The 56915-nt window shown below is 71.9% G+C and carries 52 protein-coding genes and 2 pseudogenes (1 of these 54 running past the window's edge); 21 read left to right on the top strand and 33 right to left on the bottom strand.

Going from position 1 to position 56915, the window contains the following annotated elements; translation table 11 throughout:
• The first annotated feature begins 209 nt into the window (after positions 1–209).
• The gene (locus tag O7615_RS18300; protein ID WP_278178910.1) at positions 210–3458 is read left to right on the top strand and encodes an RHS repeat-associated core domain-containing protein; all 3249 of its coding nucleotides are present in this window, start codon (positions 210–212) and stop codon (positions 3456–3458) included.
• A 570-nt stretch (positions 3459–4028) separates the two neighbouring features.
• Positions 4029–4211: a hypothetical protein gene (locus O7615_RS18295; RefSeq protein ID WP_278178909.1), complete on the top strand. Its 183-nt coding sequence runs from the start codon at positions 4029–4031 to the stop codon at positions 4209–4211.
• Positions 4212–4346: 135 nt separating this feature from the next.
• Here O7615_RS18295 and O7615_RS18290 read toward each other — a convergent pair whose 3' ends face one another.
• On the bottom strand, positions 4347–4811 hold the full coding sequence (locus O7615_RS18290; protein ID WP_278178908.1) for a DUF4442 domain-containing protein: 465 nt from the start codon (positions 4809–4811) through the stop codon (positions 4347–4349).
• 165 nt (positions 4812–4976) lie between these two features.
• Here O7615_RS18290 and O7615_RS18285 point away from each other — a divergent pair, with 165 nt between their 5' ends.
• A complete protein-coding gene (locus O7615_RS18285) occupies positions 4977–5456 on the top strand; it encodes a hypothetical protein (RefSeq protein ID WP_278178907.1) in 480 nt (159 codons plus the stop codon).
• Between the two features lie 198 nt (positions 5457–5654).
• On the opposite strand, the gene O7615_RS18280 is transcribed toward O7615_RS18285, so the two are convergent.
• Both O7615_RS18280 and O7615_RS18275 read right to left on the bottom strand, forming a co-directional pair.
• On the bottom strand, positions 5655–5843 hold the full coding sequence (locus tag O7615_RS18280; RefSeq protein ID WP_278178906.1) for a DUF397 domain-containing protein: 189 nt from the start codon (positions 5841–5843) through the stop codon (positions 5655–5657).
• The gene (locus tag O7615_RS18275; RefSeq protein ID WP_278178905.1) at positions 5834–6634 is read right to left on the bottom strand and encodes a helix-turn-helix transcriptional regulator; all 801 of its coding nucleotides are present in this window, start codon (positions 6632–6634) and stop codon (positions 5834–5836) included. Before O7615_RS18275 ends, O7615_RS18280 begins: the two co-directional genes overlap by 10 nt.
• Positions 6635–6821: 187 nt before the next feature.
• Here O7615_RS18275 and O7615_RS18270 point away from each other — a divergent pair, with 187 nt between their 5' ends.
• The gene (locus O7615_RS18270; protein WP_278182135.1) at positions 6822–7151 is read left to right on the top strand and encodes a hypothetical protein; all 330 of its coding nucleotides are present in this window, start codon (positions 6822–6824) and stop codon (positions 7149–7151) included.
• 4 nt (positions 7152–7155) lie between these two features.
• Here the strand turns inward: O7615_RS18270 and O7615_RS18265 are convergent, their stop codons facing one another.
• The 7 genes from O7615_RS18265 to O7615_RS18235 form a co-directional block, all read right to left on the bottom strand.
• Positions 7156–7614, bottom strand: coding sequence for an SgcJ/EcaC family oxidoreductase (locus O7615_RS18265; protein WP_278178904.1), 459 nt, complete (start codon positions 7612–7614; stop codon positions 7156–7158).
• A 50-nt stretch (positions 7615–7664) separates the two neighbouring features.
• Positions 7665–9023 carry an ABC transporter ATP-binding protein gene (locus O7615_RS18260; RefSeq protein WP_278178903.1) on the bottom strand — a complete coding sequence of 453 codons (1359 nt, stop codon included), beginning with the start codon at positions 9021–9023 and terminating at the stop codon, positions 7665–7667.
• 91 nt (positions 9024–9114) lie between these two features.
• Positions 9115–11304 carry a bifunctional glycosyltransferase family 2 protein/CDP-glycerol:glycerophosphate glycerophosphotransferase gene (locus O7615_RS18255; RefSeq protein WP_278178902.1) on the bottom strand — a complete coding sequence of 730 codons (2190 nt, stop codon included), beginning with the start codon at positions 11302–11304 and terminating at the stop codon, positions 9115–9117.
• Positions 11305–11319: 15 nt separating this feature from the next.
• Complete coding sequence (locus O7615_RS18250; protein WP_278182134.1) at positions 11320–13350, bottom strand: DUF5941 domain-containing protein; 2031 nt, start codon at positions 13348–13350, stop codon at positions 11320–11322.
• Between the two features lie 41 nt (positions 13351–13391).
• Entirely contained in the window at positions 13392–14138 is a 747-nt protein-coding gene (locus tag O7615_RS18245) for an ABC transporter ATP-binding protein (RefSeq protein WP_278178901.1), read from the bottom strand.
• Between the two features lie 18 nt (positions 14139–14156).
• A complete protein-coding gene (locus O7615_RS18240; RefSeq protein WP_278178900.1) occupies positions 14157–14984 on the bottom strand; it encodes an ABC transporter permease in 828 nt (275 codons plus the stop codon).
• Positions 14985–15053: 69 nt separating this feature from the next.
• Positions 15054–16424 (bottom strand): L-serine ammonia-lyase, encoded by a 1371-nt coding sequence (locus O7615_RS18235; RefSeq protein ID WP_278178899.1) that lies wholly within the window; start codon positions 16422–16424, stop codon positions 15054–15056.
• 392 nt (positions 16425–16816) lie between these two features.
• On the opposite strand from O7615_RS18235, the gene O7615_RS18230 reads away from it, so the two are divergent.
• Positions 16817–17023, top strand: coding sequence for a PspC domain-containing protein (locus tag O7615_RS18230; protein WP_278178897.1), 207 nt, complete (start codon positions 16817–16819; stop codon positions 17021–17023).
• A gap of 216 nt (positions 17024–17239) precedes the next feature.
• On the opposite strand, the gene O7615_RS18225 is transcribed toward O7615_RS18230, so the two are convergent.
• The 7 genes and pseudogenes from O7615_RS18225 to pdxH all read right to left on the bottom strand — a co-directional run bounded on the left by O7615_RS18225 (position 17240) and on the right by pdxH (position 23334).
• Entirely contained in the window at positions 17240–17992 is a 753-nt protein-coding gene (locus tag O7615_RS18225; protein ID WP_278178895.1) for a DUF4230 domain-containing protein, read from the bottom strand.
• Positions 17993–18078: 86 nt separating this feature from the next.
• Positions 18079–19239: an acyl-CoA dehydrogenase family protein gene (locus O7615_RS18220; protein WP_278178893.1), complete on the bottom strand. Its 1161-nt coding sequence runs from the start codon at positions 19237–19239 to the stop codon at positions 18079–18081.
• On the bottom strand, positions 19236–19541 hold the full coding sequence (locus O7615_RS18215) for a type II toxin-antitoxin system VapB family antitoxin (protein ID WP_093404142.1): 306 nt from the start codon (positions 19539–19541) through the stop codon (positions 19236–19238). The genes O7615_RS18220 and O7615_RS18215 overlap by 4 nt, the downstream gene beginning before the upstream one ends.
• A 189-nt stretch (positions 19542–19730) precedes the next feature.
• Positions 19731–20333, bottom strand: coding sequence for a nitroreductase family protein (locus O7615_RS18210; RefSeq protein WP_278178892.1), 603 nt, complete (start codon positions 20331–20333; stop codon positions 19731–19733).
• A 45-nt stretch (positions 20334–20378) separates the two neighbouring features.
• A complete protein-coding gene (locus O7615_RS18205) occupies positions 20379–21308 on the bottom strand; it encodes an aldose 1-epimerase family protein (RefSeq protein ID WP_278178891.1) in 930 nt (309 codons plus the stop codon).
• Positions 21309–21391: 83 nt separating this feature from the next.
• Positions 21392–22684, bottom strand: a pseudogene (locus O7615_RS18200) (MFS transporter); the annotation flags it as partial.
• Positions 22681–23334: a pyridoxamine 5'-phosphate oxidase gene (gene pdxH / locus O7615_RS18195; protein ID WP_278178890.1), complete on the bottom strand. Its 654-nt coding sequence runs from the start codon at positions 23332–23334 to the stop codon at positions 22681–22683. The pseudogene O7615_RS18200 and the gene pdxH, both read right to left, overlap by 4 nt.
• Before the next feature lie 253 nt (positions 23335–23587).
• Here pdxH and O7615_RS18190 point away from each other — a divergent pair, with 253 nt between their 5' ends.
• From O7615_RS18190 to sepH, 3 genes are all read left to right on the top strand, one after another.
• Positions 23588–24694 (top strand): citrate synthase 2, encoded by a 1107-nt coding sequence (locus O7615_RS18190; RefSeq protein WP_278178889.1) that lies wholly within the window; start codon positions 23588–23590, stop codon positions 24692–24694.
• Positions 24695–25032: 338 nt separating this feature from the next.
• On the top strand, positions 25033–26160 hold the full coding sequence (serC, locus tag O7615_RS18185) for a phosphoserine transaminase (RefSeq protein ID WP_278178888.1): 1128 nt from the start codon (positions 25033–25035) through the stop codon (positions 26158–26160).
• Positions 26161–26316: 156 nt separating this feature from the next.
• Positions 26317–27399 carry a septation protein SepH gene (gene sepH / locus O7615_RS18180; protein ID WP_278178887.1) on the top strand — a complete coding sequence of 361 codons (1083 nt, stop codon included), beginning with the start codon at positions 26317–26319 and terminating at the stop codon, positions 27397–27399.
• 221 nt (positions 27400–27620) lie between these two features.
• On the opposite strand, the pseudogene O7615_RS18175 reads toward sepH, so the two are convergent.
• The 6 genes and pseudogenes from O7615_RS18175 to O7615_RS18150 form a co-directional block, all read right to left on the bottom strand.
• Positions 27621–28442 (bottom strand): annotated as a pseudogene (locus O7615_RS18175) (IS5 family transposase); the annotation flags it as partial.
• 98 nt (positions 28443–28540) lie between these two features.
• Complete coding sequence (thpR, locus tag O7615_RS18170; RefSeq protein ID WP_278178886.1) at positions 28541–29119, bottom strand: RNA 2',3'-cyclic phosphodiesterase; 579 nt, start codon at positions 29117–29119, stop codon at positions 28541–28543.
• Positions 29120–29136: 17 nt separating this feature from the next.
• On the bottom strand, positions 29137–29646 hold the full coding sequence (locus tag O7615_RS18165; protein WP_278178885.1) for a hypothetical protein: 510 nt from the start codon (positions 29644–29646) through the stop codon (positions 29137–29139).
• A gap of 83 nt (positions 29647–29729) precedes the next feature.
• On the bottom strand, positions 29730–31007 hold the full coding sequence (locus tag O7615_RS18160; RefSeq protein ID WP_278178884.1) for an MFS transporter: 1278 nt from the start codon (positions 31005–31007) through the stop codon (positions 29730–29732).
• Between the two features lie 79 nt (positions 31008–31086).
• Complete coding sequence (locus O7615_RS18155) at positions 31087–31536, bottom strand: MarR family transcriptional regulator (RefSeq protein ID WP_278178883.1); 450 nt, start codon at positions 31534–31536, stop codon at positions 31087–31089.
• 130 nt (positions 31537–31666) lie between these two features.
• Positions 31667–33145, bottom strand: a complete 1479-nt coding sequence (locus tag O7615_RS18150) for an NCS2 family permease (RefSeq protein ID WP_278178882.1) — start codon at positions 33143–33145, stop codon at positions 31667–31669.
• Positions 33146–33276: 131 nt separating this feature from the next.
• Between O7615_RS18150 and O7615_RS18145 the strand changes: the two genes are divergently transcribed.
• Positions 33277–33477, top strand: coding sequence for a DUF2530 domain-containing protein (locus tag O7615_RS18145; protein WP_278182133.1), 201 nt, complete (start codon positions 33277–33279; stop codon positions 33475–33477).
• Between the two features lie 21 nt (positions 33478–33498).
• Here the strand turns inward: O7615_RS18145 and O7615_RS18140 are convergent, their stop codons facing one another.
• Positions 33499–34341, bottom strand: a complete 843-nt coding sequence (locus O7615_RS18140; protein WP_278178881.1) for a DUF3027 domain-containing protein — start codon at positions 34339–34341, stop codon at positions 33499–33501.
• Positions 34342–34428: 87 nt separating this feature from the next.
• On the opposite strand from O7615_RS18140, the gene O7615_RS18135 reads away from it, so the two are divergent.
• Both O7615_RS18135 and O7615_RS18130 read left to right on the top strand, forming a co-directional pair.
• Positions 34429–36096 carry an MFS transporter gene (locus O7615_RS18135; protein ID WP_278178880.1) on the top strand — a complete coding sequence of 556 codons (1668 nt, stop codon included), beginning with the start codon at positions 34429–34431 and terminating at the stop codon, positions 36094–36096.
• On the top strand, positions 36093–36743 hold the full coding sequence (locus tag O7615_RS18130; protein WP_278178879.1) for a futalosine hydrolase: 651 nt from the start codon (positions 36093–36095) through the stop codon (positions 36741–36743). Before O7615_RS18135 ends, O7615_RS18130 begins: the two co-directional genes overlap by 4 nt.
• Here O7615_RS18130 and O7615_RS18125 read toward each other — a convergent pair.
• Positions 36715–37527 (bottom strand): GNAT family N-acetyltransferase, encoded by an 813-nt coding sequence (locus O7615_RS18125; RefSeq protein ID WP_278178878.1) that lies wholly within the window; start codon positions 37525–37527, stop codon positions 36715–36717. The two genes, O7615_RS18130 and O7615_RS18125, sit on opposite strands and share 29 nt — an antisense overlap.
• A gap of 670 nt (positions 37528–38197) precedes the next feature.
• Between O7615_RS18125 and O7615_RS18120 the strand changes: the two genes are divergently transcribed.
• A complete protein-coding gene (locus tag O7615_RS18120) occupies positions 38198–39046 on the top strand; it encodes a 1,4-dihydroxy-6-naphthoate synthase (RefSeq protein WP_278178877.1) in 849 nt (282 codons plus the stop codon).
• On the opposite strand, the gene O7615_RS18115 is transcribed toward O7615_RS18120, so the two are convergent.
• Entirely contained in the window at positions 39007–39393 is a 387-nt protein-coding gene (locus O7615_RS18115; protein WP_278178876.1) for a cold shock domain-containing protein, read from the bottom strand. The two genes, O7615_RS18120 and O7615_RS18115, sit on opposite strands and share 40 nt — an antisense overlap.
• Before the next feature lie 37 nt (positions 39394–39430).
• A complete protein-coding gene (locus O7615_RS18110) occupies positions 39431–40054 on the bottom strand; it encodes an HAD family hydrolase (RefSeq protein WP_278178874.1) in 624 nt (207 codons plus the stop codon).
• 83 nt (positions 40055–40137) lie between these two features.
• Between O7615_RS18110 and O7615_RS18105 the strand changes: the two genes are divergently transcribed.
• Positions 40138–42612, top strand: coding sequence for a helicase-associated domain-containing protein (locus O7615_RS18105; RefSeq protein WP_278178873.1), 2475 nt, complete (start codon positions 40138–40140; stop codon positions 42610–42612).
• 5 nt (positions 42613–42617) lie between these two features.
• On the opposite strand, the gene O7615_RS18100 is transcribed toward O7615_RS18105, so the two are convergent.
• Positions 42618–42857 carry a hypothetical protein gene (locus tag O7615_RS18100; protein WP_278178872.1) on the bottom strand — a complete coding sequence of 80 codons (240 nt, stop codon included), beginning with the start codon at positions 42855–42857 and terminating at the stop codon, positions 42618–42620.
• Between the two features lie 476 nt (positions 42858–43333).
• Between O7615_RS18100 and O7615_RS18095 the strand changes: the two genes are divergently transcribed.
• On the top strand, positions 43334–45013 hold the full coding sequence (locus tag O7615_RS18095) for a DNA repair helicase XPB (protein ID WP_278178871.1): 1680 nt from the start codon (positions 43334–43336) through the stop codon (positions 45011–45013).
• A 21-nt stretch (positions 45014–45034) separates the two neighbouring features.
• Here O7615_RS18095 and O7615_RS18090 read toward each other — a convergent pair whose 3' ends face one another.
• Both O7615_RS18090 and O7615_RS18085 read right to left on the bottom strand, forming a co-directional pair.
• Positions 45035–45802 (bottom strand): TIGR03089 family protein, encoded by a 768-nt coding sequence (locus O7615_RS18090; RefSeq protein ID WP_278178870.1) that lies wholly within the window; start codon positions 45800–45802, stop codon positions 45035–45037.
• Positions 45803–45847: 45 nt separating this feature from the next.
• A complete protein-coding gene (locus O7615_RS18085; RefSeq protein WP_278178869.1) occupies positions 45848–47164 on the bottom strand; it encodes a hypothetical protein in 1317 nt (438 codons plus the stop codon).
• A 169-nt stretch (positions 47165–47333) separates the two neighbouring features.
• Here O7615_RS18085 and O7615_RS18080 point away from each other — a divergent pair, with 169 nt between their 5' ends.
• A complete protein-coding gene (locus O7615_RS18080; RefSeq protein WP_278178868.1) occupies positions 47334–48266 on the top strand; it encodes an aminoglycoside phosphotransferase family protein in 933 nt (310 codons plus the stop codon).
• A gap of 22 nt (positions 48267–48288) precedes the next feature.
• On the opposite strand, the gene ligD (O7615_RS18075) is transcribed toward O7615_RS18080, so the two are convergent.
• Together ligD (O7615_RS18075) and ligD (O7615_RS18070) are read right to left on the bottom strand one after the other, a co-directional pair.
• Positions 48289–49200: a non-homologous end-joining DNA ligase gene (gene ligD, locus O7615_RS18075; protein WP_278178867.1), complete on the bottom strand. Its 912-nt coding sequence runs from the start codon at positions 49198–49200 to the stop codon at positions 48289–48291.
• On the bottom strand, positions 49190–50131 hold the full coding sequence (gene ligD / locus O7615_RS18070) for a non-homologous end-joining DNA ligase (protein WP_278178866.1): 942 nt from the start codon (positions 50129–50131) through the stop codon (positions 49190–49192). Before ligD (O7615_RS18070) ends, ligD (O7615_RS18075) begins: the two co-directional genes overlap by 11 nt.
• An 87-nt stretch (positions 50132–50218) precedes the next feature.
• Here ligD (O7615_RS18070) and O7615_RS18065 point away from each other — a divergent pair, with 87 nt between their 5' ends.
• The 5 genes from O7615_RS18065 (at position 50219) to O7615_RS18045 (ending at position 54912) form a co-directional block, all read left to right on the top strand.
• Positions 50219–51226 (top strand): Ku protein, encoded by a 1008-nt coding sequence (locus O7615_RS18065; RefSeq protein WP_278178865.1) that lies wholly within the window; start codon positions 50219–50221, stop codon positions 51224–51226.
• Between the two features lie 256 nt (positions 51227–51482).
• A complete protein-coding gene (locus tag O7615_RS18060; protein ID WP_278178864.1) occupies positions 51483–52127 on the top strand; it encodes an FKBP-type peptidyl-prolyl cis-trans isomerase in 645 nt (214 codons plus the stop codon).
• Between the two features lie 178 nt (positions 52128–52305).
• On the top strand, positions 52306–53151 hold the full coding sequence (locus O7615_RS18055) for a hypothetical protein (RefSeq protein WP_278182132.1): 846 nt from the start codon (positions 52306–52308) through the stop codon (positions 53149–53151).
• Positions 53152–53203: 52 nt separating this feature from the next.
• A complete protein-coding gene (locus O7615_RS18050; RefSeq protein ID WP_278178863.1) occupies positions 53204–53860 on the top strand; it encodes an HAD family phosphatase in 657 nt (218 codons plus the stop codon).
• 41 nt (positions 53861–53901) lie between these two features.
• A complete protein-coding gene (locus O7615_RS18045) occupies positions 53902–54912 on the top strand; it encodes an NADPH:quinone reductase (RefSeq protein WP_278178862.1) in 1011 nt (336 codons plus the stop codon).
• A gap of 182 nt (positions 54913–55094) precedes the next feature.
• Here the strand turns inward: O7615_RS18045 and O7615_RS18040 are convergent, their stop codons facing one another.
• Positions 55095–56744, bottom strand: a complete 1650-nt coding sequence (locus O7615_RS18040) for a fatty acid--CoA ligase (protein WP_278178861.1) — start codon at positions 56742–56744, stop codon at positions 55095–55097.
• 55 nt (positions 56745–56799) lie between these two features.
• On the opposite strand from O7615_RS18040, the gene O7615_RS18035 reads away from it, so the two are divergent.
• Positions 56800–56915, top strand: partial view of an NUDIX domain-containing protein gene (locus O7615_RS18035; protein WP_278178860.1) — the beginning only. Its footprint extends 376 nt past the window's final position; the window shows 116 of its 492 coding nt (coding positions 1–116); it begins with the start codon at positions 56800–56802; the stop codon falls past the right edge of the window.

Here is a 56915-nt window from a genome sequence, read left to right as displayed (position 1 = left end):
CGCCGACCCGCCGCGACCGGGCAACCGACGAGTTCACCGCCGCCGCCTGACCGGGCACGGCCGGAACCACCATCCAGCCACCGGCGACCGCGCCGGCGGCCCGCAATTCTGCGCACTTGTTCATTCCTTCAGGCTCTGATTTCGGCGGGATTCCGCCCGCCGAATAACCATAGGGAGAGCGCGTGAAACCTGCTGTGACACGAATGGGCATGGCGCTTGTCATAGCCGCCGCGTCCACGCTGGTCGCCGGGCCCGCTCCGGCGGCACCGGCCGCCGCGCCGCCGAGCGGTGCCGGCATCGAGCCGGTGGTCTCGCCACGGTCCGGCCCGAACATGTGGCTGTTCACCTCGGGGGCCGCTCCGGCCGCCCGCCAGGCCGTCGCCGCCGCGGGGGCGGCGCCGTCGGTGCCCAAGGGCACGGGTCCGGTGCGTAACGGGACTCTCCTGTCGTTCTCGTTGACCGACCGGCTGGCCGCCAACGTTAACGTCGGGTCGGGCAACCTGCTGCTGACCAGCACCGAGTTGACGTTGCCGGGTATCGCGGAGAACGTCACCCTCGGCGCGTCGTTCAACAGCCTGCTGCTGGGCAGCGACATCGCCAACGGCGCCCACGGTCCGGGTTGGCGGACCCGCTCGGGTGTCGACGTGCGGCTGATCGAGGCCACCACCGACAACTCGGTGACCTATGTGGCCGCTGACGGCGTCGTCGGCACGTTCGCCGCCTCGGGCTCGGCGTACACCTCGCCGGGTGAGTTCAAGGCCAAGCTGGCCCGTAACGGCGCAGGCTGGAAGCTGACCGAGAACGACAGCGGCAAGGTGCTGTTCTTCACCGCCGATGGTCTACTGGACAAGACCGAGGACCGCAACGGCAATGTGGTCGACTTCTCCTACAGCGCCGGGAGGATGACGACCGTGACGTCCAACCGGGGTGTCGGGTCGGTACGGTCGGCGGCGGTGACCTACACCGGCGACCGGTTGACCCGCTACCGCCACACGGGCAGCGACGGCAACTGGCGGCAGGTGTCCTACGAGTACGACACCGCCAACCGGTTGAAGACCATCCAGAGCGCCACCTGGCGCAAGGTGTCCTTCGAGTACAACAGCGCCGGTGACCTGACGAAGATCCTGATGGAGGACGACACCCTCGTCACCATCACCTACGACGGGCAGCACCGGGTGACCTCGCTGACCCAGGTCACCGACAACGCGACCATGCGCGGATCGACGACCCGCCTGGCGTACACCAGCTCCACCGTCACCGACGTGGCCGACCCCCGGCAGGACATCTCCCAGCCGGTCACCTCGGTCCCGCACACCACCTACACGCTGAACTCGGAGAAGCGGGTCACCAAGGTCACCGACCCGGCGGGCAACAGCCGCAGCAAGACCTACACCCCCTTCTCCGACGTGGCCACCAGCACCTCCGCCGAGGGCGGCAGCACCACCAACACGTACGGCGCCAACGGCGGCCAGTCCCAGACGAAGTCGGAGTCGCCGACCGGGGCGAGCGCGTCGGCCGCGTACGCCAACGCGGCGACCGCGACGAACCCGACGGCGAACTTCCAGCCGTCGTCGTCGATCAACACGCAGGGCAACAGCTCCACCTACACCTACAACGGTGCCGGCAACCAGACCTCCAGCAAGGACGCCCTGGCCGCCGAGGCGAAGGTCGACTACAACAGCGACGGCACCGTCAAGTCGTCCACCGACCCCGGCAACGGCACCAACGCCACCACCTACAGCTACGACTCGAACAAGCAGCTCACCACCATGACCCCGCCGACCGGCAACAACCTCTCGGCGAAGACGTTCACCTACGACACCTACGGGCGGCTGCGGACCGAGGTGAGCGGCGGCTGCACCACCAGCTACGAGTACAGCCTGGACGACCGCCTGACCAAGACCAGCTACACCGGCTGCGCGAGCACCACCGCGGTAAGCCAGGAGCACGGCGGCTCCGGCAACCTGCTCACCCGCACCGACGCCACCGGCACCACCACCTACCAATACGACCAGCTCAACCGGCTGCGCCGGCGTACCGCCCCCGGCGGCACGCTACAGACCTACCGCCCTGACCCCGTCGGCAACCTCGAAGAACTCGTCGACGGCCGAGGCACCACGAGGTACTACTACAACACCCGCAACTGGCTCGTCCGCATGGACACGGCGGGCGGCACCCGCTACAACTTCGACTATGACAAGGACGGCAACCGCCTCAACACCTGGTTCGCCACCAATGACACCAACAGCAGCTGGGCGCTGCGCGTCACCACCACGTACGACAGGTCCGACCGACCCAAGCGCATCACCGCCACCCGCAACTCGGCGGCCCAGGCCACCGTCTTCGACGTGACGCACTGCTACGCGAAGTACGTCTCCGGGCAGGCGTGCTCCACCGCCAAGGCCGACGACACCGGCCTGCGCCAGTGGCAGCGCAACGAGACCAACAGCCAGATCACCCAGTACACCTACGACAAGGGTGACCGGCTCACCAAGGCCACCAACCACCAGGGCAAGACCTACGACTACGCGTACAACACCAACGGCAACCGCACCAGCGTCCAGGTCGACGGCGCCACCACCCAGACCCTGGCCTACAACTCGGCCAACCAGGTCACCACCACCGACAACACCTACGACACCCGGGGCAACCAGACCAAGGTCAGCGCCCCGGCGGTCAGCGGCATCGGCTACAACGCCGCGAAGCAGATGACCACCGCCACCGGCACCGGCACCGGCACCGGCACCGGCACCACCACGTACGCGTACGCCGGCACCGACCAGGTCGAACTCACCCGCGCCGGGGCGATCAACCTCACCTACGGGATGAACGACCAACACGGCATACCGTGGCTCCAGTCCTGGACCAACGGTGTCAGCCTGCCCGTCCACGTCGAACGCGACGGCCTCGGCACTCCCCTCGGCCTGCGCATCGGCACCATCGACCACGCCTTCGTGCTCGACGGTCTCGGTTCCGTCGTCGCCGTGGTCAAGGCTGACGGGTCACAGGCGGCCAGCTACACCTACGACCCGTACGGCAGCGCCCTCACCGCCACCGAGACCGGCCTCGGCCAAACCAACATCATCCGGTACGCCGGCGGCATCCACGACCCGTCGACCACATTCACCAAGTACGGACAGCGCTGGTACAACCCCACCCAGGGCCGCTTCACCCAACAAGACAACCTCAGCTTCATCGGCAACCCCCAACACGGCAACCGCTACGCCTATGCCGGCTGTAACCCCACCAACAACATCGACCCGACCGGCCAATGCTCGGTGGACTCCTATATCGGGCTGGTTGGCGGCCTGGTTGCCTCAGTATCCGCGGGAGTCGGCACCTGGCTCGCCGGGTTCACACTTCCCTTCGCGGCTGGAGCATGGTTGCTCGGCGGGGCGATAGTAGCGAGCTTGATCCTCCTGGGCGGCATAGTATACTGCCTGAATCAAGATTTCTAGCTGTCTTATGTGCGGAAATCGTGGTGGCGCAACCGAGCACCCGCCCGCTGCAAGGAATGGCAGGTTGTAGTAACGCTTCCCAACAAGTGAGGTGAACCGAAGTGGTGAAGGCCCGCCCTCAAGGAAGACCACTCTCCACACGAGGTTTTATCACTATCTACGGTGCGTTGATTGCGGTTGCGGCCGGTGTCGCGGCAGCCTTCGCCGCAGCGGGCGTGCCTTTTTGGGGATTTATCCTCGCTGCGGTCGCCTTAGTCGCCGCTTTCTTGCTGATTGTTTTACGACGGCACCCATTCCGGCCTCGCAAGAGTGCCGCCGATTGGAGGAGTCGGCGCAATAGCCATGAGTGAGTTTGCGGCATCTTTCTCAACGACTTTGTGGACAACATTTTGCTGACGCACAAATAAGCGGCAACCGAATGCACGAGTAATTCGGTAGCGGTGGAGTCCGTGGCTAGCCACGGACTCCACCTTATCGATAGCGGCTTCGGCAATTGTCGGAGGCCGGCAACGGCGACGCAACCCGGCGGAATCAGGTGACCAGAATTTCCACCAGACGAGGGAGCAGTTCGTGAGGCGGCCGTTGATCCCCGTGATCCTGGTAGTCGTCGGCGCCGTGGTCGGGGTGCTGCTCGCCAACACCGTGGGCAACCGGCATCCGGATGCGTTCGTCGCGGTGTCGGCAGTCGTTCTCCTGCTGATTCTGGCCGTCTGGCTGGTTCTCACCATCCGGAAAGGACGGCGCAGCCGCTGAGACCACACACCGCGCGGCCCGCCGGCACGGTCACGGCTTGCGGCATGTCGGGCGATCACACAGGCGGGAGGACCCGACATGCCGCAACTCGCGGCCCCGACCAGCCCGACGGCCCCAGCCGGGCCGGGCGGCGGGTCAGTTGGGGCGGAGGGTCCAGACGACGGTCATCTCGGAGGTGGGCTTGCCCGCCTCGGTGGCGATCTCCACGCGTACCGGGAATTCGGGTCGCTCGCCGGCGTCCAGCTCCGCGACCACCTCGGCCGGCGGGCGGCCGAGCCGCGCGGTGGCCAGCACCGGGCCCAGGGCGAGCTTGCGGTACGCGATCTCCGCCCGTACCGCCAGCGGCGTGGCCCGGTCGAGCAGGTGACCGAACGCGGCAAGCACCACCGCGCCGGAGGCGGTCTCGCCGAGGGTGAACATGGCCCCGGCGTGCGGGCCGCCGACGTGGTTGTGGGTGGCCGGGGAGTCGGGCAGCCGGACCACCGCCCGGACCCCGCCCTCCGCCTCCGGGGCCACCTCGACAAACTCGAATCCGAGCGTACGGGCGAAGGGCACCGCCTCCAGCATGCCGGCCGCCACCTGCCGCGAGTCGATGGTCATGCCGCCACATTACCCGTGAGTAACTTGCCCGGCAAGACGATACTCACAGGTCGACAAGAACGAACCCCATCTGTGGCAGTGTAGGCAGTCGACACGCCGGTCTGGGTGCAGCCAGAGTGCCACGCATCGGGCCGACTAGCCGCTGGGCGGAAACACGGTGACGTCATGAGACTGGCGCGAACGCTGACCGTCGCCGCCTTCCTCGCCCTGTCCGCTACGGCCTGCACCGCGAGTGGAGAACCCCCGACGCGGGAGGGTCAGGCTCCCCCACCTCCGCGCGGCGACAGCGGCTGCTCGCCGACCCGCATCGACGCCGCCGAGCTGGCGCCGGACGCCGGAGGGTGGCTGGTCACCGCGGTCCGCAGAGTGATGCCGAAGGCGGCCGACGAGCCCCCTCCCGCCGAGGTCGACCAGCCGTTCGCGCCCTGGGTCGACTGGAAATCCGCCCGCGTCGACGAGGACGCGGCCGTCGCCATCATCGAGGACTCGCTCGGCCATCCGGCCTCCGGCACCAGCGCCACGCTCGCGGATTTGGATCGTGTCCTGTCCGGCGTCACCGAGTCACGCACGCACGTCGGCTTCACCGCAGTGAAGGTCTTCTCCGTCCCGTTGACCGCCACCTGTCGGGACGGGAGCACGGTCTAGCGGAGTGCTCTCCACCTGGTCCGATGCGGAGACCGGCGTGGTGGTGTGCGTGACCAGGTACGCCGAGGGGGAAGCCTCGGCTGTCGCGCTCCGGGCCCAGGCCGACTTCTGCGACTGACGTCTGGGCCCGTCCGGCGTCCAGGTCCGGCCGGCACGATGATTCCTCTCGGCCGGACCGCCGACGGTGCTGCCCGCAGGTCAGTGCCGCTTGGCGAACTCCACGAACGCCCGCCAGGTCGCCGGGGTGAAGGTGAGCACCGGCCCCGGCCGGTCCTTGCTGTCCCGCACGCCGACCACCCGCGCCAGGTTGTCGGCCACCTCCACGCAGTCGCCCTGGTTGCCGCTGCTGCGGGTGCTCTTGCGCCAGGTCGCACCGGTCAGGTCCATGATTCCGCCGCCTCCGCGATCATCTTGAGGGTGGCCCCGTGGGGCAGCGCCTCGGCCCGGACAGACTCCCAGGTCTGCCGGAGGGAGTTTACGTCCACTGTGCGCTCCACGATGGTGCCCTTCAACTGGTTGTCGAGGTAGGCGATGTCATCGTCCTCGGGCGGTGTGGCGATCACGAAGGCGCCGTTCAGCCCGGGGTAGGCACCGACCCCCTTCGGCACCACGTGCAGGTGCACCCGGGTCCGGTTGCCCACCTCCACCAGGTGCCGTAGCTGCTCCCGCATCACCTTCGGGCCGCCGACCGGGCGCTCCAGCGCCGTGTAGTCGAGCACCGCCACCAGCAGCGGCGGCTTGGGTCGGGCGAGCACCTTCTGCCGGTCGAGCCGGGCGGCCAACGGCTGCTCGACCTGGTCGCCGACCAGATGGCTGGCGCCCTCGTAGAGCGCGCGGGCGTAATCCTCGGTCTGGAGCAGGCCGGGCACCACCAGCGGCTGGAAGCTGCACAGCGCGGTCGCCTCCTGCTCGATCGTCACCCACTCGCGGAACCACGGCATCAGGCTCTCCTTGAGGATCGCCTCCCGGATCCGCGCCAGCAGCCCCTCGCCGCCAAGAGCGTCGTCACAGCGCAGGGTGAACTCCTCCCGGGGCGCACGGCGACACTGCTCGACCGAGGCCACCAGCGAGGCCGAGTAGCTGATCCGCTCGCCGAGCGCCTCCTGGGAGAGGCCGGCCTTCGTTCGCAGCCGGCGTAACTCACCGGCGAACAGCTCCAGCATGGGCATCCGATCCATCTGCACACCTCTGCACTTCGGTGACGGTCGTGTCGTACGGCCGGGTCGGTCGGACCCGATCGCCTTCCGAAGGTAGTGGCACCGTCAGCAGACTGTCACGTGTCGGATACCCCGAGTTGCCGCAAGTCGTGAAGTTTCTGCCGGATCGGAGCGAGCAGACATGACCAGTCCCACGCCGAGTCGACCGGTGATCAGCCATCAGTTGCCGCAGCCGAGCGGCGGGCCGGCACCCGACCGGCCCCGGGCGTACCCCCTGCACGAGACGCCACACACGCCGCTGCGTCCGATGTGGTGCTGCCGGGCCTGCGGCCAGCCGTGGCCCTGCTCGACGGCCCGCCTGCTGCTCAAGGTCGAGTACGGCCGCAACGAGGTCGGCCTGTCGATCTACCTTGCCGGCCTCTTCTACGAGGCCACCCGCGACCTCTACCGGCTCAACCCCGACGACGCTCCCGCCCCGCGCGACCTCTTCGCCCGCTTCCTCGCCTGGTCCCCCTATCGCCGCCCGCTGACCGGGTAGGAGATCAGGAGGTGGGGGTGAAGATGGGGCGGGACGGGGATGTCGGGGCGAGTTCGTCGTCGGGGGCGGCGGTGTTCTGGCAGGCGGTCAGGCGCCACTGGCCGTCTTCCTTCGCCATGATCCAGAGTGGCGAGCCCACGTCCGGGCCGTCGGGCGTCTGGTACACCTGGCGCAACTTGACGGCGGCGACATCGGGGCGGATGAACAGCACGTGTTCCAGCTCGAACGTCATCGTCAGGCCCCGCATCCCACCGGGCAGCACCTGGTGCGTGAAGGTCGATATCGCGTCGAGGCCGAAGAGGCGCCTGCCATGACCCGTGGTCCAGATCGCGTCGTCCCGGAACAGGGCGAGGAACTCGTCCGGGAGTTCGTTGTTCTGGGCATGTTCGACCGTGGCGACCACCTGCCTGATCGCCTCGATCTCGGCCGCCCGTGTCCGCTCGTCCATCCCCGTCGCAGTCATGACGATCACGGTAGAACCTCAAGCGCGCTTGAGGTCAAGGCGCCGAAACCTCAGCGCCAGCCGACGTCGATGCGGGCGCCGCGTTCGTCGAAGAAGTGCAGGGCGTCCATGCGCACCTGGACGGCGAGCGGATGACCGGCGGTGACCGCGGGATAGGGGGCGAGCCGGACAGCCAGCTCGGCCGGGCGGCGGTGGTGGCGGCCGGGGTCGTGCAGCACGCTGGCCGAGGTCTTGCCGTTCGGTGACTCCGCCGACTCGCTGCCGGCCCGGCCGGTGAACCGCTGCATCACCTGGCCGAAGCGGCGCAGGCCGCGCTGGCCGAGCGGAGTCTCCGCGTCCGGCGCGGCGCCGACCTCGTCCACCACGATGGCGGTCGCGCCGATGTCGAGGAAGGCCAGCGACTCGTGGCCGTGGTGCTCCAGGTAGCGGATCCGGCCCTGGAGCACATCGCCCGGGGTGTCCGGGGCGACCGGGGTGAGCGCCTCGGCCCGCATCCCGATCACGATCCGCTCGCCGTGATAGTGCGCCACCGCCCGGCTGCGGATGTCGTCCCAGGGCAGGTAGAGCGCCTGCTCGCCGAGGGTGAGCGTGACGTACCGGTCGAGGTGGACGTAGACCGACGCCTCCAGCAGGTTCATCCGGGGACTGCCCAGGAACGCCGCGACGTAGAGGGTGGCCGGTCGGCCGTACACCTGGGTGGGCGTGCCGACGTCCTGAAGGACGCCCTTGCGCATGATGGCGACCCGGTCGGCCATGGTCAGCGCCTCGGCCTGGTCGTGCGTCACGTAGATCGTGGTGACTCCCAGCTCGCGGGTCAGGCCGGAGATCTCCGCCCGCAGTTCCGCGCGCAGCCCGCTGTCCAGGTTGGACAGTGGCTCGTCCATCAGGAACAGCTCGGGCCGGCGGACGATCGCCCGCCCCATGGCGACCCGCTGCCGCTGCCCGCCGGAGAGCTGGCTGGGCCGCCTGGCCAGCACGTCGCCGATGCCGAGGGCGCTGGCCACGTCGGTGACCCGCTCGCCGCGGGGGGCCGGCTCGACGCCGGCCAGCTTGAGCGGAAAGGCGATGTTGTCGTTGACACTCATGTGCGGGTAGAGGGCGAAGTCCTGGAAGACCATCGCGATCTTCCGCTCCCGTGGCGGCAGGTCGTTGGCCAGTACTCCGTTGAGCATCACCGCGCCGGCGCTCGGCTCCTCCAGGCCGGCGACCATCCGCAGCACCGTCGACTTGCCACAGCCGGACGGGCCGAGCAGCACCATGAACTCACCGTCGTTGACGTCGAGACTGACGCTGTCCACCGCGACGGTGCCGTCCCGGAAGACCTTCGTGACATCCTTGAGCGCGACGGTGGTCACCGTCTCCTCCCCCACCTCGTCGGCGAAACCCCGAATGACTGTGACCAGGATCATGCCGTCGGTACATCGGGTAAACGTGTCATGTTCCGGTCGTGACAGACCTATTACGTTCCATCGAGTAGTGACGATCGCTTGCCAGCGACCCTCAGCTGCCCGCCTCGCCGAGGAAGACGCGGCGGACCACCCGCTCGGCGGCGTGCCCGTCGTCCAGGGCACAGAACCGCTCCCGGAAGCGCGCCCGTGCCTGCTCGGCGGCGGGTGCGCGGACCGCACCGGAGCGGAACACGTCAAGCAGCTCGGTGAAGGTCCGCGCCACCGGGCCGGGCGGCTCGGCGGTGACGTCGAAGTAGACACCCCGGGTCAGCCGGTAGGCGTCCCAGTCCGGCGCGTAGATCACGATCGGCCGGTCCAGGACGGCGTAGTCGAACATCGCCGACGAGTAGTCGGTGACCAGCACGTCGGCCGCGAGGTAGAGATCCTCCACCCGGTGCTGGGCGCTCACGTCCAGGATCCGCCCCCGGGCGGCCGGTGGCGGCACCCGGCGATCCCGGTCGTGGAAGTAATGACTGCGCATCAGCAGCATCCCGGACGGCCCGATCCCGTCGAGGAACCGCTCCGGGTCGAACGGCGGCCGGTACCGGGGCAGGTGCTCCCGGTGCGTCGGGGCGTACAGCACGACCTCCTCGCCGAGGCCGGCGCCGAACTCCGCCCGCAGCCGCAGCACGTCCTCGGCGGTCGAGGTCACCAACCGGTCGTTGCGCGGATACCCCACCTCCAAAGTGGTGTACGCGGCCGGATAGGCGCGTTCCCACATCTGAGTGGAGAAGCTGTTCGAGGTGACGCTGAAGTCCCAGCGGTCCACCCGGCGCAGCAGCCCACCGAAGTCCGCCCCGACCGCGCCCAGCGGATAACGCTGCTGATCCAGCCCCATCACCTTCACCGGCGTGCCGTGATGGGTCTGCACGTGCACCGTGCCCGCGCGCTTGCGCACCGAGTCCGGGAAGTTGACGTTGTTGACCAGCCACCGGGCCCGGGCCAGCGCCCGGTGGTACGCGGCCGTGCCGGCGACCACGTACTCGACCCCGTCGGGCAGCGTGTGCACCCGGTCCCGCCGGACGATCCACACTCCCCGGATCTGCGGCGCCAGCCGCCGGGCCGCCTCGTAGATCGCCGCGGGATTGCAGGCGTAGCCGCGGTACCAGTAGGCGGCGTAGACGGCGAGGTTCTCCTCGACCGGCCGGCGCCGCTCGGCCCGCTGGTACTGGCGCAGCACCGCGTCCCGGGCCAGCCGGACGCCGCGCCGGGCCGGTGGGAGCACCCGGCGCCGGGCCCGGCCGGCGACCCGGCGGGCGGTCTCCCCCGCCCGGCTGGCCGTCCGCAACGCGCTGAACGTACGCCAACTGCCCGTCGCCACCAGCCGGTGCTTGAGCCCCTGGACCCCGGCCGGCACCCGGTGACCGTCGGGCGGCCGGAAGCGGGCGTGCTCGATCGCGACCCGGGCGAAGAAGGTCGGCCGCAGCTCGGGGGCGATCCGGTCGCCGTTGCCGAGCACGATCAGGTAGTGCCACATCATCCGCTCGAAGATGGCCGGCCGCAGCTCCTCGGGCCCGAACCGGTCCAGCTCCCGGAACACCCGGTGCCACTGCGCGAACACCTCGAAGTGCCGCTCACCCCGGGTCCGCGTGATCGCCCCCGCCCGCCGCTGCCGGTAGTTCACGCAGACCACGTCCAACACGCCGATCCGGTCGGCGGCCAGCAGCGCCGGGTAGCTGAACGAGACGTCCTCGTACCAGCCGGGGGCGAAGCGCAGCCCGACGTCGGCCAGGAACTGCCGGCGGAGCAACCGGTTCCAGGCGGTGTGCAGCAGCTCCAGCGTCTCCGGCCGCTCGGCCAGCCGGAACGTGACCGGGCCGGGTGGCTCGACGAGGACCTCGGCCATCGCGCTGCGGCTCACCGTGTCGTCCCAGTGCGCGCGTACGTGGTCGACGACCAGCACGTCCGGGCGGGTCGCGCGCAGTCGGGCGGCCACCTCGACGAGGCAGTCCGGCGCCAGCCAGTCGTCGCCGTCGACGAACCAGACGTACTCGCCGACGGCCCGGTCCAGCCCGACGTTGCGGGCCGGGCCGAGCCCGACGTTGCGATCCAGGCGCACCGCCGTCACCCGGTCGTCGCGGTCGGCGTACTCGGCGAGGATGTCGCCGCTGCCGTCGGGTGAGCAGTCGTCGACCCCGATCACCTCGATGTCGTTGACCGGCTGCCCGAGGATCGAGTCGAGGCACTCCCGCAGGTAGCCCTGCACGCGGAAGGCCGGGACGACGAAGCTGATCAGCGTCATCGTCCCGGCCCCCCGTCAGAGCGTCACGCGGCCTCCCGTACCCGCCGGCACCCGTGCCGCGCGGGCCGGCAGCACCACCCAGGCCAGCACCACGCTCCCCACGAAGAGGGCCAACAGGTAGACACCGAGTGTAGCCAGACCAATACTCACGATTCCGGCGATCGCCGCCAGCGCCAGCACCACCGACCGCCCCTCCCAGCCGAGCGTCGCCGCGTGCAGCGGCGGTGCCGGTTGCCGCTTCTCCAGCCGGGCGACCAGGTCGTAATGATGCAGGGTGAGCACCAGGACGTAGCCGAAGATCAGCCAGGCCGGCGCGCCGCCGATCACCCCGACCGCGATGGCGAACAGGTACTCGGCGGCCCGCAACGCGGCGGGCACCAGCCAGTCCAGCGGCCCGTTGTGCGCCGCGCCGGCACCCGCCGCCGCGACCAGCAGCACCAGCAGCGCCACCGGCACCGCCGCCCAGCGCAGCCAGGCCACCGCGCCACTCCCACCGCCCGCAGCGGAGCCGACCGCGTCGGAGCCGACCGCGCCCGGACCGCCCGCGCCGGCCAGCAGTGCCGCCAGCAACAGCAGTGCCGCGCCGAGCGCCGCGACCACCGCCAGGACCAGCGGTCCCGGGCGCCGGGCCACCGGGAACCGCGCGGCCAGCGGACCGTCGTCGCGGTGCAGGGTCGCGTCGAGGGTGTCCAGCACCGGCACCCACATCCAGCGCGCCCGCAGCGTACGCAGCGCACCCGTGTACGCGAACGCCAGCACGCCCCAGGTCAGCACCGCGAACAGGGCGATCCGCTGGTCGAAGAGCGCCACCGCCAGGGCGATCAGTGCCCACCGTTCCCCGATCGGGAAGACCACCGTGCGCTTGAGCCAGTACGACACCGAGCCGGTGTCCGCCTGCACCCGGGTCGACGCGGCGTTCAGCCGGTCACCGATGCCCCCGCCGGTGCCGACCGTCTTCGGCCGGCGCGCCGCCTCGTCGTGCAGTACGCCGTACCACGCGTCGGTCATGTGCCGCACGGTCTGCAACGTCATCGCGGCGATCGCGAGGGCCCAGCCGTACCGGAACCCGGCCTGGGTCGCGCCGAGCCCGAGGCCGGCGTAGACCAGATACTCCTTCGCCCGGTCGGCCATCGTGTCCAGCCAGCCGCCCCAGGCGCTGAAGTTGCGGGTGTAGCGGGCCAGTTGGCCGTCCACGCAGTCCAGCACGAATCCGAGGTAGAGCAGCACCGCGCCGGCGACCAGCAGCGGCCGGCCACCGGTGGCGAAGAGCGCCGCGGCAGCCGCTGCGAAGACCACCGACACCATGGTCACCGCGGTCGGGCTCAGCCCCAACCTCGCCGCCGCCCTGGTCACGTACGGGGACCAGGTGCTGACGAAGAAGGTGGTGAAGAAGTCGTCCTTCTCCTTCACCGACAGCCGCAGCTCGGCCCGGTCCTCGTCGACCTCGGTCACCGCCGTCTCCGCACCGGCCAGCCCGGCGTCGTCGTCGACCCGGTGCGCGACCAGCAGGCGTACCCGCTGCGCGAAGACCAGCGCACCCTGCGCGGTGAGCCCGGCGAACACCTGGTCCACGACGGGCCCGGCCGGGTCACCCACCCGGGTGGCCGGCGCGCCCGACCCCGCACCCCGCTCCGCCGGCGGCCGGCCGGCAGCGGCGGCCCGGGCGGCGGCCACCAGCGCCGGCACGTCGTCCGGGCCGACCCGCACCGCGCCACCGAAGATGCCGGTGCCACCCCCGTCCACCCGGTCGGGGCGGCCCGCCTCGACCACCTGGCCGCGCTCCTCACGCACCACGGTCCGCCCGCCAGCCGGCGGGTCGGTCAACACCAGCGCCACGGTCGGCCCGACCGGGCTGGTCACCAGGTGCCGCAGTACGGCGGTGTGCGCCACCAGGTCGGCGCCGCTGACCACCACCGGGCCGTCGGCCGCGCCGGCCAGGTCGGCCAGCTCGGTCAGGTCGGCGGCGACCCGCACCTCGGACACGCCGGCCCGGCGCCACTGGGCGGCCAGCCGGTCGGTCAGCGTCTCGCCGGTACCCGTCGGCAGGCTCGCGGCCGGCGCCCCGGCGGCGAGCACGATCACGAGGGTCACTGCGGAACCGCGTCGTGGTAGGCGGACAGCGCCTCGGCGATCGTGCCGTCGACGCTCAACCGGCCCGCGTCGAGGAAGATCCCCCGACGGCAGAACCGAATCAGATCCTTTTCGTTGTGTGACACCAGCACCAGAGTGCGCCCCTCCCCGAGCAGACGATCGATGGTCGTGTAGCACTTCGCGCGGAACTCGGCGTCGCCCACCGCCGTCACCTCGTCCATCAGCAGGATCGGGTGCGGCAGGTGGGAGATGATCGCGAATCCGAGCCGGACCTTCATGCCCGACGAGTAGTGCCGCACCGAGGTGTCGATGGCGCGCTCCACCTGCTCGCCGGCGAACGAGACGATCTCGTCGAAGTGCCGCTTCAGGTACGCCGACGACAGCCCGTGCAGCCCGCCCACCAGGTACAGGTTCTCCCGGCCGGTCAGGTCGTTGGAGAAGCCGGCGGAGAGTTCCAGCAGCGGGGCGACGTCACCCCGGACCCGGATGCGCCCCTCGTCGGGGATCAGCACCCCGGCGATCAGCCGCAGCAGGGTGCTCTTGCCGGTGCCGTTGCGGCCGACCACGCCGACGGTCTCACCCGACGCGATCGAGAAGGAGACGTCGCGCAGCGGCCAGAACCGGCCGTCGGAGGCGCCTCGCGTACCCCGGTGGATGAACAGCTCCCGCAACCGCAACTGCCGGCGGCGGTTGCGGACGAACCGGATGCCGAGGCCCTCCGCCTCGATGATCGCCTCACCCATCACGGTTCCTTGAGCCCATCAGAGTTCCTTGAGCACGGCGGGTTCGAGCCGGCGGAACGCCCACCAGCCGGCGACCAGCAGCACCAGGCTGATGCCGATGGTGGTGGCGAGCATCCGGGCTCCCGGGAACTCGTCCGGATACCAGACCGCGTGGTGCAGCTGGAAGATGCCGACCAGCGGGTTGAGTTCGTAGCCCAGCTTGAGCCAGCCGGGCAGGCCGGAGTCGCGCACCAGGCTCAGCGGATAGATGATCGGCGTGGCGTAGAAGAGCACCCGGATGATCAGGCGCATGAACCGCTCCACGTCCCGCATCAGCACGTTGCACGCCGACAGCAGCAACGCCAGCCCGATCAGCAGGGTGGCCTGCACCAGCACCGCGAGCGGCAGGGCGAGCAGCGACCAGCCCGGGTCGATGGTGCCGTTGGTCGCGTACCAGATGGCGATGGCGGCCAGGATCGGCAGGCCGGCGGCGTACTCGGCGAAGCGCCCGGCGACCCGGCCGATCGGGAAGACCTGCCGGGGCACGTTCATCGTGGTGATCAGGCGGGACTGGCCGGTGAGCGCGTGGGTCGCCTCGCTCAGCGCCGAGCTGGTCCACATCCAGGCGAAGATCCCGGTGATCAGGAACAGCGGATACGACCCGGCGGCCTCACCGAGATGCCGGTTGGTGTCCCGGGAGTAGAGCACGCCGAAGACGAACCAGTAGATCGCCCCCATGCCCAACGGCTCGATCAGCGACCAGAGGTAACCCAGCACCGACTGCTGGTACTTGACCGCGAGATCGCGTCTGACCAGGATGCGCAGCGAATTGCGGTGCGACCACAACGCCCCGACGCCAGAGGTCACCGCCGTCTCCCGCCTGCTGAACGGACGACAGGTTAGCAGCCGGTGAACGCCGTCCGACGAGCCGTACGCTCAGCACTCGATCACGTTGACGGCCAGGCCGCCGCGCGCCGTCTCCTTGTACTTGACCTTCATGTCGGCGCCGGTCTCCCGCATGGTCTTGATGACCTTGTCGAGCGAGACGGCGTGCACGCCGTCGCCGCGCAGCGCGAGCCGGGCGGCGGTGATCGCCTTGATGCTAGCCACCGCGTTGCGCTCGATGCACGGGATCTGCACCAGGCCCCCGACCGGGTCGCAGGTCAGCCCCAGGTTGTGCTCCATGCCGATCTCGGCGGCGTTCTCCACCTGGGCGGGCGTGCCGCCCAGCGCCTCGGCCAGCCCGGCGGCGGCCATCGAGCAGGCCGAGCCGACCTCGCCCTGGCAGCCCACCTCCGCGCCGGAGATCGACGCGTTCTCCTTGAACAGCACCCCGATCGCGCCGGCCGCCAGCAGGAAGCGCACCACCCCGTCGTCGGAGGCGCCCGGCACGAACCGCGTGTAGTAGTGCAGCACCGCGGGGATGATCCCGGCCGCGCCGTTCGTCGGCGCGGTCACCACCCGGCCGCCGGCCGCGTTCTCCTCGTTCACCGCCAGCGCGAACAGCGTCACCCAGTCCATCACGCGCAGCGGATCCCCACTGGCGGTGTCGGCTGCCAGGCTGCGGCGCAGTTCGGCGGCGCGGCGGCGCACCTTCAGCCCACCCGGCAGCGTGCCGTCGCGGGTGCAGCCGCGTTCGACGCACTCCCGCATCACCCGCCAGATGTCCAGCAGGCCGGCCCGGACATCCGCCTCGGCCCGCCAGGACAGCTCGTTGGCGAGCATCACCCCGCTGATGGAGAGCCCGGTCGCGGCGGTCACGTCGAGCAGTTGGGCGCCGGTCAGGAACGGGTACCGGACCCGGGTGCTGTCCGGCTTGATGCGGTCCGCCCCGGCCGCCGCCTCGTCCACCACGAACCCGCCACCCACCGAGTAGTAGGTACGCGCCCGCACCTCGTCCCCGGCCGAGTCGTACGCCGAGAAGATCATCCCGTTCGGGTGGTACGGCAGCGACCGGCGGCGGTGCAACGCCAGATCCCGGTCCGGATCGAAGTCGATCTCGTGCGTGTCGAGCAGGGCGAGCCGCCGCTCCGCCCGGATCCGACCCATCCGCGCCTCGACGCCGTCGGTGTCGACCGTCTCCGGGGCCGCACCGGCCAGCCCGAGCAGCACCGCGCGGTCGCTACCGTGGCCGTGCCCGGTGGCGCCGAGAGACCCGTACAGCTCGGCCCGCACCCGGGCGACCTCGGTGAGCCGCCCGTCGGCCTTGAGCCCGGCGACGAACGTACGCGCCGCCCGCATCGGCCCCACCGTGTGCGAGCTGGACGGCCCGATCCCCACACTGAACAGGTCAAACACACTGATCATGACTGCACTTCCTCACCGCCGCCGGTATCGCCCGACAGCGGATGGGTCGTGGCCGATCCGTGGTGTGGTCCGGCCGTGGTGGGCGCCCGGGTGAGGGCGCCCGAGCGGCGAGCCTACTCCCCGCACCGCTCCTCGATCTGGCTCTCGGATGACCAGCCGGTTGACGGCTCGGTCGAGTCGCTACCAGACCCGGGATGCCACTCGATCCCGGATCGAGCACGATCTTGGCCGCCTGGTGGGGTGCGGATGGGAGGCGTCGTCAGGTGACCGCGCGGGTAAGCACCTACGGGTCAGTGGAGTGGCGTTCCTCCTCGGGACCGACGGCAGGGCCGCCACCCGTGCCTAACGTTGGTTCCAGAAGCGGCGGATCGCCGCAGAGGGGAAGTACCACGATGAGTCGCAAACTCGTCCGACCCCGGCAGGGGCGCATCTTCGCCGGGGTCTGCGCCGGCCTGGCGCAGCGGTTCGGCACCTCGGCCAATCTGGTCCGGCTGCTGTTCGTGCTGTCGCTCCTGCTGCCCGGCACCCAGGTGATCATCTACCTGGCGCTCTGGATCATCATGCCCAACGAAGACCGCTACCTCGTCACCGGCAGCTGACCCGACCCGCCGCCCACCCCCGACGGCCGGCTGACCCACCATCCCCTGCCCGCCACCGCCACCCTGCCGCCCCGGCCTTGTCAGCCGTCCGCGACGCCAGCCGTCGGGGATGCAGCAGTATCGGGGATGTTGCTGTCTCCGGCGCCGGGGATGCAGCAACATCCCCGATACTGCTGTCTCCGGCAATGGGCCCGGCGGCGCCGACTCCCGGGTGGGTCAGGGGGCGGTGTAGGTGACGGTGACCTGCTCGAAGCCGAGCGAGCGGAGCAGCCCTTCCAGCATCTTGCGGGTGTTCTCCTCGGCCCGGGCGTTCAGGCCGCTGTCCCGCGCGGCGGCGGTGATCCGGTCCTCGGCCAGGCGGTAGACCTGCTGCTGCCGGTTCGGGTCGCCGCCGATCAGGTCACCGACCCGGTTGAGCAGGCCGCGCTCCTCGGCGAAGACGTAGCTCTTCTCCAGGTCGAGGTTGGTCTCGGCCAGTTGCGGCGCCGGCAGCTTGATCTCGACCGACCTGCCGTCGGCCGACTGCACGATCGCCCCCTCGGAGAGGGTGCCGAAGTCGACGTACGCCTCGACGCTGCCCGACCCGACGAACAGCGTCCGCTCGTTGAGCAGCCAGTCCGGCACGTTGCGCCGGTCGTTCTGCAGGTCGACCACCACCTGGAAGTTGCCCTCGGCGGCCACGTAGCGGCTGAGATCCTGCATCGACTCCAACAGCGCGGGCTGGCTGCGGTCGGTCTGCTCCTTGGTGAACGGGTTGCGGAACTCGGGCAGGATCCCGGTGGTCTGCACGCCGAGCAGCACCACCACCGCCAGCGCGGCGGCACCGAGCACCCAGAGCAGGGCACGCGCCGCGCCGCTGCTCTGGTGCGGCGGCTCCGGTGGGACGTCCGAGGTGTCCGTGAGCACGTCACCGGGCTCACGGTCGGCAAACCTGCTGGTGGGCTCGTTGATGTCGCCGTCGCGTGCCATCGCCCTCACCGTCCTCGTCAGACGCGTTGTCTGATGATGACGGTAAGCCCAACGTACGACAGCCGCTCGTCGAGTCGCCGTACCGTTCAGGTGAAGGCGGACACGCCGGTGAGCCGCTGCCCGATCACCAGCTGGTGGATCTCCGAGGTGCCCTCGTAGGTCAGCACGCTCTCCAGGTTGTTGGCGTGCCGCATCACCGGATAGTCACCGGAGACCCCGTTGGCGCCGAGGATGGTCCGGCACTGCCGGGCGATCGCCAGCGCCTCGCGCACGTTGTTCAGCTTGCCGACGCTGACCTGCTCGGGGCGCAGTTTCCCGGCGTCGGCCAGCCGGCCGAGCTGGAGCGCCAGCAGGTAGCCCTTGTTCCACTCGACCGCCATGTCGGCGAGCTTGGCCTGGGTGAGCTGGAAGCCGGCCAGCGGCCGGCCGAACTGGGTGCGGGTGGTCGCGTACGCCAGGGTGGTTTCCAGGCAGTCGCGGGCCGCGCCGAGCGCGCCCCAGACGATGCCGTGCCGTGCCTCGGTCAGGCAGCCCAGCGGCGCCTTCAGCCCGATCGCGTCGGGCAGTCGCGCGTCCGCCGGCAGCCGGACGTCGTCGAGCGAGATCTCCCCGGTCAGCGAGGCACGCAGCGACATCTTGCGGGTGATCTCCCGCGCCGTCACCCCCGGCGTGTCCATCGGTACGGCGAAACCCCGGATGCCCTCGTCGGTGCGGGCCCAGATCACCGCGACATCCGCGATCGGCGCGTTGGTGATCCACATCTTGCTGCCGGTGAGCACCCAGTCGTCGCCGTCGCGGCGCGCCCGGGTCGCCATCGACGCCGGGTCGGAGCCGTGGTCCGGCTCGGTCAGCCCGAACGCGCCGATCGCCTCGCCGGCCGCCATCGCCGGCAGCCAGCGCTGCTTCTGCTCCTCGCTGCCGTAACGCCAGATGGCGTACATGGCCAGGGAGCCCTGCACCGAGACCAGGGAGCGCACGCCGGAGTCGCCGGCCTCCAACTCCAGGCAGGCCAGCCCGTACGCGACGGCCGTCGAGCCGGCGCAACCGTACCCGGTCAGGTGCATGCCGAGCAGGCCGAGCTTGCCGAACTCGCGGGCCAGTTCGCGGGCCGGCACCTGCCCCGCCTCGTACCAGCCGGCGACGTGCGGGCGTACCCGGTCGTCGACCACCTGGCGCACGACGGCGCGGATCTGCCGCTCCTCCTCGGTCAGCGACGAACCCAGGTCGAGCAGGTCCACCGGGGTCACTCGACCGCCTCGGCGAGCACGAACACCCGCGCGTGGATCTGGTTGCGCTGTTGCAGCGCGGCCCGCAGCGCGCGGTGCAGGCCGTCCTCCAGGTAGAGGCCGCCGTTCCACTGCACCACGTGCGGGAAGAGGTCGCCGTAGAAGGTCGAATCCTCCGCGAGGAGCTTGTCCAGCGCCAGCTCGCGCTTGGTGGTGATGAGCTGATCGAGGCGCAGCGGGCGGGGCGGGATCTCCGCCCACTGCTTCAGGGTCAGGTTGTGTTCCGGATAGGGACGCCCGTCCCGGACCGCTCTGAAGATCACGACGGCACGCTCCCCTCCCCCTGGCCGGCCGGTACCGCGACGCCCGACCGGGTCGCGGCACGGCGCCGCGACCTGCGGCGCCGGTGACCGTGCCAGCGTAGCCGGACCCCGCACCCCACGTTCTGCTCCCTGATGCCAGTTTCGTCACCGGTCATCCGGTTCTCAACCGGACGAACCCACCGGTTCGGGTCAGCTCCACCGTCCCCGTCGGACCACCTCGTCCACCGGACGGCGCCCGCGACGCAGCGACGGTGACCGGTGGTCGGGGGCCCGATAACCGATCGTGAGGGCGCCGATCGGGTGGTACGCCTCCGGCACGCCGAACGCCTCGCGGTAGGACTCCAACCGCTGCGGCGGGATGCCGAAGAAGCACGAGCCGAGACCCTCGTCCACCGCGGTCAGCATCATCAGCAGCGCGGCGAAGCCGGTGTCGACGTACCAGTAGGGCACTGGCCACCGGTCCGTCGACCGATCCGCCCAGCCCTTGTCGGGCTCCGCATAGCGCTCCAGATAGACCGAGCGGTTCGCGTGCGGCACCACGATCAGCGGCGCCCGACGCATCCCGGCCAGCCAGCGCTGCATCCCGCCGCCCTCCGGGGTGCTGGCCGCCCAGAAGCGCTCCCGGTCCGCCGGCTCCTCCAGCACCAGGAATCCCCAGCCCTGGGAGAACCCGGCCGACGGAGCCCGCACGCCGTGCTCCAGCAACCGCTCCAGCACCTCCGGCGGAACCGGTCGGTCCGGGTCGTAGTTGCGCACCATCCGGCGCCGCCGGACCACCTCCGCGAACTCCACGCCGTTCTCCTCCCTCGCCCGCCCGTGGCGGCCACGGATCGTCGCTCAGATCCCGGGCCGGATGCCCCAGTCCCCGCGCCAGGTGTCGCCCGGCGCCAGGGTGATCAGATCCCGGCCGGAGCGGAACGCGTCCGGCGGGCAGGTCATCGGCTCCACCGCCACCGACCGACGGAACCGCGCGCCGGTCAGGGTGTCACCGGTGAAGACCTGCCACCAGCCGAACTGGGCGTCGGCCCAGATCCGCAGCCCGGTCGACGTGTCCGGCCCGGTGAGGGTCACCTCGGAACCACCGTCGGCGCCCCGCGCCACCTGCCCGAAGGCGACGTCCAGCACCGCATCGCCGATGCGGCGCGGCTCGGTGTAGTCGTACTCGGTGCCGGCGACCCGCGTCGCGCCGACCGGCAGCAGCCGACCGTCCAGCGTCAGCCGGGTCTGGCCCGGTACGCGCAGCGCGATGTCCTCCACCGACACCCCGGGCAGCCGCAGGTAGGGGTGCACGGAGAAACCGAACGGCGCCGGCTCGGCGCCGATGTTCGTCACCTCGTGCTCGCCCCGCAGCCCGTCGGGCCCCACGCTCCACCGGGTACGCAGCCGCAACGGCCACGGGTACCCGGGCTGCGGCGGCAGGTCGTAGCCGATCGTGACCTCGTCCGGCCGCTGCTCGATCAGCTGCCACGACGCCCAGTTCACCAGGCCGTGGATGGCGGTGTGCCGCTCCGGTTCGCTGATGTGCAGCTGCAACGACCGCCCGCCGAAGGCGTACGCGCCGTCCCGGATCCGGTTCGGCCAGGGAGCGAGCACCTGCCCCGCCGAGCCCGGGCACAACTCGTCGGTGGCGTACCCGTCGAGATGCTCGACCCCGTCCTGCCGGTAGGCGCGGAGCCCGCCGCCCACCTCGACGATGACCGCCTCGTGCCCGGCGGCGGAAATGCTCCACTGCGCCCCCGACAGGGGACGCGGATCGCGGCTGTCCATGTCGCCAGACCCTAGCCCTCGGGCCTGCTGTTCGCTCGCTGCGGTCGACGGCCCTCGGCGCCGCCATCGACGTGGCCCTCGGCGCGGCTCTCCTCGCTCGACGCGGTCGGCAGGCGGTAGCGGGTCAGCGCCGGGAACGCCACGGCGAGCAGCACCGCGAGCGCCGCCGCCGCGATGCCGCCGCCGACCCAGGCCACCCCGCTGCCGAAGCCGGCCGCCATCGCGCCGGCCCGCAGGTCGCCCAGGCGCGGACCGCCCGCCACCACCACCGTGTTGACGCCCTGGAGCCGCCCGCGCATCCGGTCCGGCGCGTACACCAGCAGCATCGACTGCCGCACCACGGAACTGACCAGGTCGGCGGCGCCGGCCAGCACCAGCAGCGCGACGACCAGCCAGAGCTGCCGCGCCAAGCCGGCCAGCGCCACCGCGACGCCCCAACCCACCACCGACAGCACCAGCACCAGCCCCTGCCGCCGGGCCCGGCCGATCCAGCCGGAGACCAGCCCGGCGAGCAGGGCGCCGATCGCGATGGAGCTGTAGAGCCAGCCCACCGCGGCACCGCCGCCGAACCGTTCGGCCGCCACCTCGGGGAAGAGTGCGCGGGGGAAGGCGAACACCATCGCGATCAGGTCGATGGCGAAGGAGAGCAGCAGCACCGGGCTGGCCGCCAGGTAGCGGACGCCGTCGACGATGCTGCGCAGCCCGGCCTGCCGGGGCGCGCCGTCCGGGTCCGGATCGGGCGGCATCGCCGGCAGCCGCAGCGCCGCCCAGACCAGGGCGACCATCAGCGTCGCGTCCGCCGCGTACGCGACCGGCAGCGCGACTCCGAGGTGCCAGATGGCGAGGATCAGGCCGGCGGCCAGCGGCCCGAGGACCGCCGTGGCCATGGCCGTGGTGAAGTTCAGCGTGGTGGCGGCGGGCACCAGCTCGGTGGGGACCAGCCGGGCCACCAGCGCGGCGCGGGCCGGGCCACTGATCGCGAAGGCGACCGAACCCAGCGCCACCAGCGTGAGCAGCAACACCGGGCTGCCGATCCCCAGCAGCGACTGCGCCAGCAGCCCCACCACGGAGACCCAGAGCAGCACCGAGCCGCCCAGCAGCACGCGGCGCCGGTCGATGGCGTCGGCCACCGCGCCGCCCCACAGCCCGAAGACCAGCAGCGGTACGAAGGCGGCCACGCCGAGCAGGCCCACCCAGAACGAGTCCTGGGTCAGCGCGTACATCTCCACCGGCACCGCGACGGCGGTGAACTGGAAGCCGAACATCGCGATGGCGTTGCCGACCCAGAGCCGCCGGTACGCCGGCACCCGCAGCGGACGCAGGTCGATCGCCCAGCGGCGCTGCTCGCGCGGCCGGCTCGTCTCGTCGACCGTCACGGCGCCAGCCGCTCCACGACCCAGCCCGTGCCGGCGCGACGGAACCGCAACCGGTCATGCAACCGGCTGGCCCGGCCCTGCCAGAACTCGACCGAGTCGGGCCGCACCCGCAGCCCACCCCAGTGCGGCGGGGCGGGGATCGGGTCCACGTCGGCGAACCGCTCCGCGGCGGCCCGGTACGCGTCGTCCAGTGCGGCCCGGTCCGGCAGCACCGAGGACTGGGCGCTGGCCCACGCCCCCAGTTGGGAGCCGCGCGGCCGGCTGGCGAAGTACGCCTCCGTCTCCGCGCGGTCGAGCCGCTCCACCGGGCCGGCGACGATCACCTGCCGCTGCACCGGAAACCAGGGGAAGACCAGGCTGGCGTACGGGTTGGCGGCCACCTCGACACCCTTGCGGGAGTCGTAGTTGGTGTAACAGACGAAGCCCTCCGGGTCGTACCCCTTGAGCAGCACCGTGCGCGCGCTCGGCCGTCCGGCGGCGTCGGCGGTGCCGAGCACCATGGCGTTCGGCTCGGGCAGCCCGGCGGCCACCGCGTCGGTGAACCAGCGGTCGAACTGGGTGTGCCAGTCGGCGGCCAGTTCGACCTCGGTCAACCCGGATCCGGCGGCGTACTCGTGCCGCATCCCGGCCGGCGCCGGTGTGTCCCCCATCACGTCCTGCTCCTCCCCGTCGAGCCCGTACGTGCCCCGGCGACCAGCCCGTCAGGCCCAGTCTTATCGAGGCGGGGAGGGTGCCGACAACCGGGATGTCGTCAGCAGCACATTGACAGCGTCTCGCGCACCCGGCCACCAGCAGGCAAGATGTCACGAACACATCCCTGAGGGTCGCCTAAGGCGCTCACCCGGCCGGGGCCGGGACACCGAGCCCGGGCGGGCGCACCGACCACACACCAGGAGTAGTGAGATGGCCGATTTCAAACCCGGACTTGAGGGCGTCGTAGCCTTCGAAACCGAGATCGCCGAGCCCGACCGCGAGGGCGGTGCGCTGCGCTATCGCGGGGTCGACATCGAGGACCTGATCGGCCAGGTCTCCTTCGGCAACGTCTGGGCCCTGCTGGTCGACGGCCGGTTCGGACCGGGCCTCCCCCCGGCCGAGCCGTTCCCGGTGCCGGTGCACTCCGGCGACATCCGGGTCGACGTGCAGTCCGCGGTCGCCATGCTCGCCCCGTACTGGGGCCTGCAACAGATGCTGGACATCTCCGACGAGCAGGCCCGCGAGGACCTTGCCCGGGTGTCCGTCACCGCGCTGTCCTTCGTCGCCCAGTCCGCCCGTGGCCTCGGCCTGCCGGCCGTGCCGCAGAAGGAGATCGACAAGGCGTCGACGGTGGTCGAGCGGTTCATGAAGCGGTGGCGGGGCGAGCCCGACCCGCGGCACGTCAAGGCCGTCGACGCGTACTTCATCTCGGCCGCCGAGCACGGCCTGAACGCCTCCACGTTCACCGCCCGGATCGTCGCCTCCACCGGCGCGGACGCCGCCGCCTGCATCTCGTCGGGCATCGGGGCGCTCTCCGGCCCGCTGCACGGCGGTGCCCCGTCGCGGGTGCTGAGCATGCTGGAGTCGGTCGAGCGCAGCGGCGACGCGGAGAGCTACGTCAAGGGCGTGCTCGACCGGGGCGAGCGGCTGATGGGTTTCGGCCACCGGGTCTACCGGGCCGAGGATCCGCGCGCCCGGGTGCTCCGGCGCACCGCCAAGGAGCTGGGTGCCCCGCGCTTCGAGGTCGCCGAGGCGCTGGAGAAGGCCGCGCTCGCCGAGTTGCAGGCCCGCCGCCCGGACCGGGTGCTCGCCACCAACGTCGAGTTCTGGTCCGCCGTGGTGCTCGACTTCGCCGAGGTGCCGGCGCACATGTTCACCTCCATGTTCACCTGCGCCCGGATGGGCGGTTGGAGCGCCCACATCCTGGAGCAGAAGAAGCTCCAGCGGCTGGTCCGCCCCTCGGCCCGCTACGTCGGCCCCGGCCCGCGCAAGCCGCACGAGGTCGACGGCTGGGACGCCGTCCCGCACGACGTCTGACGTATAGGAGTAAGGAGGGGTCCCTTACCAACGCCTCGTGGCATAGGAAGGGGCCCTTCCTAACGCCCGGCCCCGGACCGACGGCTTCCGCGCGGCGGGGTCGGCCGGCGCACGGTGGCGGCGGGCCATGGCAGCGGGCGGTGGCGGCGGGCTGTGGCGGACGCCTCACGGTTCGAGGTGGGACCAGCGCCCGGACCGGCGGCGACGGGTGCGAGGATGAAGGCCGGCAGCGCCGCCGGAAGGGCTTCGACCTCGGCTTCACCGTGCAGCCGCACGCGCCGTCGGTCCGCCCATCTGCTCACCCGGGCCCCGACCCATGCGGAAGGATCTTGAACACCGTGGCTGACGCACCGACCATCCGGATTCCCGACGAGATCAAGCCCGCCGACGGCCGATTCGGCTGCGGGCCGTCCAAGGTCCGTCCGGCGGCGGTATCCGCGCTCGCCGAGGTGGCGACCAGCTACCTGGGCACCTCCCACCGGCAGCAGACCGTCCGCGACCAGGTCGCCCGGCTGCGCTCCGGGATCGCCCAGTTCTTCTCCCTTCCCGAGGGCTACGAGGTGGTCATCGGCAACGGTGGCACCACCGCGTTCTGGGAGGTCGCCGCGTTCGGACTGATCCGCGACCGGGCCCAGTTCGCCAGCTTCGGCGAGTTCGGCGCGAAGTTCGCCAAGTCCGTCAGGGACGCCCCGTTCCTCGGCGAGCCGACGATCCGCAAGTCCGACGCGGGCGGCGCGCCGACCCTGGTCGCCGAGGCCGGAGTGGACGTCTACGCCACCCCGCACAACGAGACCTCGACCGGCGTGGCGGTGCCGATCAGCCGGGTGGCCGGCGCCGACCCCGGCTCGCTGCTGCTGGTCGACGCCACCTCCGGCGCCGGCGGGCTGGAGATCAACGTCGGCGAGACCGACGTGTACTACTTCGCCCCGCAGAAGTGCTTCGGCTCCGACGGCGGGCTCTGGCTGGCCCTGATGTCGCCGGCCGCGCTGGAGCGGGCCGCCCAGGTCAAGGCGTCGGGTCGGTACATCCCGGCCTTCCTCGACCTGGTCACCGCGATCGACAACTCGCGGCTGGAGCAGACGTACAACACCCCGGCGCTGGCCACCATCTTCCTCGCCGCCGAGCAGACCGACTGGATGAACGCCCAGGGCGGCCTGGCCTGGGCGGCCAAGCGGACGGCCGAGAGCGCCGCCACCGTGTACGGCTGGGCCGAGCGCTCGCCCGTCGCCACCCCGTTCGTCACCGACCCGGCGCTGCGCTCGAACGTGGTCGCCACCGTCGACTTCGCCGACGGGGTGGACGCCGCCGCGATCGCCAAGGCGCTGCGGGCCAACGGCATCGTGGACACCGAGCCGTACCGCAAGCTGGGCCGCAACCAGTTGCGGATCGCGCTCTTCCCGGCCGTCGAGCCGGCCGATGTGGAGGCACTGACCGCGTCCATCGACTACGTCGTCGAGCGGCTCTAGAAGACCCTGCCGTACGCCACGCGCCCGGCCGATCCGACGGGTCGGCCGGGCGTGGCGTCTCCCACCTGGCTCCGGATGGGCGTACCGTGGTGCGCAACGCCCCGGGTGGCCGGCTCGTGGCGTAAACGGCCAGCGAAGCGGGACGGAGGCAACGCGATGCGCCCAGTACGCTTCGTCGCCCTCTCCGAGGACGGCCAGGCCCTGGTTCTCGCCGACGAGGTCGGGCGGCTGCTCGCCCTGCCCATAGACGAACGCGTCGCCGTGGTGCTGCACGCCGAGCCGGGTGCGCCCACGCTCGCGGTGGCACCGACCGCCGCCGATCCGGTGCCGTCGCTGTCCCCTCGGGACATCCAGGCCCGGATCCGCTCCGGCGAGTCCGCCGAGGATGTCGCCCGCATCGCCGGCGTCCCGGTCGACCGGGTGCTCCGCTACGCCGGGCCGGTGCTCCAGGAGCGGGCGATGCTCGCCCAGCACGCGCGGCGCACCCGGCTCAAGGGCGCCGAGAAGCCCACGCCGCTGGCCGATGTGGTCAACGGTCGGCTCGCGCAGCACGGGATCGACACCGAGAAGATCTCCTGGGACGCGTGGCGTCGCGACGACGGCACCTGGCGGATCGTCGCCACCTGGCCGTCGGGCAAGGCCACCGCGCAGGCGGTCTGGGATCTGGACAAGACCCGGCAGTCGGTCTCGCCGCACGACGACATGGCGCAATATCTCTGCGCCGAGCGTCCGACGCCGATCCTCGGCCAGGAGCCGGCGCCGGAGCGGGGCGGCCACACCCTGCCCGGCCCGTCGCGTGGCGAGCCGAGTCGGGGTGGCCACGGGCTGCCCGCCCCCGCCGAGCCGGGCCGCTCGGGCCGCGACCCGATCCGCGCCGGCCGCGACGCCCTGCTCGCCTCGCTCGACCGGCCGCTCGGCTCGACCTCGGGTCGCGGTCTCGATCCCCGCTCGCCGGCCGCACTGGCCGGCAGCCAGGACGCGCCGCGCCAGCGGGCGGTCACCGGTGGCGCGGCGGCGCTGCTCGGCGGTGGTCAGGGCTCGGCCTTCGACGACGACGCGGACGCCCCCAAGGAGGTCCCGGCCGTCCCGTCGCTCGCCGTGCTGCGTCCCCGCCGCACGAACACCCCGGCGGCGAGCGCCGCCGAGTCCACCGAGCCCGGCGCCAAGCCCCGCAAGCGCCTCCCCAGCTGGGACGACGTCCTCTTCGGCACCGGCCCCGCCGCCCGCGAGTCCTCCTAACCCACCCGGCCCCCGCTCTCACCCCGTCGATCTTGCACTTTGTGTCGCGACAAAAGCCACGAATGCCGGCATATTAGCGACCATAAATACAAGATCGCGGTAGTCGGGGGCGGGTTAGAGACTGTCGGGTAACTGGATGACTACGTCGTGATAAGTCGCTCGGCGTTGATGCGTCGGGCGGCTTCGCGGTCGGTTGCGTTGCTCCACCTGATCGCTTGACCGGCCAGACGTATTGTCATGAGCCGAATCATCGCGACCTTGATCATGGCTTCCGAGTTGGTGGTCAGTCGTTCGTAGTCGCGGGCCAGACGCCGGTTGCGGACCAGCCATCCGAGCGTCCTCTCCACCACCCATCGGCGCGGTAGGACCTTGAAGCCCTTGATGTCGTCGGTGCGTCTGACGATCTCCAGCAGGACGCCGAGCTGGGTCTTCGCCCAGCTCAACAGGCTGGAGTCGATGCTGTTGGCGTAGCCGCCGTCGGCCCATACGAGGGCGATGGTGGTGAACGCCTCGGCCAACCGTACGAGGATCCGGCGGCCACCGGGACGGTCGTTGACGGAGGCGGAGGTGACCACCACGACCAGAATCAGCCCCATCGTGTCGACGACCAGGTGCCGTTTGCGGCCGGTGGTCTTCTTGCCCATGTCGAAACCACGAGACTCGCCGCCTTCACTCGACTTGATCGACTGGGCGTCCAGCACGGCGGCCGTCGGCTCCGGCTCCCGACCGGCCGCGACTCGCACCCGCCGGCGAAGCTCATCGTGAATCCGGTCCCACGTCCCGTTCTTCCGCCACGTCGTGAACCAGCGATGCGCCGCGTCCGCAGGCGCCAAATCGTGCGGCATCATCCGCCACGGGCAACCCGACCGCAGCACGTAGAAGATCGAGTCCAGGACCAGTCGATCGTCATACACCCGAGGCCGGCCGCCTTTACACAGGTCACGCCCCGGCAGCAGCGGCGCGAGAACCGCCCACATCGCATCGGTCAGACTCGACGGATAGCATGAGCGGGCATCATCCCCGCCGCGATCTCTGTTGCACACACATCAAGATCATGGCGGGGATGATCTATTTGTCGAGCACCCCACATCGACGCGCCTCGCCATAACCCACCGGGCCGGACCGGTTACCCGACAGTCTCTTAGAGGGGCCAGGTGGTTAGGGGGCGGTGGGTGGGGTGTGGGCCGGGTTCGCTGCGGGTGAGCACCAGCTCGACCGCCGGCCACTCCGGGCCCTCGTAGTCGGCCAGGGCGGCGAGATCGGCCTCGATGTCGACGGGCGATAGCCGGTCGCCGGGGCGGGCAACGGTCAGGTGCGGGCGGAACGGCCGCTCGTCGTACGGCAGGCGGGCTCGGCGCAGCCGGGAGCGGATCAGCCGGCTCAGCACCCGCAGCGCCTCGACGTCACCGCCCACGCCGGCCCAGAGCACGGTGAAACGGCCCTGCCCGAACCGCCCGCCCCCGGCCAGCCGCAGCCGGGGCACGGCGGTACGCGCGTCCCGCGACCATGCGGCGGCGAGCCCGAGGGCGCTCTCCACCTCGGCCAGCCGTCCAGGGTCCACCTCGCCGAGGAAGGCGAGCGTGACATGGGCCCGGGTCGGGTCGACCAACCGGACGTTCGTCCCGGCGGCCGCGGCCGTGCCGAGCCGCAACCCGGCCACCCGGGCGGTCAGGTGCGTGATGGCGTCGGTCGGCGGGTAGACGGCGGTGAAGAGTCGCACGTGCCACAGGGTCGCAGCTAGTGATGCCGCTCGTGTTGCCCGGGGCGGCTCGCCGGCAGCCGCAGGCCGGCGGCGTCCAGCTCGGCCTCGACCCGGATCCGCTCGATCTGCCGGTCGACCCCGGCCAGCTCGGCGAGATGCTCCGTGATGCCCAGCGCCCGGCAGGCCAGCCGGAGCCGGTCGTCGTACGCGTCGAGCACGCTGCTGTGCCACACGACCGCCCGGCGGGTGCCGTCGGCCCGTTCCCGGCGCAGGCAGCGCAGGTCGGCGGCGATCTGTTCCAGGGGCCGCCGGTCGACCCGGTCGAGTGCGCCGAGGTCGACCCGGCCCGCGACGGCGTCCGCGTCGACCGCCTCGTCCAGCCGGGCGATCAGGCGCCGCTCCCGGCGCCGCTCCCGCCATTCGCTGTAGCCGCAGGTCAGCCGGTCGACGATCTCGTCGGTGCAGACGACCAGCGCGATCAGCACCGGCAGGAACACCACGGCGGCCAGCGCCACGGCCAGGAGCAGTAAGCGTAGGACCTCCACCCACCGAAGCTATGCCGATGCCCAGCGTCACGTAACCGATTTTCCGGATCCGGACTCGGCAACCGGGACAGCCGGCCCCCGGCTCACACCTCGGTGACGTAGAAGCGGGGCAGCGGGAGCACCCGGAACCGCAGCCGGGCCCCGTCCCGGCGCAGTTGCCAGCCCAGCGCGAGCAACGCGGTGGTCAGGGAGAGCAGGCCACCGGCCCAGATGCTGGCGCCGGCACCGAAGGTCTCCGCGATCCAGCCGATGATCGGCGCGCCGACCGGGTTGGTCCCCAGGAACACCAGCACCCACAGCGCCATCACCCGTCCCCGGAACGCGGCATCGGTGCCGAGCTGGACCCGCTGGTTCGACGCCTGGGCGAAGTAGACCATGAAGAAACCGGTCGGCGGCAGCAGGACCAGGACCATCCAGTACTCGGGCGCCAGCCCGACGAGCGTGCCGAACACCGCCAGGGCGATCGCGGCACCGAGCACGAGCCAGACCGAGGGACGGCTGCGCCGCCCTGTCCCGGCCAGCGCACCGACCAGCGCCCCGGCCGCCAGGGTGGTGCTGAACAGACCGAACGAGGCGGCGCCGGTGTTGAACACGGTCTTCGCCAGGGCCGCCAGGGTGAGCTGGAAGTTGAACAGCGACATCCCGATCACCGACATCACCACCATCGGCAGCAGCAGGTCGGGACGGCGGGCGACGTAACGCAGGCCGTCGAGCACGGTCGCGGCGGCCCGCTCGTCGCGTGAGGGCAGCGGCTCCCGGTGTAGCTCGGCCGGGCGCATCCGGATCACCGTGACCAGGGGTGCGACCGAGCTGAGCGCGGTGACCAGGAAGACCGGGCCGACGTCGAAGGCGGCGATGGCGAGGCCCGCGACGGCCGGGCCGACGATCCGGGCCGAGTTGAACACGGCCGCGTTGAGCGAGAGCGCGTTGGGCAGCAGCGGCGTGCCGACCAGCTCGGAGATGAACGCCTGCCGTACCGGGGTTTCCATTGCGTTGGCCACACCGAGCAGGGCAGCGAAGACGAAGACATGCCAGAGCTGAACCAGGTCCGTGAGCACCAGCACGCTCATGGCCAGCGACAGCACCGTCCAGAAGGCGTTGGCGAGGAAGAGGAGCAACCGCTTGTCGTACCGGTCGGCGAGGCGACCGGAAATCAGCGTGAGCAGCAGGACTGGGGTGAACTGAAGCGCGACGACCACGCCGAGCGCGGTGGCCGAGTCGCCGGAAAGCTCGAGGACCAGCCAGTCCTGGGCGATGAACATCATCCAGACACCGATCAGCTTGACCAGTTGCCCGAATGCGAAGAGCCGGTAGTTACGGACCTGTAGGGACTGGAACATCGTGCTCAGCCTGGCCTGCACTCTTGGTGCGCCTCCTCGCGGTCGTACGCGTCGTCAACGACGGACGGCGCGGCGCGGGGCACACCAGGTGTGCGCGGCGTCAGGCGCGGGAGAGTCGCTGGAGGATCTCCGCGGCGTGGTGCAGGGTCTCCCGGTCGGCGTCGCTCAGCTCGGCCAGCCGGCGAGCCAGCCACTCGTCCCGGACTCGCTCGAACTGGTCGAGCACGGCCCGGCCTCCCTCGGTCGTCGCGAGGATGACCTGCCGGCCGTCGGTCGGGTGCGGGGTGCGCTGCACGAGGCCGCGCTCCTCCAGCTTCGCGACGATCTTGCTCATCGTCGGTGGCTGCACCCGTTCGACGTCGGCGAGCTCTCGCGGCGTGAGCGCACCCGCCAGCCGAAGACTGGTGAGCGCGCTCAGTTGGGTGACCGTGAGGTCACCGACCGGCCGGGCCTGGCGGACCCGCCGGTTCAGCCGGGTGATTGCATCACGCAACTGGAGGGCCAGCTGCGCCGGTGGCATGCTCTGAGCCGTCACCGTCCGCTCCGTCACGATAGTTAGCCTAACTAATGAGCTGACCGACCGCATCGAATATGACCATGCTCACCCCGGCGTTCCCCCTGCTCCGGGCCGTGCGTGCGGAGCGCGTCGCGCGGATCACACGCCCGGCCCGGGGCCGGCGTCAGAAGAGCAGCGCCTCAATCGGACCGCGCAGGAAGTACACCACGAACAGCGCCGCCACCGCGTACAGCAATGGGTGGATCTCCCGGTACTTGCCCTTGGCCAGCTTGACCACGACGTACACGATCAGGCCCGCGCCGATGCCGTTGGAGATCGAGTAGGTGAACGGCATGAGCACGATGGTGAGGAAGGCCGGGATGGCGATCTCGTAGTCGGACCAGTCGATGGTCCGCACCGCGGTCATCATCAGGAAGCCGACCACCACCAGCGCGACGGACGCCGCCTCGAACGGCACGACCACCACCAGCGGCGCCAGGAACATGGCCAGCAGGAACAGCGCCCCGGTGACCAGGTTGGCCACCCCGGTCCGGGCGCCCTCCGCCACACCGGCGGCACTTTCGATGTACGACGTGTTGCTGGAGACGCTGGCCGCACCACCGCTGGCCGCGGCGATCGAGTCGACCAGCAGGATCTCCCTGGTCCGCGGCGGCGTGCCCTGCTCGTCGAGCATGCCGCCCTCCTGACCGACGGCCACCATCGTGCCCATCGTGTCGAAGAAGTCGGTGATGAGCAGGGTGAAGATGAACATCAGCACGACCAGCCAGCTCGCCCGCTCCCACGAGCCCAGCACGTTGAACTTGCCGAGCAGGGAGAGATCCGGCACGTCGAACGGGTTGCTCGGCAGGGTCGGGACGTTCAGCGACCAACCCTTCGGGTTCGGCACGCCGTTGACGAAGGACGGGCCGATGTTGCCGAACGCCTCCACCACCATGGCCAGCGCCGTGGAGGCGAGGATGCCGACCAGGATCGCGCCCTTCACCCGGCGTACCACCAGCACCAGCGTCACCAGCAGGCCCACCACGAAGACCAGCATCGGCCAGCTGACCAGCTTGCCGCCGATGCCCAGGCCGACCGGGACGGTGGTGTTCGCGTCGTCCGGGATGCGCCGGACGAATCCGGCGTCCACCAGGCCGATGATGGTGAGAAACAGACCGATGCCGACGCCGATCGCCGTCTTCATCTGCGTCGGCACCGAGCGGAACACGGCGGTACGCAACCCCGTCAGCACCAGCACGGCGATGATCACGCCCTGGATCACCACCAGGCCCATCGCGTCGGCCCAGGTCATCTCCGGCGCGATCTCGTACGCCACCAGGGCGTTCACCCCGAGACCGGCGGCGACCGCCAGCGGGAACCGGCCGACCACGCCCATCAGGATGGTCATCACGCCGGCGACCAGGGCGGTGGCCGCCGCGATCGCCGGGATCGGCAGGGTGTTGCCGTCACCGTCGACGGCGCTGCCGAGGATGAGCGGGTTGAGCACCACGATGTACGCCATCGTGAAGAAGGTGGCCAATCCACCGCGTACCTCGCGGCTCAGCGTCGAGCCACGGGCCGAGATCTCGAAGTACCGGTCGAAACCGTTACGCGGCCGGCTGGGACCGGGTGGGGTGCCGTTGTCGGGCGGCGCTACTGCCATCAGGAACCTCACAGCGGATCATCGGGTTGTCGCGCGCATCGTCGCAGATGATTGGCCGGCGGGGAAGCGAAGTCGCGTACCCTGGCCGGGTGCCGACGCAACAGCCCCGCCCCGCGCCGCTCGACCCGCCGATGGTGCCGTTCGCGCTCGCCGGCATGGCGGCCTGGGCGGTCACCGGGCTGGTGCTGCTGCTCTTCCGCGACCGGCTCGCCGCCAGCGGCCACGAGAACTGGCTCTGGATCTGCCTGGCCGGTTTTCTGTGGGGCTTCCCCGGCCTGGCGGTGATGATGCGGCACGACGCGCACCGGCGTCGCCGCCGCGCCGCCGGTTGAGCGGTCGACGGCCCGCCGCGCTCAGGAGTGGGCGTACGGCTCCGCCGGCTCGCCTGGACCGACCGTGCCGGGCGCACGGCTGACCGGCATCGGCTCCACCGCGCTGTCGTCGTAGACGGTGGGCATCTCCTCCACCGCCGTCTCGGCCTCGACCAACGTCTCCGAGTGGGCGCCGCAGCCGTGGTCGGCGCTCACCACCCGACCGTCGTCGGGGGCGTAGAAGTTGCCGCACGCGCCAAAGCACTGCCGCAGGTTGCCCGCGAGTGGCAGGTAGAAGCCGCAGGTGCCACAGCGGGCGGTGGCGGGCGCGGCGGTCGAGATCGGCGCCGAGGGACCGTGATCGCCGTCATACCAGCGCTGGGCGGTCTCGATGCGCCCCTCCCGGGACATCACCCGGGACCGGCCGAGCCCCAGCTCCCAGGCGGTCTCCTCGACCGCCGGGTCGTCGGAGAGGAGGTAACCGGGCTGGAGCCGCTCGTCCTGCGACGGCGTCGGCAGCAGGTCACCCGGGCCCAGGTCACCCGGCTTGAGACGCTCCTGCCAGGGCAGCCAGCCCGGCGCGAGCAGCGCGTCCGGCCCGGGCAGCAGCACGGTCTCGCAGACCGTCACGGTGCGGCTACGCGGCACCCGCGTGACGGTGACCGCCCAACGCCACCCCCGGTAACCGGCCAGCCGGCACTCGAAGTAGTGCGTGACGAGTCGATCACCTTCGGCGACGACCTGCAGGTGGTCGCCGACGTCGTCGGGGCCCACTTCGGTGATGCCGGCGCGCGCCAGCTCGACGGCGGCGGCGGCGGCGCAGACCTGGTCAAGACGAGCGGCGCGGGCGGAGGCGGGCCTGGTCACCCGACCATTGTCCCCCATCGGCGGGGTCGGCTGTGAGGCACTCCCCAGAGGTGTTCTGCGGCGGTGACGCGGCATCCGTCGGGCCGATGGGTCAGGATGGGTGCCATGCCGCTGTTCTCCCGCTCCGAGCGGTCCCTCCTCGGGCGGACCGTCGGCACCGGCATCCGTGCCGTCCGGCTGCTGCTGCGCGGTTCACTCAGCAGCGGTCGCTGGGTGACCCGCAGTGCCGCCCGCGCCCGGACCAGGGGCGCCGGCGGTGAGACCGGCATGGTCCGCCTGTTCGACCTGCACGCGGTCTCCTGTGCCGGGGACACGCTGATCGCCATCGGCCTGGCCGGGACGATCTTCTTCAACGTGCCGCTCGGCGAGGCACGCAGCAAGGTGGCGATCTACCTGCTGGTGACCATGGTGCCGTTCGCCATGCTCGCCCCGGTGGTCGGGCCGCTGCTCGACCACTTCCGGCACGGCCGCCGGTACGCCCTGGCCACGACCATGCTGGGCCGGGCGTTCCTGGCCTGGCTGATCTCCGACTACATCCACGGCTTCGGGCTCTATCCGGCGGCCTTCGGCGTGCTGGCGCTCTCCCGGGCGTACGGAGTGGCCCGCTCCGCGGCGGTGCCCCGGCTGCTGCCGGAGGGGCTCGGCCTGTCCCAGGTCGGCGCCCGGGCCAGCGTCTACGGCACCGTCGCCGGGGCGCTGGTCGCCCCGATCGGCCTGGCCGCATTCTGGTTCGGGCCGCAGTGGCCGCTACGGGTGGCTTCGGTGATCTTCCTGATCGGCATGGTGATCTCCCTCCGGCTGCCACCGAAGGCCGACTCCGAACCGCCGGAGCGCGTCCCCCGCCTGCTCCGGGCGCTGCGACGCGGCACGGGCGAACGCCCGCTGGGCCGGGGCCGGCCCGCCGGGAGGCTGGTCATCTCGACCCTGATCGGCGCGGCCACACTGCGCGCGGTCTACGGCTTCCTGCTGCTGTTCCTGGCGTTCACCATCAAGGCCGGCGACCTGACCACGGTGGCGTTCGGGCGTGATCTCAGGGACGAGGCGGCACTCGGCCTGATCGGCGGGGCGCTGGCCGTCGGCACCTTCCTGGCCACCGCGATCGGCACCCGGCTGCACATCCACCGGCCGGCCGCCCTCCAGTCCAGCGGCATGGTCATCGTCGCCGGGGTGGCCGTGCTCACCGTGCTGAACTTCTCCCTGCCGATGGTCGCCCTGCTCTGCGTGGTCGCGGCCATGATGAGCGGCATCGCCAAGCTCGCCGTCGACGCCTCCATCCAGGAACGCATCCCGGAACGGCTGCGGGCGAGTTCCTTCGCCCACTCCGAGACGGTGCTGATGCTCGCCTTCGTGGCCGGTGGCGGGCTGGGGCTCGTACCTTTCAACGGCCGGATCGGCATCGCCGTCGCCGCCGGTGTCGGCGCGCTGGCCGCCGCCCGCGGCCTGGTGATGGCCCGGCGGCTGCGGGCCGAGAAGCTACGCGGACGACCGCTGACCGATGACGAACTGGCCACCGAGGAGCGGACGGCCGACGAGCGGACGGCCGACGAGCGGGTCGCCGACGAGCAGGCCGCCCGGGACCGGGCGGCCGTCGACACCGCCGAAGCCGCCGAGGCCGCCCCCACCTCCCCCGCGCCCTTCCAGAGCGGCTCGACGCCGGAGGAGCCCGGACTCGCACCGCCGGGTTTCCACATCTACCGCCCGTCGTCGGCGGTCACCGGTTCCGGTGGCGGCGACGACGAGACGCGGCGCAGCTCACCGGGTTCGATCACGTGACCGGTCTGCTCGTGGTGACCGCGGTTCCCGCGGAGGCGGAGGCGATCCAGGCCGGCCTCGCCGACCCGACCGTGGCGGTGGTACCGGTGGGCGTGGGTCCGGCCGTCGCGGGCGCGGCGACGGCCCGGTTGCTGGCGCTCGCCGAGGCCGCCGGCCGGCCGTATCGCGGGGTGGTCAGCGCCGGCGTGGCCGGCGGTTTCGCCGGCCGGGTGGCGGTCGGCGGCACCGTGCTCGGCACCCGGGCCGTCGCCGCCGACCTGGGCGCGGAGTCGCCCGACGGCTTCATCCCGCTCGACGAACTGGGCATGCCGCCCGAGCTGCTCGGCGGTGGAACGACCATCGACGCCGACCCCGGGCTGCTGGCCACCCTGCGCGCGGCGCTGCCGGCCGCCACCGTGGGATCGGTGCTGACTGTCAACACCGTGACCGGCACCGCCGCCAGCACCGAGGCGCTGGGCCGGCGCCACCCGGACGCGGTGGCCGAGGCGATGGAGGGGTACGGCGTTGCCGTCGCCGCCGGCCACGCCGGCGTACCCTTCGCCGAGCTGCGTACCGTCTCGAACCCGATCGGCCCCCGCGACCGCGACGCCTGGCGCATGCGTGACGCCCTCACCGCGCTCACCGCAGCCGCCGCCGCCCTCCGCTGACGCCCGCCGTCCCGCCGGAGTCGCCCGGCACCCGGGCGCCCGCGCCCGGTCGCTGCTGGTCGAGCCGCAGGGCGTACGGCCGACTCCATTCAATCGTGTAGCCGCCGGCCAGCAGGAAGTCGATGCCGCCGAACTCGGCCGTGGCACAGACCGTGCTCAGGCCGGCCCGGCGGGTCTCCTCAGCAAGCCGGGCCATCAACCGCCGCCCGATGCCCAGCAGCCGGAGGCCGGGCGCGACCAGCACACCGTCGAGCACCACCTCGCGCCGATCGCCCAGATCCTCGCCGAGCAGCAGATCAAGGCTGCGCTCATGGGCACGTAGCTCGCCGACCACGTCGCCGACCGCATCGCCGTCCGGTAGCTCGGCCAGCAGCCGCCAGCACCCGTCCGGCACGCCGTCCGTGACGCGACGGATCCGCACCGCGTCGCGGAGGCACGCCCGCAGTCGCCGCTCGTCCCGGCGGCCACGGTCGAGGTCGTAGGTCACCTCGGGGACCAGCAGCGGCCACCGATCGGGCGGCAGCGAGTACGAGTGCGCCCACCAGGCCCCCGGCCAGTCCTTCAGTGTCCGCACCTCCCGCACGTCCAGGTGCGCCGGGTAGCGACGACCGGCCCCGTCGCGACGGACGTCGTCGGGGGCGGCATCGACGGTCAGGACCCCCTTGTCTGGTACAGCTGCTTCGTCGGGAGCAGCTACCCGCAGCGCCCCGCCCGCCGCCCGGACCAGCCGCTGCACCGTCTGAAACTGGGGATCGGCGGACCGGCCCGACTCGATACGCGCCACGGTTGACTGCGGCACACCAGACCGCTTGGCAGCTCACGCTGGCTCAGGTCGGCCTGCCGTCGCAACGCCCGCAGCATCGGCCCCAGCTCAAGCAACCCACCCGCGCGATCCGCCATCCACCGATGCTCCCAACACCCTCGAAGGCCGCTCAACCCCGACCGCAAACCTGTGGATAACCCTGTGGACAACATGCGGCCCATCGAATGCCCGCTCGACCCGCGGCTGCCCTACCGGCCCTACCCGGACGGCCCTACCCGGACTGCCCCACCCGGCCTGCCCACCGGCGGCTGCCTGCCTGGTAACAGGGCCCGGTGGTCTGGTCTCTCCGCCGAGTCACTGCACTGGTTTGGTCCCTGTCGAGCTGAACCGTCTGCGCTATCGCAGCCGGCTCCCCCGGTTGCCACAGCGGCGCCGACAGCCGACAGGCAGGACAAGCGGGCCCACGCGCCGAACGCCCCGCTCCCAGCATCCGCATTCTCCAAAAACAGTCGCCACCTCACCGATCCGTCTACGCCCTCAGCTCGACAGGGCGCGCGCACCACACCCCGACACACGATCGCGCGGGCACGCCGACCACCACCCGCCAAGCCGTTCGGTCGGCGTGGGGCGGGAGCGGACGTGGCGCGGGTGGAGCGGGAGCGGGGCGGGCGGCGGGGTTACGGTGGGGGGCGTGGCGCTCTCGCTGGCGATCTCGCCCTGCCCCAACGACACGTTCGTCTTCCACGCCCTGGTGCACGGGCAGGTGCCCGGCGCGCCGCCGGTCGAGGTGACGTACGCCGACGTCGACGTCACCAACACCGCCGCCGAACGCGGCGCGTTCGACCTGGTGAAGGTGAGTTACGCGGCGCTGCCGTGGCTGCTGGAGGACTACCATCTGCTGCCCTGCGGGGGTGCCCTGGGCCGGGGATGCGGCCCGCTGGTGCTCACCCGGGCCGACCGCGGCGGCGGCCCGGAGCGCGCCGACCTCACCGGCGCCACCGTGGCGGTGCCCGGCGACCGGACCACGGCCTACCTGCTGTTCCGGCTCTGGGCGGCCGGCCGGACGCCGCGGCGCATCGAGGTGGTGCCGTTCCACGAGATCATGCCGGGTGTCGCCGCCGGTCGGTACGACGCCGGGCTGGTGATCCACGAGGCCCGGTTCACCTACCCACGGCACGGCCTCACCGCCGTGGTGGACCTGGGCGAGTGGTGGGAATCCGACACCGGCCTGCCGATCCCGCTCGGCGCCATCCTGGCCCGCCGTGGCGTGGTCGACCCGCAGGAGGCCGCCGGCTGGATCCGGGACTCCGTCCGGCGGGCCTGGGCCGATCCGGCGGCCAGTCGGGCGTACGTGCTGGCGCACGCCCAGGAGATGGAGCCCGACGTGGTGGACCGGCACATCGCTCTCTACGTCAACGAGTTCACCGCCGACCTCGGCGGTGCGGGGCTCGCTGCCGTCGAGGCACTGCTCGGCCGGGCCACCGACGCCGGGCTCGTGCCTCAGACCTCCAGCTCGCGGGCGACCGCGTGGACCAGCTGAGCGATCTTCTGCGCGGTCTTGCGATCCGGGAAGCGACCCCGGCGCAGGTCCGGCTGGACCTTCGCCTCCAGCACCTTGATCATGTCTTCGACCAGGCCGTGCAACTCCTCGGCCGGTCGCCGGCGCAGCTCCGCCACGGACGGCGGCGCGTCCAGGAGCTTCACCCCCATCGCCTGCGCACCCCGCCGACTGTCCACCACGCTGAAGTCGACCCGCTGGCCGCCCTTGAGATCGGTGACACCCGCCGGTAGCGCGCCCTTCGGCAGGAACACGTCGCCACCCTCGTCACTGGTGACGAACCCGTATCCCTTGGTCGCGTCGTACCACTTCACTCGACCCGTAGGCACCTGAGAACCCCTGCTTCGCTTGAGAGACTGTCGCCGTCTACTGCCTCAAGGCTAGCCGGATCATGCCGTCGAGCGCCGCCGGGAATCCGGTGAGATCCGCGAGTACCGTCGCCGCTCCGGCGGCCCGCAGTTCGTCGGCCGAACACGGGCCGGTGGCCACCGCGATGCCGGGCACCCCGGCCGCACCGGCGGCCACCATGTCCGCCACGTGATCTCCCACATAGTGGGTCGCGCCGTGGGCCCGCAGACCCGTCGCCTTCTCCTCGGCAAACAGGTCACCGGCCACCTCGTCCACCACCAGTCCCAGGTGGTCCAGGTGCAGCCGGGCCAGCCGGCCGTGCTTCGCCGTAACCACGAGCACCCGCCCGCCCCGCTCGCGCACCGCCTCGATGGCCGCCCGAGCTCCGGGCAGCGGCACCGCCGGCGTGATCGCGTACGCCGGGTAGAGCTCGCGGTAGATCCGGACCGTCTCCTCGACCTGCTCGGGCGGGAACCAGCGGGCGATCTCGACCCGCAGCGGCGGGCCGAGCCGGGACACGGCCGCCTCGGCGTCGATGGGTACGCCCGTCAGCTCGGTCAGCGCCCGGAAGGCCGCGGCGATGCCGGGGCGCGTGTCGAGCAGGGTCATGTCAAGATCGAACCCGACCGTCAGTGGAGGCATCCTGGAAAGCTACCCGGCCACCCGAGCCGGCTCGGTCGTCCGATGGGCGGAAGCAGGCCGGTGCGGGCTAGCGTGGAACGACGATGAGCACCTCACTCGCCGACCACCTGCGGTCGCTGCCCGACGAGTCCCTCGCCGCCCTTCTCCAGCTGCGGCCGGACCTCGTCGTGCCGGTCCCCGCCGACGTCGCCGCCCTCGCCATCCGGGCCCAGTCCCGCGTCTCGGTGTCGCGCGCGCTGGACGGGCTGGACCAGTTCACCCTCCAGATCATGGACGCGGCCCGGTTGACCCGTGACCCGGTCGACGGCACCACCTCGGTCGACGGGGTCCTCGCCATGGCCACCACCGGCCCTCACCCGCCCGCGCCGACCAGCATCCGCGCCGCCATCGACCGGCTACGCGCCCGCTTCCTGGTGTACGGCCCCGACAGCGCCCTGCACCTCGTCGGTGGCATCGACGAGATCTCCCCGTACCCGGCGGGGCTCGGCCGGCCGGCGACGGAGCTGGACGCGCGCACGGCCGCGCTCTGTGCGGACCCGGCGAAGCTGCGGCGGACGCTGCTCGCCGCGCCACCGTCGGCCCGGGCGATCCTGGATCGGCTGGCCGCCGGCCCGCCGGTCGGGAGCGTGCCCCCCGGCGCGCTGCAGGCTCCGGCGGTCGGCGCCGACGACGATCTACCCCCGGACGACACCAATGGCGGGGCACCGACCGGCTCCCCGGTCCGCTGGCTGGTCGACCACCGGCTGCTGGTGCGGGTCAGCGGCGGCAAGGGCGGCACCTCGGGCATGGTGGAGCTGCCCCGGGAGATCGGGCTGCTGCTGCGGCGCGACACCGGTCCGCTGGGCCCGCTGGACACCAGCCCACCCCCGGTGGCGGCCACGCCGCGCGAGCCGAAGGCCGCCGACTCCGCCGGGGCCGGGCAGACCATGGAGGTGGTACGCCACACCGAGGCGCTGCTGGAGCAGCTGGCCGCCGAGCCCGCGCCGGTGCTGCGCTCGGGTGGTCTCGGCGTCCGCGACCTGCGCCGGTTGGCGCGGGTCACCGGGCTGGACGAGTCGACGGCCGCGCTGCTGCTGGAGGTGGCGTACGCGGCCGGACTGACCGGTGAGATGGAGCTGCCCGGTGCCGCCGGCCGGTACGGCGCCGACCAGCAGGTGCTGCCCACCGCCGGGTACGAGATGTGGCGGGCCGGCTCGCTGGCCCAGCGTTGGGAGCAGCTGGCCCGCGCCTGGCTGACCATGACCCGCCAGGTCGGTCTGGTCGGCCAGCGCGACGACCGGGACCGGCCGATCACGGTGCTCTCTGCGGAGGCGGAGCGGGCCGGGGCGCCGGCCGCCCGGCGGGCGGTGCTCGGCGTACTCGCCGACCTGGAACCGGCCACCGCGCCCAGCGCCGACGAGGTGCTGGCGCTGCTCGACTGGCGGGCGCCGCGGCGCAGCCGTGGCCGCGAGACGGCCCACCGGGAGGTGCTGGCCGAGGCGGCCACGCTGGGCGTGACCGGGCTGGGGGCGCTCACCTCGTACGGGCGGCTCCTGCTGGCCGAGGCGACGGCCACCGAGGACCGGGAGGCGGACGACCCGCTCGGGCTCCGGGCCGACGCCGAGGACGGCGAGGCAGGCAGCGCGGTCCGGGCACTGGACACGTTGCTGCCCGCCCCGGTGGATCACTTCCTCGTCCAGGCCGACCTGACCGTGGTGGTACCCGGGCCACCGGAGCCGGCGCTCGCCGCCGAACTGGAGGTGCTCGCCGAGCCCGAGTCGGCCGGCGGGGCGAGCGTGCACCGGATCACCACGGCCAGCGTGCGCCGGGCGCTGGACGCCGGCTACTCCGCCGAGGACCTGCACGAACTGTTCCGGCGCCGGTCCCGCACGCCGGTGCCGCAGGGCCTGGCGTACCTGATCGACGACGTGGCCCGCAAGCACGGCGGGCTGCGGATCGGCTCCGCCGGGGCGTACCTGCGCAGCGACGACGAGGCGTTGCTGGCCGAGGTGCTGGCCGACCGGCGGGTGGAGGCGCTGGCGTTGCGGCGGCTCGCGCCGACGGTGTTGGTGACCCCGTACCAGGCCGGCCGGATGCTGAGCGTGCTGCGCGAGGCCGGCTACGCACCGGTGGCCGAGGACGCCAGCGGCTCGACGGTGCTGACCCGGCCGAAGCACCGCCGGGCGCCGGCCCGGGTGTCGGTGGCCACCCGCGCCCTCGATCCGCTCGCCACCCCGCGCCTGCCCCTGCCGCGCCTGCTCGGCGTGGTGGAGCAGATCCGCCGGGGTGACGCGGCGGCGCGGGCGGCCCGACGGGCACCGGCGGTGGTGCGGGGCGCCGCGCCCGACGGGCCCGTCCCCGCGCACAGTCACCGCGACGCGCTGGCGGTGTTGCAGCAGGCGGTACGCGACAAGGCGCTGGTCTGGGTCGGATACGTCGACGCGCACGGGGCGACCGCGTCCCGGCTGGTGCGGCCCGTCTCGCTGGGTGCGGGTTACCTGCGCGCGGAGGACGAGCGCACGGAGATGCTGCACACCTTCGCGCTGCACCGGATCACCGCAGCGGTGATCGAGAAGTAACGCGGTCAGCGCCGGCTGCGTCGCACCGACCCGACGATCGCCACGAGCAGCAGCAACGCGAACCCGGCCCCGGCGGCCTCGCCGACCGAGTCGATGAAGCCCTGTTGGAGCACGAGCCAGCCGAAGAGGAACCAGCCGAAGAGAACGACACCGAGGATCGCGTACGCGACCACGGTGGCCGTGGTGACGGGTTGGGACGCCCCGGCCTGCTCGCGCTCGGGGATCACGTTCCGGTCGACGGTCATGCGCCCTCCCCCGTACGGTCCGCCCTGGACGTCAAGAGTGTCACCCCGGACGGCTGTCGACCAGCACCATTGCGTACCGGTCCCGCCCGGCTCGTACCCGGGGATGGCCGGCCGCGAAACGATGGGAGGGGCGCCGGTGCGGCCCGGGCGCGCGCCGCTCGCCCCCGTTGGCGGTTTCCGCGATGACGGGAAGGGCCCCCGCTTCCTGGCCCGTCTCACCGCGGATCGAACGCGTACGCACCGGCGCCGACCGGCGTGACGACCGCGAGGGCGCCACGGCGGCTCACCCCGCCACCATCCGCGTCGCCCTCGACAACTCGTCCCCACAGCTAGACGTTCCGGAGTACCGGCGGGGTTGCGCGCGGTGAGCACTTTCTCGCCGCCCACCTGCGCGTGTAACACTGGTGGGTCGCCCTGAGGCAGGTCAGCTGCCTGCCTCGGCGGCCGGATCAGCCGTACGGAGGAGAGGATTCGGCGTGAGTGGTGGACCCCTTATCGTGCAGTCGGACAAGACACTGCTGCTGGAGATCGACCACCCCGACGCACAGGCCTGCCGGATGGCCATCGCGCCCTTCGCCGAGCTGGAGCGCTCGCCCGAGCACGTGCACACGTACCGGCTGACCCCGCTCGGGTTGTGGAACGCCCGCGCGGCCGGTCACGACGCCGAGGCCGTGGTCGACGCCCTGATCAAGTATTCCCGCTACCCGGTGCCGCACGCCCTGCTGGTGGACGTGGCCGAGACGATGGACCGGTACGGGCGGCTCCAGCTCGCCAACGACCCGGCGCACGGCCTGGTCCTGCGCGCCCTGGACCGGGTGGTGCTGGTCGAGGTGGCCAAGAGCAAGAAGCTCGCCGGGATGCTCGGCAGCCGGATCGACGACGACACCATCGCGGTGCACCCCTCCGAGCGGGGCCGGCTCAAGCAGGCCCTGCTCAAGCTCGGCTGGCCGGCGGAGGACCTGGCCGGATACGTCGACGGGGAGGCGCACCCGATCGAGCTGGCCGAGACCGGCAAGGAGGGCGGCCGCCCGTTCACCCTGCGGTCGTACCAGCGGGAGGCGGTCGAGGCGTTCTGGGCCGGCGGGTCGGGCGTGGTGGTGCTGCCCTGTGGCGCCGGTAAGACGCTGGTGGGCGCCGCGGCGATGGCCGAGGCGAAGGCGACCACGCTGATCCTGGTCACCAACACGGTCGCGGGCCGGCAGTGGAAGCGGGAGCTGATCGCCCGCACGTCGCTGACCGAGGCGGAGATCGGGGAGTACTCCGGCGAGCGCAAGGAGATCCGCCCGGTCACCATCGCCACGTACCAGGTGCTCACCTCGCGGCGCGGTGGCGCCTTCACCCACCTGGACCTCTTCGGTGCCCGCGACTGGGGCCTGGTCGTCTACGACGAGGTGCACCTGCTGCCCGCGCCGATCTTCCGGTTCACCGCGGACCTCCAGGCGCGCCGCCGACTCGGGCTGACCGCCACCCTGGTCCGCGAGGACGGCCGGGAGGGCGACGTGTTCAGCCTGATCGGCCCGAAGCGGTACGACGCGCCCTGGAAGGACATCGAGTCGCAGGGCTGGATCGCCCCGGCCGAGTGCACCGAGGTCAGGGTCACCCTGACCGACGCGGAGCGGATGGCGTACGCGACGGCGGAGGCCGAGGAGCGCTATCGGATGGCGGCCACCGCCCGCACCAAGCTGCCGGTGGTCAGGGCATTGCTCGACCGGCACCCGGGCGAGCAGACGCTGGTGATCGGCGCGTACATCGACCAGCTGCACCAGCTGGGCGAGTACCTGGACGCCCCGATCGTGCAGGGGTCCACGACGAACAAGGAGCGCGAGCGGCTGTTCGACGCGTTCCGCTCGGGTGAGATCCGCACGCTCGTGATCTCGAAGGTCGGCAACTTCTCCATCGACCTGCCCGAGGCGGCCGTGGCGATCCAGGTCTCCGGCACGTTCGGCTCCCGCCAGGAGGAGGCGCAACGGTTGGGCCGGGTGCTCCGCCCGAAGGCCGACGGCCGGCAGGCGCACTTCTACACGGTCGTCTCCCGGGACACCATCGACACCGAGTACGCCGCCCACCGCCAGCGCTTCCTCGCCGAGCAGGGGTACGCGTACACCATCGTCGACGCCGACGACGTCCTCGGCCCACCCCTACCCACCATCGACTGATGGGCGGAGGACGGGTCGGTCTCAGAGGACTCGGGTCACCTGTTCGGCGGCGATGAGCGCGTCCCGGTCGGCCGGGTCGAGGTTGGCGCAGAGCAGCACCGAGGCGCCGGCCGCCAGCGGGGCGAGCAGCCACTTCAGCGGCTGGTCGTGCTCGGCGACGTCGACCAGCAGGCGGTCACCGAGCCGCAGGTCGAGCTGCTCGGCCACGGCCTGCGCGACCGAACCCCACTCGGCGTAGCTGGTGCCGTCCGGACTGGCCGGGTCGTTCGCGTGCAGCATGGGGCGGTCGGCCGGGGCGCCGCCGTGCCGCAGCACCTCCACCGACCAGTCGAGCCAGCCGGCCGGCACGTCGGCCAGTGGCTCCGGCCCGGTGCGCTCCGGCCCGGTGCCGACGAGGTAGCGGTGCAGCCCGTCCGGCACGTCCTCCAGCCAGTCGTCGAGCCGCTCCGGGGTGACCAGGACCGCGTCGTACGGCCGGTCGCCGCCCGGCTCCAGCACCGGCAGCCCGGCGGTGGCGCGCGGCCGGAACGACACCGCCATCCCCACCGACCAGGCACCGAGCAACACCGCGGCGGTACGCCAGTGCGGCGGCAGCAGCACCGCCACCCGGCTGCCCGGCGCCAGCCCGCACTCGTCGCGCAGCAGGCCGGCGGCCCGTGCCGACCACTGGCCCAGCCCGGCGGCGGTCAGCTCGTGCCGCGCACCGGTGCGGTGGTCGAGATAGGTGAGCAGCGGTCGGTCCCGCTCGGCGAGGCCGACGACGGAGCGTACGAGCGGGGCAGCAGGCATAGGTAAGTCCTACTCCTGCTGCCCCGCCCGGTCCAGGCCGACCCCCTAGTTACGGAACCTGAAGTACTCCCAGTAGCTGTTGGTGGCCTTGTTCGCGGTGTTGCCGGCGAACTTGGCCCGCACCCGGTAGTTGACGCCGACCGTCCGCTTCCCCTTGTAGGTGTACTTGCCCTGGCTGGCGGAGTTCAGCTTGTGACACTTGCTGGTCGACACCGTGCGCCACTTGCCCGACGTGTACTTCTGCACCGTGTAGTACATGCAGACGCCCTTGGTCTCCGGTGACACCCAGCTCTTCGTCACCGGGTTGCTCTTCCGCTTGAAGACCCGGTACTTCCCCGACTTCGTGTAGGAGGGCGAGATCAATGCCACCGTCACGTTCGCCGGAGGCTTCACGACCGAGGTGACCGTGGCGGGGGCATGCCGGTGGTCGCCGGTGAACTTGGCGGTGAAGACGGTCCGCGTGGAGATCAGGTCGGTGGTCTTCAGGTTGCCGGACGAGTTCACGTAGCCGCACTTGAGGGTGCGCTGGCCCTCGCCGTGGGACTTCGCGTACAGGCAGACCTTCCGGTTGGTGTGGGTCTTGCCCAGGTACGCGGTCACCGTCACCTTCGGGGCCCACTTCTTCGGGTCCGCCTTGGTGGTCAGGCGCAGGGTGGTGGGATCGTGGGCGATGCTCACGACGGCCGACCGGGTCGACCCGGTGACGAAGTTGTCACCCACGAACGTCACCGTGTAGGTGTTGTTGCCGCCCACCGGCGGGGTGTCGCTGACGGAGAACGCGCCGGCCGAGGTGGCCGTGACCGCCGGCAGCTTGGTGCTACCGGCAGCGTCCTTGCGTACCACCTGCAGCGTCCACGGTGCCGGCACGGGCTTGCCGCTCAACGTCAACGTCCCGCGGAGGGTGAGCTTCGCGGCGCGCTTGCCGGTCGACGGCGCCGTCAGGGTCAGCTCGGACGTGGTGCCGTCCACCAGGACGGTGACCGACGTGCTGGCGGGCGCCTGCGACTCCGTGCCGGGGTAACGGAACGTGTAGATGTTGCTGCCGTGGTGGATCGGCGTGTCGGACAGGACGAAGTGACCCTCGGCATCGGTGGTCACGTCCGGCAGCGCATGCAGGCCCAGCGCGTCCTGTCGCGACACGTGCAGTGTCTGGGCGGACGACACCCCGCCGGGCAGAAACGCCAGCCATCCGTCGAACTCCACCGGCCCGCCCGGGCTCGTCGCCGGCCAGTTGAGGTCGATGAACGTGCTGGTCCCCGCGTACGGCGGCGGGACCGCCGCAGCGGGACCGGGTGATGCGACCCCGACCAGTGCGGCGCCGAGCACCGCGACCATGACACGCGCGATCAGCTTTCGTCGCACGGAACCCCCGAAGAATCAAGATCAGCTATTGGTGAACCTGAGAGACGTTAGGGCCACGGTCGCGGCGGGCCAAGGCCCGGAGGGCTCATGATCACCACCCTTTCGTACGAGCGGGTAGGTCCGCCAAAACCGTTTGCTGCCGGGCCGGCATCGGCAAAGAGTGGACGTCATGCCGTCGACCACCGAGGACTGTGCCCCACCGGCTCCCCTGGACGGCCGGTCCGGGATCGATGCCGCGCTGGTGAAGCGCCTGATCTCGGCGCAGTTCCCGCAGTGGCGCGACCTGTCGGTGACCCCGGTGGAGGTCGACGGGTGGGACAACCGGACGTACCGCCTCGGCGAGGGGATGACCGTACGCCTGCCCACCGCCCCCGGCTACGTCCCCGCCGTGACGAAGGAGAACGAGTGGCTGCCCCGGCTGGCACCGGAACTGCCGGTCGCCGTACCGCCGATCCTCGGACTGGGCGAGCCCGGCGAGGGCTACCCCTTCCCGTGGTCGGTGCGCGGCTGGCTGCCCGGCGAGACAGCCGACCGGGGGCGGGTGGACGACCTGGCACACTTCGCCGTCTCGGTGGCGGAGTTCCTCCGCGCCCTGCACCGCTGCGATACCACGGGCGGTCCGCTCGCCGGGGAACACAGCTTCCACCGGGGCAGCCCGCCGGCCCACTACGACGAGGAGACCCGCCGCTTCCTGGCCGCGCTGGCCGGGCACGTCGACGTGGGCCGGGCCGCCGCCGCGTGGGAGGCCGCCCTGACCGCCGAGTGGCGCGGGGAGCCGGTCTGGTTCCACGGTGACATCGCCGTCGGAAACCTGCTGGTCGCGGACGGGAAGCTGAGCGCCGTTATCGACTTCGGCACCTCCGGCGTCGGTGACCCGGCCTGCGACCTGGTGATCTCCTGGACGATGTTCGCCGGCGCCAGCCGGTACGCCTTCCGCGACGCGGTCGGCCAGGACGAGGGCACCTGGGCGCGGGCCCGGGGCTGGGCGCTGTGGAAGGCGCTGCTGGTGCTGGAGCAGAACCTCGGCACCGACCCCGAGTCGGTCGCCGCCAACCAGCGTGTGATCGCCGAGGTCCTCGACGATCACGACCGCCTCGGCTAGCCGCCGGGTTCAGAGGCTGTGCTTACTCCGGGAGTGCCGGGCCGGGGTCGAGGAGGGGAGCGAGCAGGTCGCCGTACTCCTCGATCCGGTCCAGCACCTCGCCGGCGGTGTAGGGCCGCGCCGACGGACGCCGGCCCGCCGCGCCCGCGGCGACCTCGTCCCAGGTCAGCGGCGCGGACACCGACGGCACCTGCTGGGCGCGCAGCGAGTACGGCGCCACCGTCGTCTTCGCCGCGCTGTTCTGGCTCCAGTCGATGAAGACCTTCCGGGGGCGCAGATTCTTCGCCATCCTCGACACGATCAGCTTCGGCTGGTCGCGTTCGAGTTCCTGGGCGATCCGCCGTGCGTAGTCCGCCACAAGATCGGCGGACTGGGTGCCGGAGATCGGGCAACAGAGCTGCATGCCCTTCTTGCCGGAGGTCTTCGGGTACGCGTCCAACCCGTCGGCGGCCAGCCGCTCGCGCAGCAGCAGCGCCACCTGGCAGCACTGCTTCAGCGACGCCGGGGCCCCCGGGTCCAGGTCGATCACCATCAGGTCGGGGTGCGCGCCGATCTTCCACTGCGGGGTGTGCAGTTCCAGGGCGGCGAGGTTGGCCAGCCAGACCAGGGTGGGCAGGTCGTCGGCGACCACGTAGTCGATGGTCTCCCGCCCCTTCGTGGAGCCGGGGGCCGGCAGGGTCTCGACGCGTACCCAGGACGGCGTGGCGGCGGGGCTGTTCTTCTCGAAGAACGAGCCGCCCTCGACGCCGTTGGGGTAGCGGATCCGGGTCAGCGCCCGGTCGTGCAGGTGCGGCAGCAGCACCGGCGCGACCCGGGTGTAGTAGTCGATCACCTCGCCCTTGGTGAAGCCGGCCGCCGGGTAGAGGACCTTGTCGAGGTTGGACAGTTCCAGCGTGCGGCCCTGCACCTCCACCGGGAACCGGTCAGCTGGCATCATCGACCTCCCCGGCCGGCTTGTCCGGCCGCAGACGCAGGATACGGGGGAACCGTAGCCGCCCGTCCGGGGTGCGCTGGCCGTACTTGACCTCCACCACCACCTGTGGGGTTACCCAGATCGCGCCCCGGGCATCCTCGCGGGGCACGTCGTCGCGGAACGGTGACGCGGCGGTGCGCAGCGGCTCCAGTTCGCGCAGCAGCTCCCGTTCGAGTGCCGCGCCGATCCCGCCACCGACCCGCCCCCGGTAGACGAGCCGCCCGCCACCGCCGGGCACCCCGACCAGCAGGCCGCCGATCCTCCGCGCGCCGGGCCGCCAGCCGCCGACCACGAAGTCACCGGTCACCTCCAGCTTGACCTTCACCCAGTCCGGCGAGCGCACCCCGGGTCGGTAGGCCGACCCGACCTGCTTGGCCAGCACCCCTTCGAGGCCGTGCTCACCGGCGGCCTGGTAGGTGGCCGGGCCGTCGAAGAAGACCGGCGGGACCGCCCACCGCGCCGCGCCCAGCCCCAGGCCGTCGAGGGCCTCCCGGCGCCGGGCGTACGGCCAGCCGGTGAGGTCCTCGCCGCGCAGCCGCAACAGGTCGAAGATCATGTACGTGACCGGGACGGTGGCCGCCAGCCGGGCCGCCTTCACGGGGTTCCGCACGTGCATCCGCTCGGCCAGGGCGGTGAACGACGGCCGGCCGGCCTGGTCGAAGAGGACCACCTCGCCGTCGAGCAGGGCGTCGTCGATCTGCTCGCCGAGCGGGATCAGCTCGGGGTAGGCGGTGGTGATCTCCACGCCGGAGCGGGCGTAGAGGTGCTGCCGTCCGGCGGCGATGTCGGCGAGCGCGCGTACGCCGTCCCACTTGAACTCGTACGCCCAGCCGGCGCCGGCCGGGAGCTGCCCGGTCATCGCGAGCATCGGCTTGAGCGGCGCGCCGGGCACGAATCGAACTGTAGTTGGCAACCGAACGTATCGCGTCCCGTTCCCGGTGATGCAAGCATGGTCGATACGGGTGGAAGGAGGCGCAGGATGCGGGCCATCTGGAAGGGAGCTGTGTCGTTCGGGCTGGTCTCGATCGCGGTCAAGCTCTACTCCGCTACGGAGGAGAAGGACATCCGGTTCCACCAGGTGCACCGGTCAGACGGCGGACGGATCCGGTACAAGCGCACCTGCCAGGTCTGCGGCGAGGAGGTCACCTACGACGACATCGCCAAGGGCTACGACATCGGCGGCGGGGAGATGGTCATCCTCACCGACGAGGACTTCGCCGACCTGCCGTTGAGCACCTCCCACGCGATCGACGTGCTGGAATTCGTCCCGGCCGAGCAGGTCGACCCGATCCTCTACAACAAGGCGTACTTCCTGGAGCCGGAAGGCACCGCGACAAAGCCGTACCTCCTGCTGCGGGACGCGCTCACCGATTCCGAGCGGGTGGCGATCGTCAAGGTGGCGCTGCGCCAGCGGGAGCAGCTGGCCACCCTCCGGGTCCGTGACGGCGTGCTGCTGTTGAACACGATGCTCTGGCCCGACGAGATCCGTAAGCCGGACTTCGGCTTCCTCGACGAGGACCTGAAGGTCCGCCCGCCGGAGCTGGCGATGGCCACCTCGCTGATCGACTCGATGGCCGGGGACTTCCACCCGGACGAGTTCACCGACGACTACCGTGCGGCGTTGCAGGAGGTCATCGACGCGAAGGTGGAGGGCCGCGAGGTGGTCCAGCCGGAGGAGGTCGAGGAGGCCCCGGCCGCCGCGGTGGACCTGATGGCGGCGCTCAAGGCATCCGTGGACCGGGCCCGCGCCGCCCGGGGCGAGGCACCCGCCGGTGGGGGCGCCGCCGAGCCGACCCCGATCTCGTCGGCCCGCTCGGCCCAGCAGAAGAAGGCGGCCCAGAAGAAGGCGGCCAAGGCCCCCGCGAAGAAGACCACCGCGAAGAAGGCCACCGCCGAGAAGAAGACCACCGCCAAGAAGGCCCAGCCCGCCAAGAAGACCGCCGAGAAGAAGCCCGCCAAGAAGACCACCCCCCGCAAGACCGCCTGACGACCCCACCCCCTGCCCCGGCCCCACCCCCCGACGCCCTGTCGATCATGCAGTCGTGGTCGTTCGGATGTCGGGATTGGGATGTTATGCCGCGACGGTAAGAGCAAGATCGGCGCGGTGTCGCGGTGGCGGGTGAGGACGGCGTGGGGTGGGCGGGTTTGTGGGGGTGCGGGAGGGGGTGGGTTACCGGGTAGCGTGTGTCGGCGACGGCGTCCGTGGGCGGACGCACCCACCTCTCAGTCAGGGAGTCGAGGACGTGAGCGAGCGCGCGGGCGGGCAGGAGAGCAAGGCAGGGCGGCGACTGGCCGAACAGCTGGCCGCCCAGAAGGCGGCCGAGGCCAAGCGCCGCAGGCAGGCCTGGGCGGGCGCGTTCGCCGGCGTCGCCGTGGTCGCGGTGCTGATCACCGTGTTCGTGATCGTCGGCCAGCGCGGCGACGACTCCCCCGAACAGGCCGCCGGCACCCCGTCCCCCTCGGCGGAGGTCCCGACCGATCCGGGCGCGCCGCCGGCCCCCCCGTTGCCGCAGGGGGCCGACCCGGCCCTGGGCAGCAAGCCGACCGTCGCCGCCGGTGAGGGCGAGCTGACCAAGCTCACCGTGACCCCGCTGATCGAGGGCACCGGGCCGAAGGTAGAGGCCGGCCAGTCGATCACCACGAACTACGTCGGCGTGTTCTTCGAGAACGGCGAGGAGTTCGACTCCTCCTGGGTGCGGGGACAGCCGGCCACCTTCCCGATCGGGGTCGGGCAGGTCATCGAGGGCTGGGACAAGGGCCTCGTCGGGGTGACCGTGGGCAGCCGGGTGCAGCTGGACATCCCCGCCGAGCAGGCGTACGGCGACGGGGAGGGCGGGCGGCCGGGTGGCCCGCTGCGCTTCGTGGTGGACATCCTCGCCGCCGAGTGAGTTCGGTCGCCCGACCGCCACGGAACATCGATGCCGTTGACCACAGATGGCTTCCGACCGGTCACCGACCGGCAGTAGGTTCGGCAGCGTCCCGGGCACCCTGCCCGGGACACTGGTCGGAGCGCACACGGAGGTGCACGTGACGGCAGTGGACGCCGACAGGCGGACCGCCCGGTCGATGTGGACGCACTACGAGCCGGTACACGCCGTCACCTACTTCCACCCGCGGGCTCGCGCCGCCTACGAGGCGGCCGGGCTGCGCGGCTACTGGCGGGGCTACTTCGCCGGACGGGCCGCTCCGCTCGGGCCGACCGGCCCGGCCCCGGTGATCGCCGCGTGCTACAGCTTCGCCCCGCACATGGTGACCCGCGCCCTGCCGGCGGTGTGGCAGCTGGCCACACCGGACCAGGCGCTGCGGTCCCGCCTGACGGGGGCGGTGCAGGCGCTCGCCGAGCTGACCTACGAGCTACCCGAGCGGCACCTCGCGGAGGCCGCCGAGCTGCTCGAGGCCGCGGCCGACAGCCTCGGGACGGGCACCGACGGGCTCGGGACCGCCGGTCGGGTGCTCGGCGCGGCCAACGCGGCCCTGCCGCGCGGCGAGTACCCGCTGGCCCGGCTCTGGCAGGCCGCCACCACGCTGCGCGAGCATCGCGGGGACGGCCACGTCGCGGCGCTGGTCGCCGCCGATCTCGACCCGGTGGAGACGCTGGCCTGGCGGGTCGCGGTCGACATGCCGCCGGCCAACCTGCTCGGTCGGGGCTGGTCGGAGCAGGAGTGGTCGCAGGCGCGCGAGCGGCTGGCCGACCGTGGCTGGCTGGACGCCGACGGCAAGCCGACCGAGCACGGGCGGGCGAAGTTCCAGGCGGTCGAGGACGCCACCGATCTCGCCGCCACGCGCCCCTGGCGGGCGCTGGGCGCCGAGCGGACCGAGCGGCTGCGCGAGTTGCTCGACCCGATCGCCCGCGCCGCCCACACGGTCATCCCCCCGGACAGCCCCATCGGCCTGCCGCCCCTGCAGAGTTGACCAGCAACCGGCGGGGATTCCGGCGGGGAACGGGTGGGGAAGGATGGGGAGTGTGACGGTGGATGCGGTGGTCTTCGACCTTGACGGCGTGATCGTGGATTCCGAGCCGGTCTGGGAGGAGGTCCGCCGGGCGTACGTGGCGACCCACGGCGGCACCTGGCAGGACGACACCCAGCGCCGGCTGATGGGGATGAGCACCGGCGAGTGGGCCCGGTACCTCAGCGGAGAGCTGGGGGTGCGGCGCACCGCCGAGCAGGTCGCCGCCGACGTGGTCGAGGAGATGACCCGGCGGTACGCGGCCCGCGTACCGGTGATCGACGGGTCCGACCAGGTGGTGCGCCGGCTGGCCGCGCGGTGGCCGCTGGGGCTGGCGAGTTCGTCGCCGAGCCGGCTGATCGCGGCGGCGCTGACCGCCACCGGCCTGACCGGCGAGTTCCGCACCACGCTGTCGACGGAGGAGACCGAGCGCGGCAAGCCGGCGCCGGACGTCTACCTCACCGTGGCCCGGCGGCTCGGCGTCGCACCGGCGCGCTGCGTGGCGGTGGAGGACTCCAGCAACGGGGTCCGGTCCGCGGCCGCCGCCGGCATGGCCGTGGTCGCGGTGCCGCACGGGTCGTACCCACTGGACCCGGACGCGCAGCGGTTGGCGGCGGCGGTGCTGGGTTCGATCGACGAGCTGACGCCGGAGGTCGTCGACCGGCTCGCCTGAACCGCTACCGGTCGGTCCGCGACCCACCTACGGTCGATGGCATGAAGGCGATTGTGTACGAGCGCACCGGTGACCCCTCGGTGCTTGAGCTGGTCGACCGGCCGGTGCCGGAACCCGGGCGGGGCGAGGTGCTGGTGCGCGTCGCGTTCTCCGGGGTGAACCCGACGGACTGGAAGTCGCGCCGCCAGCGGGCACTGCCGGCGGGCTGGCAGACGCCCGGCCAGGACGGCGCCGGCGTGGTCGAGGCGGTCGGCGAGGGTGTCGACCAGGAGCTGATCGGCGAGCGGGTATGGATCTGGGAGGCGGCCTGGCAGCGGCCCTGGGGCACCGCCGCCGAGTACACCGTGGTCCCGGTCCGCCAGGCGGTACGCCTCGGTGACGCATCCTTCGAGCTGGGTGCCTGCCTGGGCATCCCGTTCCTGACCGCGCACCGCTGCCTGACCGCCGGGGAGTACCTGCCGGACAGCCTGCGTCCGGGGGCGTTGAGCGATCACACGGTGCTGGTGCAGGGCGGGGCCGGTGCGGTGGGCAACGCGGCGATCCAACTCGCGGCGTGGGCCGACGCCTGCGTGATCGCCACGGTGAGCAGTGCGGAGAAGGCGCAGCTGGCCGCGGCGGCCGGCGCCACCGCGGTGATCAACTACCGGGAGCAGGACGTGGTGGAGGAGGTCCACAAGATCGCGCCCGACGGGGTGCACGGGATCGTGGAGGTCTCCCCGGCGCGCAACGCCGCCACCGACGTACGGCTGCTGCGCCCGGGCGGGGTGGTCTGCGTCTACGCCGACAACGGAGGCGACGAGGTGACGCTGCCGGTCCGTCCGCTGATGGCACCGAACGCCCGCTGGCAGTTCGTGCTGGTCTACACCCTGCCGAAGGCGGCCAAGGCGCAGGCGGTGGTGGATGTCGCGGCGTCCGCCGCGCAGGGCGGGATCCGGGTGGGCGAGGAGGCCGGGCTGCCGTTGCACCGGTTTCCGCTGTCGGCAACGGCCGCCGCGCATCAGGCGGTGGAGAACTCCGTGGTGGGAAAGGTGCTGGTCAGCGCCAGCGAGTAAGGCTCTGACCTGGGCAGATTTCTCCATCGGCGGGACAGAGGCGAACAACTTTCGCAATACTGGCAGTGCGGGTCGCCCCGCAAGGAACGGGCGGCCCCGGCGCGGTGCGAACGCCGGGGCCGCCCACCGGAGAGAGGTCTGTGCGAGCCACTACTCCTACGGCGATGATGCGCCGGAAAACGCTACGGCGTGGCCAGTTCCCGCACATTGAGGTCACCGCCGGCGTACCGGGAGCGCACCACCTTCTTGTCGAACTTGCCGACGCTGGTCTTCGGCACCACGTCCACGAACGCCCAGCGCTCCGGCAACTGCCAGCGCGCCACCGACCCGGCCAGGAACTCGCGCAGCTCCTCCGGGGTCGCCGAAGCACCCTCGCGGAGCACCACCGTGGCCAGCGGCCGCTCGTCCCAGCGCTGGTCCGGTACGCCCACCACGCACGCTTCCAGCACCGCCGGATGGGCCATCAGCGCGTTCTCCAGCTCCACGGAGGAGATCCACTCCCCGCCGGACTTGATCACGTCCTTGGCCCGGTCGGTGAGGGTGATGTACCCGTCCGCCGACAGGGTGCCCACGTCGCCCGTACGCAGCCAGCCGTCGCGGAACTTCTCCGGATCCGGCGCGTCGTCCCCGACGTACCGGGCGGTGACCCACGGCCCACGGACCTCAAGCTCGCCGACGGAGGTCCCGTCGGCGGGCAGCGGCTGCCCCGCCGGGCCCACGATGCGCGCCTGGACCCCGGCGGGCACGCGACCCTGCGTGTACCGGTAGCGCCAGGCGTCCTCGCCGGTCGCGCCGGCAGGCACACGGGCCACCGAGCCCAGCGGCGACATCTCGGTCATCCCCCACGCGTGGATCACGTCGACGTCGTGCCGCTCCGCGAAGGCGTGCATCAGCGACGGCGGACAGGCCGAACCGCCCACGATCACCTCCGTCAGCGAGGAGGTGTCCACGTCGTGGCTGTCCAGGTGGGCCAGCAGGTCGGTCCAGATGGTCGGCACCGCACCGGCCAGGGTCGGCCGCTCCACGGCGATCATCTCGGCGATCGGGGCGGCCTGGAGGAAGCGGTCCGGCATCACCAGCGACGCGCCGGAGAGGAAGGCCGCGAACGGCAGGCCCCAGGACATCGCGTGGAACATCGGCACGATGGCCAGCTCCCGGTCGGTGGGCCCGAGCCCGAAGCCCTCCGGCAGGCAGATCTGCAACGAGTGCAGATAGATCGAGCGGTGCGAGTAGGCCACCCCCTTGGGGTTGCCGGTGGTGCCGGAGGTGTAGCAGAGGGCGGCGGCGTCGCGCTCGTCCACCTCGGGCCAGTCGTACGCCTCCGGCCGGTCGGCCAGCAGCGCGTCCCAGTGGTGTACGGCGATCCGGTCACCGGCCGCGGCCACCAGCGGGGCGGGATCCCCGCCGCCGACCACCACCACGTGCCGCACGCTGGTCATCCCGCCGATGGACTTCGCCAGCAGCGGGATCAGCGTGGCGTCGACCAGCACCACCCGGTCCTCGGCGTGGTTGGCGATGTAGGTGACCTGGTCGGGGAAGAGCCGGATGTTCAGCGTGTGCAGCACCGCGCCCATGCTGGGCACGGCGAAGTACACCACCAGGTGCTCGGTGTTGTTCCACATGAAGGTGGCGACCCGCTCGTCGCCGGTCACCCCGCACTCGGCGCGCAGGGCGTGCGCGAGCCGGGCGGCGTCCCGCCCGATCTGGGCGTACGTGCTGCGGCGCGACTCGGTGCCGGTCCACGTCGCCACCTCGGCCGTGCCGTGCACGGTGGCGCCGTGTTCGAGGATCCGGGACACCTGGAGCGGGACGTCCATCATCGTGCTACGCATGGGTAACAAGCTAGTGTCGCCGGTCACACGTTGGGAACCCCCGTAAGTTGTCCGGGTGAGCATCTCCTGGGCTGATTCGTACGTCGGGCAGCTGCGTGCCCTGGCCGGCGACCGGACGCTGATGTTCGTCGGCGCACGAGCGGTGGTACGCGACAACGCGGCACGGGTCCT

The organism is Micromonospora sp. WMMD1082 (genome assembly GCF_029626175.1).
Classification (GTDB): Bacteria; Actinomycetota; Actinomycetes; order Mycobacteriales; family Micromonosporaceae; genus Micromonospora.
Note: the sequence above shows the minus strand (reverse complement) of the source record. Positions and strands in the feature narration are given on the sequence as shown.

What these genes read in the sequence shown, in the direction of transcription:
- O7615_RS18280 (WP_278178906.1), bottom strand. Translation starts at nt 5,843, where the DNA reads ATGGACCTGACCGGTGCGACCTGGCGCAAGAGCACCCGCAGCAGCGGC.
- O7615_RS18090 (WP_278178870.1), bottom strand. Translation starts at nt 45,802, where the DNA reads ATGCCTGCTGCCCCGCTCGTACGCTCCGTCGTCGGCCTCGCCGAGCGG.
- O7615_RS18145 (WP_278182133.1), top strand. Translation starts at nt 33,277, where the DNA reads ATGGTGCCGTTCGCGCTCGCCGGCATGGCGGCCTGGGCGGTCACCGGG.
- O7615_RS18285 (WP_278178907.1), top strand. Translation starts at nt 4,977, where the DNA reads ATGAGACTGGCGCGAACGCTGACCGTCGCCGCCTTCCTCGCCCTGTCC.
- O7615_RS18260 (WP_278178903.1), bottom strand. Translation starts at nt 9,023, where the DNA reads ATGATCCTGGTCACAGTCATTCGGGGTTTCGCCGACGAGGTGGGGGAG.
- O7615_RS18230 (WP_278178897.1), top strand. Translation starts at nt 16,817, where the DNA reads ATGAGTCGCAAACTCGTCCGACCCCGGCAGGGGCGCATCTTCGCCGGG.
- O7615_RS18290 (WP_278178908.1), bottom strand. Translation starts at nt 4,811, where the DNA reads ATGACCATCGACTCGCGGCAGGTGGCGGCCGGCATGCTGGAGGCGGTG.
- sepH (WP_278178887.1), top strand. Translation starts at nt 26,317, where the DNA reads ATGCGCCCAGTACGCTTCGTCGCCCTCTCCGAGGACGGCCAGGCCCTG.
- O7615_RS18245 (WP_278178901.1), bottom strand. Translation starts at nt 14,138, where the DNA reads ATGGGTGAGGCGATCATCGAGGCGGAGGGCCTCGGCATCCGGTTCGTC.
- O7615_RS18265 (WP_278178904.1), bottom strand. Translation starts at nt 7,614, where the DNA reads ATGACTGCGACGGGGATGGACGAGCGGACACGGGCGGCCGAGATCGAG.
- O7615_RS18080 (WP_278178868.1), top strand. Translation starts at nt 47,334, where the DNA reads ATGCCGTCGACCACCGAGGACTGTGCCCCACCGGCTCCCCTGGACGGC.
- O7615_RS18065 (WP_278178865.1), top strand. Translation starts at nt 50,219, where the DNA reads ATGCGGGCCATCTGGAAGGGAGCTGTGTCGTTCGGGCTGGTCTCGATC.
- O7615_RS18040 (WP_278178861.1), bottom strand. Translation starts at nt 56,744, where the DNA reads ATGCGTAGCACGATGATGGACGTCCCGCTCCAGGTGTCCCGGATCCTC.
- O7615_RS18300 (WP_278178910.1), top strand. Translation starts at nt 210, where the DNA reads ATGGCGCTTGTCATAGCCGCCGCGTCCACGCTGGTCGCCGGGCCCGCT.
- O7615_RS18255 (WP_278178902.1), bottom strand. Translation starts at nt 11,304, where the DNA reads ATGACGCTGATCAGCTTCGTCGTCCCGGCCTTCCGCGTGCAGGGCTAC.
- ligD (WP_278178867.1), bottom strand. Translation starts at nt 49,200, where the DNA reads ATGCCAGCTGACCGGTTCCCGGTGGAGGTGCAGGGCCGCACGCTGGAA.
- O7615_RS18150 (WP_278178882.1), bottom strand. Translation starts at nt 33,145, where the DNA reads ATGGCAGTAGCGCCGCCCGACAACGGCACCCCACCCGGTCCCAGCCGG.
- O7615_RS18190 (WP_278178889.1), top strand. Translation starts at nt 23,588, where the DNA reads ATGGCCGATTTCAAACCCGGACTTGAGGGCGTCGTAGCCTTCGAAACC.
- O7615_RS18275 (WP_278178905.1), bottom strand. Translation starts at nt 6,634, where the DNA reads ATGGATCGGATGCCCATGCTGGAGCTGTTCGCCGGTGAGTTACGCCGG.
- O7615_RS18110 (WP_278178874.1), bottom strand. Translation starts at nt 40,054, where the DNA reads ATGCCTCCACTGACGGTCGGGTTCGATCTTGACATGACCCTGCTCGAC.
- O7615_RS18055 (WP_278182132.1), top strand. Translation starts at nt 52,306, where the DNA reads ATGTGGACGCACTACGAGCCGGTACACGCCGTCACCTACTTCCACCCG.
- O7615_RS18225 (WP_278178895.1), bottom strand. Translation starts at nt 17,992, where the DNA reads ATGGCACGCGACGGCGACATCAACGAGCCCACCAGCAGGTTTGCCGAC.
- O7615_RS18135 (WP_278178880.1), top strand. Translation starts at nt 34,429, where the DNA reads ATGCCGCTGTTCTCCCGCTCCGAGCGGTCCCTCCTCGGGCGGACCGTC.
- O7615_RS18205 (WP_278178891.1), bottom strand. Translation starts at nt 21,308, where the DNA reads ATGGACAGCCGCGATCCGCGTCCCCTGTCGGGGGCGCAGTGGAGCATT.
- O7615_RS18045 (WP_278178862.1), top strand. Translation starts at nt 53,902, where the DNA reads ATGAAGGCGATTGTGTACGAGCGCACCGGTGACCCCTCGGTGCTTGAG.
- O7615_RS18235 (WP_278178899.1), bottom strand. Translation starts at nt 16,424, where the DNA reads ATGATCAGTGTGTTTGACCTGTTCAGTGTGGGGATCGGGCCGTCCAGC.
- O7615_RS18105 (WP_278178873.1), top strand. Translation starts at nt 40,138, where the DNA reads ATGAGCACCTCACTCGCCGACCACCTGCGGTCGCTGCCCGACGAGTCC.
- O7615_RS18100 (WP_278178872.1), bottom strand. Translation starts at nt 42,857, where the DNA reads ATGACCGTCGACCGGAACGTGATCCCCGAGCGCGAGCAGGCCGGGGCG.
- O7615_RS18140 (WP_278178881.1), bottom strand. Translation starts at nt 34,341, where the DNA reads ATGGGGGACAATGGTCGGGTGACCAGGCCCGCCTCCGCCCGCGCCGCT.
- pdxH (WP_278178890.1), bottom strand. Translation starts at nt 23,334, where the DNA reads ATGGGGGACACACCGGCGCCGGCCGGGATGCGGCACGAGTACGCCGCC.